This window comes from Loktanella agnita, assembly GCF_046640325.1.
In the GTDB taxonomy this organism is placed as follows: domain Bacteria; phylum Pseudomonadota; class Alphaproteobacteria; order Rhodobacterales; family Rhodobacteraceae; genus Yoonia; species Yoonia agnita.
On record NZ_JBJMBF010000024.1, the window covers coordinates 1 to 47,553 of the forward strand.

Annotated in this window: 38 protein-coding genes, 1 tRNA gene and 2 pseudogenes; 15 read left to right on the forward strand and 26 right to left on the reverse strand. The window is 55.6% G+C overall.

Annotated features, from left to right (window positions below; genetic code table 11):
* Positions 1-126: 126 nt before the first annotated feature.
* The 4 genes from ACJ5NV_RS18915 to rpsL form a co-directional block, all read right to left on the reverse strand.
* A complete protein-coding gene (locus ACJ5NV_RS18915) occupies positions 127-753 on the reverse strand; it encodes a DUF6778 family protein (protein ID WP_411646261.1) in 627 nt (208 codons plus the stop codon).
* Positions 754-755: 2 nt separating this feature from the next.
* Positions 756-2,873 carry an elongation factor G gene (gene fusA, locus ACJ5NV_RS18920; protein WP_411646262.1) on the reverse strand — a complete coding sequence of 706 codons (2,118 nt, stop codon included), beginning with the start codon at positions 2,871-2,873 and terminating at the stop codon, positions 756-758.
* A 15-nt stretch (positions 2,874-2,888) separates the two neighbouring features.
* Positions 2,889-3,359, reverse strand: coding sequence for a 30S ribosomal protein S7 (gene rpsG, locus ACJ5NV_RS18925; protein WP_411646263.1), 471 nt, complete (start codon positions 3,357-3,359; stop codon positions 2,889-2,891).
* Between the two features lie 63 nt (positions 3,360-3,422).
* Positions 3,423-3,794 carry a 30S ribosomal protein S12 gene (gene rpsL, locus ACJ5NV_RS18930; RefSeq protein WP_089997365.1) on the reverse strand — a complete coding sequence of 124 codons (372 nt, stop codon included), beginning with the start codon at positions 3,792-3,794 and terminating at the stop codon, positions 3,423-3,425.
* 447 nt (positions 3,795-4,241) lie between these two features.
* Between rpsL and ACJ5NV_RS18935 the strand changes: the two genes are divergently transcribed.
* Positions 4,242-4,811, forward strand: a complete 570-nt coding sequence (locus ACJ5NV_RS18935) for a hypothetical protein (RefSeq protein ID WP_411646264.1) — start codon at positions 4,242-4,244, stop codon at positions 4,809-4,811.
* Between the two features lie 27 nt (positions 4,812-4,838).
* Here the strand turns inward: ACJ5NV_RS18935 and ACJ5NV_RS18940 are convergent, their stop codons facing one another.
* The 4 genes from ACJ5NV_RS18940 to ACJ5NV_RS18955 form a co-directional block, all read right to left on the reverse strand.
* A complete protein-coding gene (locus tag ACJ5NV_RS18940; protein ID WP_411646265.1) occupies positions 4,839-5,741 on the reverse strand; it encodes a DMT family transporter in 903 nt (300 codons plus the stop codon).
* A 40-nt stretch (positions 5,742-5,781) separates the two neighbouring features.
* Positions 5,782-6,384 carry a hypothetical protein gene (locus ACJ5NV_RS18945; RefSeq protein WP_411646266.1) on the reverse strand — a complete coding sequence of 201 codons (603 nt, stop codon included), beginning with the start codon at positions 6,382-6,384 and terminating at the stop codon, positions 5,782-5,784.
* Positions 6,385-6,476: 92 nt separating this feature from the next.
* Positions 6,477-8,972, reverse strand: coding sequence for an ATP-binding protein (locus ACJ5NV_RS18950; protein ID WP_411646267.1), 2,496 nt, complete (start codon positions 8,970-8,972; stop codon positions 6,477-6,479).
* A 6-nt stretch (positions 8,973-8,978) separates the two neighbouring features.
* The gene (locus tag ACJ5NV_RS18955) at positions 8,979-9,701 is read right to left on the reverse strand and encodes a response regulator (protein WP_411646268.1); all 723 of its coding nucleotides are present in this window, start codon (positions 9,699-9,701) and stop codon (positions 8,979-8,981) included.
* A gap of 262 nt (positions 9,702-9,963) precedes the next feature.
* On the opposite strand from ACJ5NV_RS18955, the gene phnD reads away from it, so the two are divergent.
* The 4 genes from phnD to phnE (ACJ5NV_RS18975) all read left to right on the forward strand — a co-directional run bounded on the left by phnD (position 9,964) and on the right by phnE (ACJ5NV_RS18975) (position 13,427).
* Positions 9,964-10,944, forward strand: coding sequence for a phosphate/phosphite/phosphonate ABC transporter substrate-binding protein (phnD, locus tag ACJ5NV_RS18960; protein WP_411646269.1), 981 nt, complete (start codon positions 9,964-9,966; stop codon positions 10,942-10,944).
* 112 nt (positions 10,945-11,056) lie between these two features.
* Positions 11,057-11,830 carry a phosphonate ABC transporter ATP-binding protein gene (phnC, locus tag ACJ5NV_RS18965; RefSeq protein WP_411646270.1) on the forward strand — a complete coding sequence of 258 codons (774 nt, stop codon included), beginning with the start codon at positions 11,057-11,059 and terminating at the stop codon, positions 11,828-11,830.
* Entirely contained in the window at positions 11,827-12,621 is a 795-nt protein-coding gene (phnE, locus tag ACJ5NV_RS18970; RefSeq protein ID WP_411646271.1) for a phosphonate ABC transporter, permease protein PhnE, read from the forward strand. The genes phnC and phnE (ACJ5NV_RS18970) overlap by 4 nt, the downstream gene beginning before the upstream one ends.
* On the forward strand, positions 12,618-13,427 hold the full coding sequence (phnE, locus tag ACJ5NV_RS18975) for a phosphonate ABC transporter, permease protein PhnE (RefSeq protein ID WP_411646272.1): 810 nt from the start codon (positions 12,618-12,620) through the stop codon (positions 13,425-13,427). The genes phnE (ACJ5NV_RS18970) and phnE (ACJ5NV_RS18975) overlap by 4 nt, the downstream gene beginning before the upstream one ends.
* Positions 13,428-13,571: 144 nt before the next feature.
* Here phnE (ACJ5NV_RS18975) and rpoC read toward each other — a convergent pair whose 3' ends face one another.
* The 4 genes from rpoC to rplJ form a co-directional block, all read right to left on the reverse strand.
* Positions 13,572-17,828, reverse strand: coding sequence for a DNA-directed RNA polymerase subunit beta' (rpoC, locus tag ACJ5NV_RS18980; RefSeq protein WP_411646273.1), 4,257 nt, complete (start codon positions 17,826-17,828; stop codon positions 13,572-13,574).
* A 94-nt stretch (positions 17,829-17,922) separates the two neighbouring features.
* Positions 17,923-22,062: a DNA-directed RNA polymerase subunit beta gene (gene rpoB / locus ACJ5NV_RS18985; protein ID WP_411646275.1), complete on the reverse strand. Its 4,140-nt coding sequence runs from the start codon at positions 22,060-22,062 to the stop codon at positions 17,923-17,925.
* Positions 22,063-22,305: 243 nt separating this feature from the next.
* The gene (gene rplL, locus ACJ5NV_RS18990; RefSeq protein ID WP_411646277.1) at positions 22,306-22,677 is read right to left on the reverse strand and encodes a 50S ribosomal protein L7/L12; all 372 of its coding nucleotides are present in this window, start codon (positions 22,675-22,677) and stop codon (positions 22,306-22,308) included.
* Positions 22,678-22,747: 70 nt separating this feature from the next.
* Entirely contained in the window at positions 22,748-23,260 is a 513-nt protein-coding gene (rplJ, locus tag ACJ5NV_RS18995; RefSeq protein ID WP_411646279.1) for a 50S ribosomal protein L10, read from the reverse strand.
* 357 nt (positions 23,261-23,617) lie between these two features.
* Between rplJ and ACJ5NV_RS19000 the strand changes: the two genes are divergently transcribed.
* On the forward strand, positions 23,618-25,420 hold the full coding sequence (locus ACJ5NV_RS19000) for a sensor domain-containing protein (protein ID WP_411646281.1): 1,803 nt from the start codon (positions 23,618-23,620) through the stop codon (positions 25,418-25,420).
* 14 nt (positions 25,421-25,434) lie between these two features.
* On the opposite strand, the gene rplA is transcribed toward ACJ5NV_RS19000, so the two are convergent.
* The 6 genes from rplA to ACJ5NV_RS19030 form a co-directional block, all read right to left on the reverse strand.
* Entirely contained in the window at positions 25,435-26,136 is a 702-nt protein-coding gene (rplA, locus tag ACJ5NV_RS19005; protein ID WP_411646284.1) for a 50S ribosomal protein L1, read from the reverse strand.
* Positions 26,136-26,561, reverse strand: coding sequence for a 50S ribosomal protein L11 (gene rplK / locus ACJ5NV_RS19010; protein WP_411646286.1), 426 nt, complete (start codon positions 26,559-26,561; stop codon positions 26,136-26,138). The genes rplA and rplK overlap by 1 nt, the downstream gene beginning before the upstream one ends.
* A 110-nt stretch (positions 26,562-26,671) precedes the next feature.
* Positions 26,672-27,202, reverse strand: a complete 531-nt coding sequence (nusG, locus tag ACJ5NV_RS19015) for a transcription termination/antitermination protein NusG (protein ID WP_411646289.1) — start codon at positions 27,200-27,202, stop codon at positions 26,672-26,674.
* Positions 27,203-27,403: 201 nt separating this feature from the next.
* Positions 27,404-27,604: a preprotein translocase subunit SecE gene (gene secE, locus ACJ5NV_RS19020; protein WP_411646291.1), complete on the reverse strand. Its 201-nt coding sequence runs from the start codon at positions 27,602-27,604 to the stop codon at positions 27,404-27,406.
* Positions 27,605-27,693: 89 nt separating this feature from the next.
* The gene (locus ACJ5NV_RS19025) at positions 27,694-28,581 is read right to left on the reverse strand and encodes a hypothetical protein (RefSeq protein WP_411646293.1); all 888 of its coding nucleotides are present in this window, start codon (positions 28,579-28,581) and stop codon (positions 27,694-27,696) included.
* A gap of 38 nt (positions 28,582-28,619) precedes the next feature.
* A tRNA-Trp gene (locus ACJ5NV_RS19030) sits at positions 28,620-28,695 on the reverse strand.
* Positions 28,696-28,818: 123 nt separating this feature from the next.
* On the opposite strand from ACJ5NV_RS19030, the gene ACJ5NV_RS19035 reads away from it, so the two are divergent.
* Positions 28,819-29,502, forward strand: a complete 684-nt coding sequence (locus ACJ5NV_RS19035) for a lysophospholipid acyltransferase family protein (RefSeq protein WP_411646295.1) — start codon at positions 28,819-28,821, stop codon at positions 29,500-29,502.
* Between the two features lie 193 nt (positions 29,503-29,695).
* On the opposite strand, the gene ACJ5NV_RS19040 is transcribed toward ACJ5NV_RS19035, so the two are convergent.
* The gene (locus ACJ5NV_RS19040) at positions 29,696-30,343 is read right to left on the reverse strand and encodes a CatB-related O-acetyltransferase (protein WP_411646297.1); all 648 of its coding nucleotides are present in this window, start codon (positions 30,341-30,343) and stop codon (positions 29,696-29,698) included.
* Between the two features lie 185 nt (positions 30,344-30,528).
* Here ACJ5NV_RS19040 and ACJ5NV_RS19045 point away from each other — a divergent pair, with 185 nt between their 5' ends.
* Entirely contained in the window at positions 30,529-31,026 is a 498-nt protein-coding gene (locus ACJ5NV_RS19045) for a ferritin-like domain-containing protein (RefSeq protein WP_411646298.1), read from the forward strand.
* 44 nt (positions 31,027-31,070) lie between these two features.
* Here ACJ5NV_RS19045 and ACJ5NV_RS19050 read toward each other — a convergent pair whose 3' ends face one another.
* From ACJ5NV_RS19050 to ACJ5NV_RS19060, 3 genes are read right to left on the reverse strand one after another with little or no spacing between them, the layout of a single operon-like run.
* Complete coding sequence (locus ACJ5NV_RS19050) at positions 31,071-32,324, reverse strand: DegT/DnrJ/EryC1/StrS family aminotransferase (RefSeq protein WP_411646300.1); 1,254 nt, start codon at positions 32,322-32,324, stop codon at positions 31,071-31,073.
* Positions 32,325-32,328: 4 nt separating this feature from the next.
* Complete coding sequence (locus ACJ5NV_RS19055) at positions 32,329-32,526, reverse strand: hypothetical protein (RefSeq protein ID WP_411646302.1); 198 nt, start codon at positions 32,524-32,526, stop codon at positions 32,329-32,331.
* Entirely contained in the window at positions 32,523-33,116 is a 594-nt protein-coding gene (locus tag ACJ5NV_RS19060; RefSeq protein ID WP_411646304.1) for a sugar transferase, read from the reverse strand. The genes ACJ5NV_RS19055 and ACJ5NV_RS19060 overlap by 4 nt, the downstream gene beginning before the upstream one ends.
* A 293-nt stretch (positions 33,117-33,409) precedes the next feature.
* On the opposite strand from ACJ5NV_RS19060, the gene ACJ5NV_RS19065 reads away from it, so the two are divergent.
* Genes ACJ5NV_RS19065 through ACJ5NV_RS19090 form a run of 6 tightly spaced genes read left to right on the forward strand, consistent with a single transcriptional unit; the run spans position 33,410 to position 39,846 of the window.
* The gene (locus ACJ5NV_RS19065) at positions 33,410-34,711 is read left to right on the forward strand and encodes a polysaccharide biosynthesis protein (RefSeq protein ID WP_411646305.1); all 1,302 of its coding nucleotides are present in this window, start codon (positions 33,410-33,412) and stop codon (positions 34,709-34,711) included.
* A 39-nt stretch (positions 34,712-34,750) separates the two neighbouring features.
* Positions 34,751-35,554, forward strand: a complete 804-nt coding sequence (locus ACJ5NV_RS19070) for a methyltransferase domain-containing protein (protein ID WP_411646307.1) — start codon at positions 34,751-34,753, stop codon at positions 35,552-35,554.
* Positions 35,555-35,556: 2 nt separating this feature from the next.
* On the forward strand, positions 35,557-36,162 hold the full coding sequence (locus tag ACJ5NV_RS19075) for an LbetaH domain-containing protein (RefSeq protein WP_411646308.1): 606 nt from the start codon (positions 35,557-35,559) through the stop codon (positions 36,160-36,162).
* Positions 36,159-37,313: a glycosyltransferase WbsX family protein gene (locus ACJ5NV_RS19080; RefSeq protein WP_411646310.1), complete on the forward strand. Its 1,155-nt coding sequence runs from the start codon at positions 36,159-36,161 to the stop codon at positions 37,311-37,313. The genes ACJ5NV_RS19075 and ACJ5NV_RS19080 overlap by 4 nt, the downstream gene beginning before the upstream one ends.
* A 56-nt stretch (positions 37,314-37,369) precedes the next feature.
* Positions 37,370-38,635, forward strand: coding sequence for an O-antigen polymerase (locus ACJ5NV_RS19085; RefSeq protein WP_411646312.1), 1,266 nt, complete (start codon positions 37,370-37,372; stop codon positions 38,633-38,635).
* The gene (locus ACJ5NV_RS19090) at positions 38,596-39,846 is read left to right on the forward strand and encodes a glycosyltransferase family 4 protein (RefSeq protein WP_411646315.1); all 1,251 of its coding nucleotides are present in this window, start codon (positions 38,596-38,598) and stop codon (positions 39,844-39,846) included. The genes ACJ5NV_RS19085 and ACJ5NV_RS19090 overlap by 40 nt, the downstream gene beginning before the upstream one ends.
* Before the next feature lie 167 nt (positions 39,847-40,013).
* On the opposite strand, the gene ACJ5NV_RS19095 is transcribed toward ACJ5NV_RS19090, so the two are convergent.
* Both ACJ5NV_RS19095 and ACJ5NV_RS19100 read right to left on the reverse strand, forming a co-directional pair.
* Positions 40,014-40,592, reverse strand: coding sequence for a toxin-activating lysine-acyltransferase (locus tag ACJ5NV_RS19095; protein ID WP_411646317.1), 579 nt, complete (start codon positions 40,590-40,592; stop codon positions 40,014-40,016).
* Positions 40,589-45,394 carry a hypothetical protein gene (locus tag ACJ5NV_RS19100; RefSeq protein ID WP_411646319.1) on the reverse strand — a complete coding sequence of 1,602 codons (4,806 nt, stop codon included), beginning with the start codon at positions 45,392-45,394 and terminating at the stop codon, positions 40,589-40,591. The genes ACJ5NV_RS19095 and ACJ5NV_RS19100 overlap by 4 nt, the downstream gene beginning before the upstream one ends.
* Before the next feature lie 407 nt (positions 45,395-45,801).
* Between ACJ5NV_RS19100 and ACJ5NV_RS19105 the strand changes: the two are divergent.
* Positions 45,802-46,095: pseudogene (locus ACJ5NV_RS19105) on the forward strand (transposase); the annotation flags it as partial.
* On the opposite strand, the gene ACJ5NV_RS19110 reads toward ACJ5NV_RS19105, so the two are convergent.
* Positions 46,070-46,504 (reverse strand): hypothetical protein, encoded by a 435-nt coding sequence (locus ACJ5NV_RS19110; protein ID WP_411646320.1) that lies wholly within the window; start codon positions 46,502-46,504, stop codon positions 46,070-46,072. The pseudogene ACJ5NV_RS19105 and the gene ACJ5NV_RS19110 overlap by 26 nt on opposite strands.
* A gap of 249 nt (positions 46,505-46,753) precedes the next feature.
* Positions 46,754-47,476: pseudogene (locus tag ACJ5NV_RS19115) on the reverse strand (type I restriction-modification enzyme R subunit C-terminal domain-containing protein); the annotation flags it as partial.
* Positions 47,477-47,553 lie beyond the last annotated feature (77 nt).

Consider the following 47,553-nt stretch of genomic DNA (forward strand, 5'->3'; position numbering starts at 1 on the left):
TTCCCGTGGTCAACGTGACCAATCGTACCAATGTTTACGTGCGGCTTGTTACGTTCAAACTTTGCCTTAGCCATTTTAATCTTCCTTCCGAGGGGATTTCATTCAATGCGCCTGTGCGGCGCAAACTTACATTTGCCAAGCTGACGGGCGGAGCGCGTTATTTCCGCCAGTAGCTGGTGCGGCCGTTGTTGTTTGCGGGCTGCGCCCGTTCGAGAAGGCCGTTGCCCCGCTGGCGGCATTTGCACCCAGAAGCCGTTGCGCAACGGCGTCAGCAAAGCTGGCCACGGTACGCTGATAGTCTTGCTCTGGCGTGCCGCGTGACGAGGCCCCGATGATCCCGCCTGGTGCCCAGCCTTCGCTGGTTGCCGTCATTTCTGTCGCAGGCAAAAGCACGGTCCCGGTGGACAGATCGGCCACCGAAACAGTTGCACTTACCGTGCTAACACCACCGATCAGCAAGGACTGACCGGGCGACACAAGCGCCACCCGCTGCACATCCACACTGACCTGAACAGGGTTGCCACCCGGCATCCCCCGTCCCCGCATCCGCGCCGCCAGTGCACGCGAAATATCCGCCTGCACCTGACTTGGTGGAATAGAGATGGACCGGCCAGACACGCCCGAAAGGCTGGACGTGCTGACCGAGATGTCCTGTACAACCATCCGGCTGGACACTTCCGGATCCATCAAGGGTCCGGTCGCGCAAGCCGAAAGAAGAACTGCGGCACAGATTGCGGCAAGTGCTTTCATCATAATCACGCGTACTTTGCTTGGATCTCTTCCGAGATGTTGCTTGGTACGGGATCATAGTGATCGAACTGCATCGAGAACTGCGCACGGCCCGAAGACATAGAACGCAGCGTGTTGATGTAGCCGAACATATTGGCCAGCGGCACCATTGCGTCGATTGCAATCGCATTCCCGCGTGTATCCTGACCCTGCACCTGACCGCGACGTGATGTCAGGTCACCGATGATCCCACCGGTGTATTCTTCGGGGGTGATCACTTCGACCTTCATGATCGGCTCAAGCAGTTTCGCGCCCGCTTTGCGCATGCCTTCACGCATACACATCCGCGATGCGATTTCGAACGCAAGAACGCTGGAGTCAACATCGTGGAATTTACCGTCAAGCAGTTCCACTTTGAAATCAATCACGGGGAAGCCAGCCAGCGGGCCGCTATCCATGACGGATTTGATGCCTTTTTCAACGCCGGGGATGTATTCCTTGGGAACAGCACCGCCCACGATCTTGCTTTCGAAAGAGAAACCTTCGCCGGGGGCTGTTGGCATGATGCTCAGCTTCACTTCACCGAACTGTCCGGAACCGCCGGACTGTTTCTTGTGGGTGTAGCTATGCTCAACCGCGTGACCAATGGTTTCACGGTATGCCACCTGTGGCGCACCGATGTTGGCTTCAACCTTGAACTCGCGCTTCATGCGGTCGACGAGAATGTCGAGGTGCAATTCGCCCATGCCCTTCATGATGGTCTGACCACTTTCAAGGTCAGTTTCCACCCGGAAGGAAGGATCTTCAGCAGACAGACGTTGCAGCGCAAGGCCCATCTTTTCTTGGTCACCCTTTGTCTTCGGCTCGACCGCGATTTCGATCACCGGCTCGGGGAAGGTCATCGTTTCCAGCACGACAGGGTCGTTCTGGGCACAAAGTGTATCACCGGTTGTGGTGTTCTTCAGACCACCCAGCGCGATGATATCACCTGCAAAGGCTTCGTCGATTTCTTCGCGGTTGTTAGAGTGCATCATCATCATGCGGCCCACACGCTCTTTGTTACCCTTGGTAGAGTTGAGCATTGTGTCGCCTTTGCTGAGCGTCCCGGAATAGATCCGGGTAAAGGTCAGCGAGCCCACAAATGGATCGTTCATGATTTTGAATGCCAGACCAGAGAAGGCCATCTCATCATCGGCGCGACGCGGGATGTTACGGACTTCGTCCTCATCGCCGGGTTTAAAGCCCATGTAATCGACAACGTCCAAAGGCGACGGAAGATAGTCAACAACAGCGTTCAACAGCGGCTGAACACCTTTGTTCTTGAACGCAGAACCACCCAGAACCGGCACAAATGACAGCGACAGACAGGCCTTGCGGATCATTGCACGCAGCGAAGCGACATCAGGTTCGTTGCCTTCAAGGTAGGCTTCCATTGCGTCGTCGTCCTGCTCAACCGCAGCTTCGACCAGCTTTTCACGCCATTCCGCAGCTTGATCCTGCAGGCTTTCGCGGATCGGTGCTTTGACCCAGGACGCACCCAGATCTTCACCTTCCCACAACCATTCTTCCATGGTCACAAGATCAATCAGGCCTTCAAGCTCTGTTTCGGCACCGATCGGAATACCAACAGGGATCGCACGCGCACCGGTCCGGTCTTCAATCATCCGCACGCAGTTGAAGAAGTCAGCACCGATTTTGTCCATCTTGTTGACGAACACCATACGCGGAACTTTGTAACGGTCGGCCTGACGCCACACGGTTTCGGTCTGTGGCTCAACACCTGCGTTGGCATCAAGAACACAGACAGCACCATCAAGCACGGCCAGGGAGCGTTCAACTTCGATTGTGAAGTCAACGTGGCCGGGCGTGTCGATGATGTTCATCCGGTGCTTGAGAGAATCAGCTTCGATGCCGTTCTCTGTGCGTTCCCAGAATGTCGTCGTCGCAGCGGAAGTAATCGTGATACCCCGTTCCTGCTCTTGCTCCATCCAGTCCATGGTCGCCGCGCCATCGTGCACTTCGCCAATGTTGTGGGATTTGCCTGTGTAGAACAGGATACGCTCAGAGCAGGTGGTCTTGCCCGCATCAATATGCGCAATGATACCAAAGTTCCGGTAGCGTTCGAGAGGATAGTCGCGTGCCATCTGGATATTTCCCTATTACCAGCGGTAGTGGCTGAACGCTTTGTTGGCGTCGGCCATTTTATGGGTGTCTTCGCGCTTTTTCACAGCTGTGCCGCGGTTGTTGACCGCGTCAAGCAATTCGCCCGCAAGACGTTCTTCCATCGTGTTCTCGTTGCGCTTTTTCGCAGCAGCGATCAGCCAGCGGATCGCCAGCGCTTCGCGGCGCTCTGGGCGCACATCGACGGGCACCTGGTATGTGGCACCACCAACCCGGCGCGAGCGAACCTCGACCGAAGGTTTGATGTTGTCGAGCGCTTCGTGGAAGACTTCGACAGGGGCTTTTTTCAGCTTATCTTCAACACGGTCAAATGCGTTGTAGACGATGCGTTCAGCGACAGCTTTTTTGCCGTCGATCATCAGGTTGTTCATGAACTTGGTCAGAACGATATCGCCAAACTTTGCGTCTGGCAGAACTTCGCGTTTCTCAGCGGCGTGACGTCGTGACATCTGTGATTCCTCTTATTCCAATTGCGGCGAAATCCCGGTTTTCTTCCGGGACGGGCCGAATACTTATTTCGGCCGCTTCGCGCCGTATTTGGAGCGGCGTTGCTTACGGTCTTTGACACCTTGTGTATCCAAAACACCGCGCAGGATGTGGTAACGCACACCAGGAAGGTCTTTTACACGACCGCCGCGGATCAGAACAACAGAGTGCTCCTGCAGGTTGTGGCTTTCACCGGGGATGTAAGAGATGACCTCATACCCGTTGGTCAGGCGTACCTTGGCAACCTTCCGCATCGCCGAGTTCGGCTTCTTTGGCGTGGTTGTATAGACGCGTGTGCAAACACCACGTTTTTGCGGGCAGGATTCCAGGTGCATAGACTTGGATTTATTGACTTTTGGCTGGCGCGGTTTGCGGATCAGCTGCTGAATCGTTGGCATCGTTTGATGTTCCCATCTCTTCACGTATGTGCGCTTTTGGGGCGCGGGGGTTTAAAGACATGCCCTTCGCGTTCGAAAAGCACAAAAATTCCGCAGTCGACCCCTTACCGGGTAGGTCGGTGCGGTGTGTATCCAGAGGAGCAAGGCGGCAATGGCCCGGTTCGTGACTACATAACGTTGATATCGGGACAATTGGGGGGAATACCCCCGGCCCGGATGAGCGGCGTATAGGGGGAGTCGGAAAGCCTGTCAACAGCCTGCCCTGTCTGGCTCTCGCGACGCTGCGTGCCAGCCCCCTGCCCTGCAATGCGCCATAAATCCGGATGGTTATTGCATAGCAATCACCCCCTGCGCCAGTGCTGGCGGTATGTCCAAATCCAAACACACAAACACACAAACACACAAACACACAAACACACAAACACCGGGGCTCTCTGGAGAGCGCAAATGAAATACCTTGTCATCACAACCGCCGCCCTTGGCATCCTTGGCGCGTGCAGCACCCCCAACCCGCCGAGCGTCACCCGACATGACGTGAACCGTGCCTATGGCGAAGCACGCCGGATTGAGGCGCTGCCCTTCACCGAAGCGATCACCCTGCCGACCGGCAGTGTCATCTATAACGGGCAGGTGGGGGCTAACGTATACGGCGAAGCGTCAGGCAGTATTCTGGGTGACATGCGGATGGAGGTCGATTTTCGCGATGGCGACATCGACGGCGATATCCGCAACATCAACTTGATCGACATGGACGGCACCCCCAATCAGCGCTTTGACGGCAGCCTTGATATCAACGGGCGCGAAAACAATGGCGACCTTGATGCCACTGCCAAAGGACGGCTGACCGGCGTCGATATCAACAACCAATCCGTGGATACCTATATGGATCTGGATTTGATTGGCGAAGTGCGTGACGACCGCGACTTCGGCGACGCCGTATATGGAGAAGTCGACGGCATCGCCACCGGTGATTTCAACATGACGGTGGATGGCGTCTTTTTCGGGACGGCGGATTAAGCCCGGCGCACTTTACAGTATTTCGCTTTAGCGAATGCGATCCGGGACAGGGCGTACCCGGATCCGCAACTGCGCTTCGCGGTACAGCGTGAACAGCCCGGTCGCCACAACGATGCTCGCCCCGGCCAGCATCGCAGCATCGGGCCATTCACCAAACACCACAATCCCAAGACTTAGCGCGACGATCAGGCTAGCATAGCGGAACGGCGCGACAAAGGCGATCTCGCCCACACGCATTGTCATCACCGACAACACATAGCCCACCACAAGAAACGCCGTCGCACCCGCCAGTTGCAACGCCGCGCCTGTGCGCATCGGGGCGAAGTCATTGAACAAGGACCCCACCGCGCCCAGCAGGGTCACCCCCACTGCGGCGACAAGTGCGATAAAGACGGCCGGTACATTTGCAGACATGCGCCGCACGATCACATCGCGCAGGGTGACACAGGCCACAGCGCCAAGCGCATAAAGGCTGAAGATCGAAAAATCCTGCCCGCCTGGCTGGATGATCAGCAGCACACCGGCAAAGCCGATGCCGATTGCGGTCATACGGCGCCAGCCCAGCGGCGCGCCCAGAAACACCGCCGCCGCAAGGCTGACCGACAGCGGCAGCACCTGCAGGATCGCACTGACATTGGCGATCGGCATATGCAGCAGCGCCGTCAGAAAAAAGAACGTACCGCCCATTTCGCCCAAGGTACGCAGGATGATTAACACCCAGTCACGCAGCGACAGATCAAACCGCAACTGCCCCATGACGCGGCACATCAGCGTCAGGCAAATCACCGCCCCGATCCCCCTGATCAGCACCGCCTGAAAGAACGGCACATCATCCAACAGCGCTTTCATGAACGCATCGTTGACGGTGTAAGCACACATCGCGCCCATCATCAAAAGCGCGCCGCGAATATTGTCAGAAACGCCGCTCATCGCAGCGCGGTTGCAGCATAAACGGCACTAGCCATCACCGTCAGCCCATCTGCGAAAACCACGGTATGATCCTGCGGAAATCCGCGGCCGTGACCATACCGGGTGTCAAAATGAATTCCGCCATCCGCCCCATCATTCGCGTGGGTTGAGCAAAGGTTTCGACCTCATGATAATGTTGACGATCACTGTAGTCGTCGAACAACACACGCGTTTCACGCTGAATGCTGATCAAAGCTGCGCCAAAACAGGCTTTACGCATCCGCCCATCAATCAGAACCGTATCAATCCCAGCCGGATCGACATCTTCCCACGGCGCCATCGGGTAGCGCCAGTAATTCTCTGACTTACGCTTGTCCGTTGGATAGCCCCATTTTTTTGTGGGTCCCATATCGACATGCAGCACGCGGGCGCTGCTGTCCTTGGATACCTGAGCGGCGATCTTCTCGGTCAGGCCCGCTGCCCATTTGGGATCCGATTCGACCGACAGGCAAGGTGTCCCCAGCTCTGCGGCAAGAAGGGTCGAGCCTCCGCTGCCATACTCAATGATACCCGCGGCATTGCCATAGATATCACGGACGAAATCGCTCACCTCTGGTGGGAAGGTCAGGCCAAACTGCGGGCCGGAATGCTGGGTACTGGTCATCGCCAGAGTATCGCCGAAAGCGCAGCGCGGCGAAAGGCAAATCTGTTCGGTGTCCCTGTCGTCCGGCGGCTGGTGTGCCAACCATTGTCGTATCACCACGTCACCAGCAGATCACGCATCATCGCTTCGGTCACCGGCTTTGTCAGTGTGGCCAGTTGTGCCACGTCCCGAAGTGCCGTTGGGGTGCGATGCGCTTCGCGGGTTGAGACCAGAACAAGCCCGGCATCTGGGTGAAGGTCGGCCCCATGTTGCAGGATATCCCAGCCCGACGCACCACTATCCAGATTTAGATCGCTCAGGATAAGGGTGAGCTTTTCTTGCTCCAACTGTGCCATCCCTTCGGCAAAGCTGGCAGCCCGGCGCACGCGATACCCAAGGTTTTCAAGCGCGTCAGCGGCGGCGGCCAGTGAACCCGCATCATCGTCAACCACCAGCGCGACACCGGATGCCCCGATCCGGGCCGGGTCCGGCGCGCTTTCGGTGACCGGCGGAAAGCGCATGGTCACGGTTGTGCCGCGATCCGGGCCCGCGCTGTGCGAGGTGATCCCAAGCTGACCACCGGACTGATGCACAAAACCGTCAACCATCGACAGCCCTAGCCCCGTCCCTGTGCCGTCGTCGCGATTGGTGTAGAACGGCTCTACCGCGCGGCGCTGCACCTCTGCCGTCATGCCACAGCCGGTGTCCTGCACCGACAGCATGGCACCGCCATCTTCCGCGGCGACCACGCGCAATGTGATGTCACCGGCCCCGCTGATCGCCTGTGATGCGTTGACGCAAAGGTTCAGCAAAGCGCTTTCCAACTGCCCTGGATCGACGCGGGCCAGCACCGGCGTGCCGTCCCAGACGAAGGTCAGCGATACCGTGTCCGGCAGTGCCATTTCCAGCAAGTCCGACATCCCGTCAGTCAGCACCCCCAGATCAGTGACCTGCGGTTCCAGATACTGCTTGCGCGCGAAGGCCAGCAATCTTTCGGTCAGGGACACACCCAGATCAACAGCCGACCTGATTCGACCACGAAAATGCTGCGCATTCGCCGGATCAGCTCCTTCCAGCAAATGCAGATTACCTGAAATGCTCGACAGGATGTTGCCAAAATCATGGGCGACTTCGCCCGAAACCTTGCCCAGCGTTTCCACCCGGCGAATTTCTTCCAGCCGTTCTTCGACCTTCTTGCGCTCCGTCGTTTCGGAAAACAGCCAGACCGCCCCGCCATCCGGCAAGGGCGAGTGGCGCATTTCAAGGACATTCCCGGAGGCATCGCCATATTCTTCAAACCCGCCGCGTTCACCGGCACTGGCTTGCCGCGCGAAACCGGACTGCGCGATCAGATCATGCACGCCATTCCCGGCGTCCGTCACACCGGGCGGCAAACGCAAAAGCGCACGCAGATTGTCATTTTCGACCGCAATGCGACCATCTGCCGATGTGATCGCGACACCATCCTTGATATTGCGAAAGACCCGCGAAAACAGCGCATTCTGCTGTCGGATTTGACCTGTGCGCCGGTCCAGTTTGCGGGCGTTTTCCCGAAACACATGGAACGCCGCAAAAAGCTGTCCGATTTCATCATCCGCAGGGCGGACTGCGGGCAGATCAGCGCCACGATCCCCCGCCGCCAGTTTGCGCATAGCGTCAGCAATGCGGTGCAGGTTCCGCGCCAGATAGCGCGACACGTAAAGGACAGAGGTGACCGCGACCAGCAAGCTGGCCAATGTAAACGCCAGAAAGGAATTCTTGGCAAAGACCAGATTGTCAGAGGTTTCAGCGCGGGCCAGCGACAACCGCGCCTCTGCCTGGGCCACTTTATCTTCGGCATAGGTGGTGATGCGGCTTGTTTCGCGCCGGATGCGGAACAGCGCATTTTCAGCGTCCAGCCGCGCGGCAAGATCCTGATGTTTCAGCACAAACAACCCCGGCCCGCGCCGGATCGCCTGTTGGATTTCTGCAAAGCTCGCTTGCTGGGCAGGTTGCAACCGGGGCAAAAGCCGGTCGCGGGCTACAGCGTAGCGGTTGGAAAACGCCCCCAGCGCAATGAGCGCATCTGCCCGCCCTGCCCCGATTGCTGTGATCGTCAACTGTTGTAACCCGGCCCAAAGTTCACGCTCTTCCAGTGGCAAGGTCACATCCGCCGCCAGCCGGCGCACGCGCTGGTTCAGGCGCAGCATGTCGTGGTCGATGGCAGCAAGCTCAGCCTTGCGTGCGGTCTGCGGCACCAAGGCTTGGGTCAGATCATCAATCGCCAGCCGCAGCCGGGCAAGTGGCAGGTCCAGCACCGGATCACCCGCAGCATGCGCTTCGATCTGGTGCAGGTTATCAAGAACGTTTTGCGCTTCCTGTTCCAGTTGAAACGGCGGAAACAGCGCATAAAGAAACGGGGCCGAGGTCGCAAGATCACTGGCACGACGGGACAGGTCAAGCGCGTCTGACACCTCTGTCAGCGTGTCCTGATGCAGCGTGTTCATCCACAGCTCTGTCCGGGTCAGCACCCGCATCCCAATGATGCTGACCAGCAGGATCAGCACAAAAAGCACCGCAATCGCAGCAGAAAGGCGAAAGCGAACACCGGGGCGGGGCAAGGCGTTCATCGCAGGTCAGCCAGGGGACAGGTTGAACAGATAGCCCTGCGCACGGCGGGTCTGAAGATGCACAGGCTTTGATGGGACCGCCTCTATCTTGCGGCGCAGACGCAAGATCAGCACGTCGATGGTGCGGTCCACATATCGCTGCATGTCAGAGCCAAGTTCCGCCAGCAGTTCCGGACGCGGGATAATACGGTCCGGGTTGCGGGCAAAATATTCCAACAGGCGGTATTCCGCATTGGTCAGTGGGATCTCCTCGCCATCGTGGTCCAGCAAGCGGCGGGACTGGACGTCAAGTCGCATGCGGCCAAAGGCGATATCCTGCCCCGGTGTTTCGCTGGGGCGGGCCGTGCCATGGCCATAGCGGCGTAGTACCGCGCGAATGCGGGCGACCAGCTCGCGCGGGTTGAACGGCTTGATCATGTAATCATCAGCGCCGGTTTCCAGCCCAATGATCTTGTCAATCTCATCGCCCACGCCGGTCAGCATCACAATCGGCAGGTGGTAGCGTTCGCGAATATGGATCGCCAGCGACAAGCCGGATTCACCGCGCAAACGCAGGTCTATCAACGCCAGATCAATCGGGGGCGGGTCGCCAAGGGCCATGAATGCACCAGGATCAGCGCAGCACACTGCATCAAACCCGCTCTCCCGCATCAGGGCATAAAGCGTGTCGCGCATGTCCTGATCATCATCTACGATAGCGATCATCGGCTCTGTCTTGCCTGCGTGCATGTCGCCCTCCTCCTGGCACATTCTGCGGCAGATGCCCTCCGGCCGCATGTCCGGTCAGCCGCGTGTTTGTGCCTGACATCACGTTGGATTTTAAGGGGCGGCAACAGAGATTGTAATACTGTTAACATTAAATCCGGTTCCGGGCCGTTTCGTTAACAGAAACAGGACTCGCTTTCTCAAGGACCGGCACCCTATCGTGAAGACCTGAACGCGACGGGCCCGGCTCATTTACCGAGACGCGCGTTACTAAAGGGAGGATACCATGAAGAAGTTTGTAACCCGCGCCGCAACGGCGTTGGGCATTGTCAGCGCAAGCGCGATTGCCGCTACGGCACAAGAATGCGCCGAGCGCGGTGCGCTGGACGCATTGTACTGCGACGCCAACGGCGATCTGGTGGCAGATACGCCCACCGATCCGGCGCAGCTCAGCGATCCTGACACATTGGTCTTTGCATATACCCCAGTCGAAGACCCGGCAGTCTATGCCGATATCTGGGAACCGTTCATCGAGCATCTCGAAGGCGTTACCGGCAAGGACGTGCAGTTCTTTGCCGTGCAGTCGAACTCTGCCGAGGTCGAAGCGATGCGGTCCGGCCGTCTGCATGTTGCAGGGTTTTCGACAGGTCCAACACCTTTCGCGGTGAACCTTGCCGGTGCGGTCCCCTTCGCCATCATGGGCGCAGATGACGGCCAGTTCGGCTATAAGCTGCAGGTGTTCACACAGGCAGACAGCGATATCCAAGAGGTCTCTGACCTTGCCGGACGCCGTGTGGCGCATACGTCGCCCACATCGAATTCGGGCAATCAGGCACCACGCGCGTTGTTCCCCGATCTGGGTGTTGTCCCAGACGAAGATTACGAAGTCGTCTATTCCGGCTCGCATGACCAATCCATGCTAGGCGTGGTCGCTGGTGACTATGATGCCGCACCAGTGGCGTCCGAAGTCGTCGACCGCATGGCGGAACGCGGTCTTTACGACCCCGAAGATGTGCGGATGATCTGGGAAAGCGACCCGTTCCCAACGACGTCCTTTACCGTGGCACATAACCTTGACCCCGCGCTGACCGAAAAGATTAAAGAGGCGTTCTTCTCTTTCGATTTTGAAGGCACAGCACTGGGTACGGAATTTGATGGCGTCAGCAAGTTCGTCCCCATCACGTACCAAGACCAATGGGCGGTGATCCGTCAAATCCAGGCGTCCAACGGTGTTGAGTACACACCACAAGGTCTCGCCGGGAACTAATCCCCTGAACAATGATCTGGTCGGCCATCGCGCCGACCGGACAGCACGCGGCCTCTTGCCAAACGCCAGAGGCATGGCCGCGCTATGCCAAACCACTGGCTGAGAGAGACACATGCTGACAATCCAGAAACTGACCAAGCGCTATGGCGGTGGTGACCCGGTGCTGAAAGAGCTGGACCTGACGGTACAGGGCGATCAGCTCACCTCTGTCATCGGCTCGTCCGGTGCGGGGAAAAGCACGCTTTTGCGCTGCATCAATCGCCTCGTTGAACCGACCTCAGGCACCATCGACCTGAATGGCACGGAATTCACCACCTTGAACCGCCGCGAACTGCGCGCCGCACGTCGCCGGATCGGCATGGTGTTCCAAAGCTTCAACCTGATCGACCGGCTGACCGTGATGGAAAATGTCCAATCTGGGCGGCTGGGCTATATTTCCACCTTTGCTGCGCTGACCCGCCGTTACCCGCGCGAAGATATCCGCCGCGCCTTTGAACTGATGGAACGTGTGGGCATCGCCCATTACGCCGACAAACGCGCCGACGAATTGTCCGGCGGCGAACGGCAGCGGGTGGGCGTGGTCCGCGCATTGATGCAACGGCCCGAGATCCTGCTCGCCGATGAACCCACCGCCTCGCTGGACCCCAAGACGTCCGAGCAGATCATGTCACTGCTGCGCGATCTGGCAAGCGAACTGAAACTGCCGGTCATCATCAACATCCACAATGTGACCGAAGCCAAGGAATACAGCGACCGGATCGTCGGGATGCGCTACGGCCGGATCATCTTTGACGACCTGCCCGCCAAGCTGGGCAAGGATGAGATGGAAGAAATCTATGCCGGTGTCCCCGCACAGGACCGGGCAGAGGTTGGGGCCATCGCATGAGCATGGCAAAAGACACATGGCGCAAGCCGCCTTTCATCGCCAACCCGCTGTTCCGCTACGGGCTATATGCAGCTGTGGCGATCTATTTCGTTGCAACGCTGGCCACTTTGCCCATCGACTGGGACCGTGTATCTGACGGGCTGACCCGCGCGCAGCGTATCTTCAACGGGGCCTTCCCGCCCAGCTTTGAACGGTCAGGGCTACTTTTTGATGGCTTCATGGAAAGCCTGAAAATCGCAATTCTTGCCACCGTCGGCGGTGTCGCGATTTCCATACCGTTGGCTTTCATGGCCGCCGGAAACATCGCGATCAAGCCGGTCTATTTTCTGGGGCGTGCCATCATCATCATCGCGCGCAGCTTCCACCCGGTGATCGTCGCCATCATCTTTGTCAAAGCGGTCGGGTTCGGCCCCTTCGCCGGGGCGCTGACGCTGGTGGTCTATTCCATCGGCTTCGTCGCCAAACTACTGGCAGAGCGGATCGAGGAAATTGACTTCGGTCAGGTCGAGGCCATGCGCGCCGCCGGGGCAGGCTTCATCGCGACGCTGGCTTACGCGGTGATACCGCAGATCATGCCACGGCTGGTCGGGCTTGGGATCTATCAGTTGGACAGCAACCTGCGCGCCTCTGCCGTGGTGGGGATCGTCGGTGCCGGCGGGATCGGGGCCACTTTGGCCAATGCCTTTGGGCGCTACGACTATGACTTCGCGCTCGCCATCACGATGGTCATCGTCGGTGTCATCCTGCTTTCCGAAGCGGTGAGCGGATTTGTACGGAAACGGATCGCATGATGAACACAGATCAAAACTCCCCGCTTGACCATTGGGCGCGCTTCACCCCGAAACAACGAATGGCGCGCTATGGCGGCTTTGCCGCGACCGCGCTGGTCGTCGCATGGGCGCTGAGCAGTATCGACGTGATCTGGGCCTGGGTCTGGGATGCGCCGGTGCAGATGGGCGATCTTTTCGCCCGGATGATGCCGCCTGACCCCAGCAACCTGCCGTCGATCCTGCAAGCGATCTGGCAGACGGTGAACATCGCCACGCTGGCCACGATGATCGCGGTCGTTGTGTCCCTGCCCGTCGCCTATATCGCGGCACAGAACACCACACCAAACCAGTTCACGCTGTGGATCGGACGTTTCATCCTTGTATCATCCCGGTCGGTAAACACGATCATCTGGGCACTGCTGTTTGTGGCGATCTTTGGTCCGGGCATCGTCGCCGGGATCGTGGCAATCATGTTCCGGTCCATCGGCTTTCTGGGCAAACTGCTGGGCGAAGCGATTGAAGAGATCGACCAGAAGCCTGTCGAAGCATTGGAAGCCTGCGGCGCGTCCCGGTTCAAAATCGTGCTCTACGCGATTGTGCCCCAGGTGATGCCATCCTTCTTTGCGGTGGCAATCCTGCGCTGGGACATCAACCTGCGTGAATCCACCGTGCTGGGGCTGGTGGGCGCAGGCGGGATCGGGATGATCCTGCAGGGGGCCATCGACACGTTCAACTGGCCCGAAGTGTCTATGGTGCTGCTGACAATCCTTGCACTTGTGGTTTTTGGCGAGGTCGTCTCGTCCTACCTGCGCAAGAAAATCCTGTAACCAAGGGCGTGGCGGTCAGCCGCCACGCGCCTCCGCCAGATCGGCAACACGCACTGACAACAAAAAGAAAGCCCGCACCTGATGGTGCGGGCTTTTTGCGTTTCGGCATGCCGGCCACGCGGGCCGACATGGGATTCTGTCAAATCAGCTACCGCTGTTTTCCGGCGTATCCACGACAAGGTTGTCGCTGAACACATCGTCATCCGAGACATCGTTGGACATCTCCATCGGCGCAGCCAGAGCAGCGGCCTGTTCGGCCTCTTCCCGGCGTGTTTCGATCACGACGTTGTCCCGATCAGACGCGATTTTGCGCATCTGTTGGGTGGCACCACCTGTCCCGGCTGGGATCAAGCGACCAACAATGACGTTCTCTTTCAGGCCAACCAGCTTGTCCCGCTTGCCTTGCACCGAAGCTTCGGTCAGCACACGCGTGGTTTCCTGGAACGACGCGGCAGAGATGAACGACCGGGTCTGCAACGAGGCCTTGGTGATCCCCAACAGGATCGGCTCACCACTTGCCGGACGATCGCCACGGGCGATAGCCTTGTTGTTGGCCTCATCGAACTCGGCCTTGTCCACAGTTTCGCCTTTCAGCAACACCGTGTCACCACTGTCCTGGATTTCCCATTTCTGGAGCATCTGACGAACGATAACCTCGATGTGCTTGTCGTTGATCTTCACACCCTGCAGGCGATAAACGTCCTGCACTTCGTCGATCATATAGTCAGCCAGCGCCTCGACACCCATAACCGCAAGAATGTCATGCGGGGCCGGGTTGCCATCCATGATGTAATCACCCTTCTGGACATAATCACCTTCCGCAACGGGAATGTGCTTGCCCTTGGGCACCATGTATTCAACGCGGATATCCGCGTCATCGGCGCTTTCGATCGCGATGCGGCGCTTGTTCTTATAGTCCTTGCCAAAGCGCACATAGCCGTCGATTTCGGCAATGATCGCGTGATCCTTTGGACGGCGGGCTTCGAACAGTTCGGCCACACGCGGCAGACCACCGGTGATGTCCTTGGTTTTGGCACCTTCACGCGGGATACGCGCGATAACATCACCAGCCTTGATCTCTTGGCCTTCTTCGACAGACAGGATGGCGTCCACGGACATTGGATAAGCGACAGGGTTGCCGTCGTCCTTCATCGCGGGTTCACCATCAGGACCAGCCACGATGATTTTCGGTGCCAGTTCGTTGCCTTTGGGGGCCGCACGCCAGTCGGAAACGATACGCTGGGTCATACCCGTTGCATCATCTGTTTCTTCACGCACCGCGATCCCGTTGACCAGATCGACATATTTGGCCGTACCGGATTTTTCGGCGATGATCGGCAGGGTGTAAGGATCCCATTCGAACAGTTTGTCGCCGCGCAGCACATCCGCGCCTTCCTTGACGAACACCTTGGAACCATAGCCAACCTTGTGGTTCGCCCGCTCGTCACCGTTTTCGCCCATGATCGCCAGAACCATGTTCCGGCCCATAACGATCATCTCGCCAGCTTGGTTTTCAAGAAGCTGCGCATTGCGGAACTCCACCTTGCCGGGCTGTGACGCCTCAAGGAACGATTGCTGACCACCCTGCGCAACACCGCCAATGTGGAACGTCCGCATCGTCAGCTGCGTGCCGGGTTCACCGATGGACTGGGCCGCGATGATGCCGACGGCCTCACCGATGTTGACCCGTGTCCCGCGTGCCAGATCACGACCATAGCACATGGCACAGACACCATCCTCCGCTTCGCAGGTCAATGGCGACCGGATGCGCAGCTTGGCGATAGCAGCCGTGTCGATCATGTCAGCCTTGCGTTCGTCGATCAGTTCGCCCACTTCAACGATCACCTCGTCAGTGCCGGGCTTGAGAACTTGCTCAGCCGAAACCCGGCCCAGAACACGTTCTGCCAGCGATGCTACGACCTCACCATCATTCACAGCAGCTTCTGCGGTGATTGATGCTTCGGTGCCGCAATCGACTTCGCGCACAATGCAATCCTGCGCCACGTCAACCAGACGACGGGTCAAGTAACCCGAGTTCGCCGTTTTCAACGCCGTATCCGACAGACCCTTCCGGGCACCGTGGGTAGAGTTGAAGTATTCAAGAACGGTCAGACCTTCCTTAAAGTTCGAGATGATCGGCGTTTCGATGATCTCGCCATTCGGCTTGGCCATCAGACCGCGCATCCCGCCCAACTGCTTCATCTGCGTGACAGAGCCACGCGCACCGGAGTGGGCCATCATGTAAACAGAGTTCGGCTCTGCCTCGGACCCATCCTCTGACAGTTTGGTGGCCGAGATGGTGGACATCATCGCATCCGTCACCTTGTCGTTGGCTTTCGACCAGGCATCGACGACTTTGTTGTACTTCTCACCCTGGGTGATCAGACCGTCCATGTACTGCTGTTCGAAATCCTTCACCTGATCACGGGTCTCATCGACCAGCTCCCACTTGGTGTCGGGCACAACCATGTCGTCCTTACCGAACGAAATACCAGCCTTGAACGCCTCGCGGAAACCCATGGTCATGATCTGGTCACAGAAGATGACAGACTCTTTCTGACCGCAGTAACGATAAACCGTGTCGATGACCTGCTGCACTTCTTTCTTGCGCAACAGACGGTTCACCAGCGCAAAGGGCGCCTTGGCGTTCAGCGGCAAAAGCGCGCCCAGACGCAGACGACCGGGGGTCGTCTCAAAGCGGGTCATGACCTCATTGCCTTCATCGTCGATCTGCGGCATCCGCGCGGTGATCTTGGCATGCAGATGCACCTCACCAGCGGTCAGCGCATGTTCCACCTCTTCGATGTTAGAGAAGGACATGCCTTCGCCCTTCATCCCTTCGCGGTGGATGGTCGTATAGTACAGACCCAGGATCATATCCTGCGATGGCACGATAATCGGCGCACCGTTGGCAGGTGACAGCACGTTGTTCGTGGACATCATCAGCACGCGGGCTTCCAACTGCGCCTCAAGGCTCAGCGGGACGTGAACAGCCATCTGGTCGCCGTCAAAGTCCGCGTTAAAGGCCGAGCAGACCAGCGGGTGCAGCTGGATCGCCTTGCCTTCGATCAGGACAGGTTCAAACGCCTGAATGCCCAAACGGTGCAGCGTTGGCGCACGGTTCAGCATGACAGGGTGTTCGCGGATGACCTCGTCCAGAATATCCCACACTTCGGGACGCTCTTTTTCGACCAGCTTTTTCGCTTGCTTGACCGTCGAAGACAGACCTTTGGCTTCAAGGCGCGAATAGATGAACGGCTTGAACAGTTCCAACGCCATCTTTTTCGGCAGACCACATTGGTGCAGCTTCAGTTCCGGACCAGTCACAATGACCGAACGACCAGAGAAGTCGACGCGCTTACCCAAAAGGTTCTGACGGAAGCGACCTTGCTTACCCTTCAGCATGTCAGACAGCGATTTCAGCGGGCGCTTGTTCGCACCGGTGATCACGCGGCCACGGCGACCGTTGTCAAACAGCGCATCCACGGATTCCTGCAACATCCGCTTTTCGTTACGGACGATGATATCAGGGGCGCGCAGTTCGATCAGACGCTTCAGACGGTTGTTCCGGTTGATCACACGACGATACAGATCGTTCAGATCAGAGGTCGCGAAACGGCCACCATCCAGCGGCACCAGCGGGCGCAACTCTGGTGGGATCACAGGGATCACGGTCATGACCATCCACTCAGGACGGTTGCCGGATTCCAGGAAGCTTTCAACGATCTTCAAACGCTTGATGATCTTCTTGGGCTTCAGCTCGCCTGTGGCCTCTTTCAGATCAGCGCGCAGCTGCTCTGCTTCGGCTTCCAGATCAATATTGGCCAGCATTTCGCGGATCGCTTCAGCACCGATATTGGCTTGAAACGCATCCATGCCATACAGATCCTGCGCGTCGTTGAACTCTTCCTCTGTCATCAGCTGACCATAGGTCAGGTCGGTCAGACCGGGTTCGATCACCACGTAGTTTTCGAAATACAGAATGCGTTCCAGATCGCGCAGCGTCATGTCCAGCATCAGGCCGATACGGGATGGCAGCGATTTCAGGAACCAGATGTGCGCGACGGGGGCTGCCAGTTCAATATGGCCCATACGCTCGCGGCGGACCTTTTGCAGGGTGACTTCCACACCGCATTTTTCGCAGACAACGCCGCGATATTTCATGCGCTTATATTTACCGCACAGGCATTCATAATCTTTGATCGGGCCAAAGATACGCGCGCAGAACAGACCGTCCCGCTCTGGCTTGAACGTCCGGTAGTTGATGGTTTCGGGCTTCTTGATCTCACCAAAGGACCACGACAGGATCCGCTCAGGAGAGGCCAGAGAGACCTTGATTTCGTCAAACGTTTTCGCCGGTGTGAGCGGGTTAAACGGGTTGTTTGTCAGTTCCTGGTTCATTTCAATACCTTGAATTGGGGTGCATGGGGGCAAGGTGCGGTGCGCGCAAAGTGCACACCCTACATACGGTCGTAGGGTGCGCGTTCATGCGCAACTATTCCTCATCCTCCGCATCCAGGAGTTCCATGTTGAGGCCGAGACCCCGGACTTCTTTCACGAGCACGTTGAACGATTCAGGCACGCCAGCTTCGAAATTGTCTTCGCCCTTCACGATGGACTCATACACTTTCGTCCGGCCAGCCACGTCATCCGACTTCACTGTCAGCATCTCTTGCAGCGTATACGCCGCGCCATATGCTTCCAGCGCCCAGACTTCCATTTCCCCGAAACGCTGGCCACCGAACTGGGCTTTACCACCCAGCGGCTGCTGCGTGACAAGGCTGTATGGCCCGGTAGAGCGCGCGTGGATCTTGTCGTCGACCAAGTGGTGCAGTTTCAGCAGATACTTGACGCCGACAGTCACCGGGCGGCTGAACTGCTCACCCGTGCGGCCATCAAACAGGATCGACTGACCGGAGGTGCTAAAACCAGCACGGACCAGCGCATCGTTCACATCTGCTTCTTTCGCCCCGTCAAAGACCGGCGTGGCGATTGGCACACCGCGGGTCACGTTGTTCGCAGCCTCGATCAGCTCTGCCTCTTCCATGCCGGCGATGCCTTCGTCGTAGACATCATCGCCATAGCCGATCCGCATCGCTTCGCGGATTGGGGTCAGATCGCCTGACCGACGATATTCACCCAAAGCTTCATTGATCTTGATCCCCAGACCGCGGGCCGCCCAACCCATGTGGGTTTCAAGGATCTGACCGACGTTCATACGCGATGGCACGCCCAGCGGGTTCAGACAGAAATCGACCGGTGTCCCATCCGCAAGGAACGGCATGTCTTCCATTGGCACAACCTTGGAAATCACACCTTTGTTGCCGTGACGACCAGCCATTTTATCGCCAGGCTGCAGCTTGCGCTTCACAGCCACGAAGACTTTGACCATTTTCATCACGCCCGGGGGCAGATCATCACCACGGCGGACTTTTTCGACCTTGTCTTCGAACCTTGCATCCATCGCACGCTTCTGGATCTCATACTGTTCGTTCAGGGCCTCGACGATTTTGGCATCGTCTTCGTTTTCCATGGCCAACTGCCACCACTGGCCGCGGCTCAGATCACCGATGCTTTGCTCGCTGACAACGGTGCCGGACTTAAAGCCACGGGGACCTTTGACAGCGACCTTGCCGTTGATGATGTCCCACAGACGGGCATAGATGTTGCGGTCCAGGATCGCGAGCTCGTCATCGCGGTCACGGGACAGGCGTTCCACCTCTTCGCGTTCGATTTGCAGGGCACGCTCGTCTTTTTCCACCCCGTGGCGGTTAAAGACGCGGACCTCAACAATCGTGCCGAAATCACCGGGCGGCAGGCGCAGGGATGTATCACGCACATCCGATGCCTTTTCACCAAAGATGGCGCGCAGCAGCTTTTCTTCTGGCGTCATCGGGCTTTCACCCTTCGGCGTGATCTTACCCACCAGAATATCCGCAGGCCCAACCTCGGCCCCGATATAAACGATGCCCGCCTCATCGAGGTTACGCAGCGCTTCTTCACCCACATTAGGAATATCGCGGGTGATTTCCTCTGGCCCAAGCTTGGTGTCACGGGCGGCGACTTCGAATTCCTCGATGTGGATCGAGGTGAAAACATCGTCGCGGGTGATCCGCTCGGAAATCAGGATGGAGTCTTCGTAGTTATAGCCGTTCCAAGGCATAAACGCGACGACCACGTTTTTACCCAGCGCCAGTTCACCAATATCGGTGGATGGACCATCGGCGATGACCTCACCCTTCGTCACGGTGTCACCCACTTTCACCAGCGGACGCTGGTTGATGCAGGTGTTCTGGTTCGACCGCTGGAACTTGCGCATCCGGTAGATATCGACCCCGGCATCGCCAAGCTCCAGATCAGAGGTTGCGCGCACAACGATCCGCTGCGCGTCCACCTGGTCGATGATACCGCCACGTTTCGCCATGATCGCAGCGCCACTATCACGGGCAACGACTTCTTCGATCCCGGTGCCAACCAGCGGTGCTTCGGCTTGCAACAAAGGCACGGCCTGACGTTGCATGTTCGATCCCATCAACGCGCGGTTCGCATCGTCGTTTTCAAGGAACGGAATGAGCGACGCCGCGACAGAGACAAGCTGCTTGGGCGAAACGTCGATCAGATCGACGTTTTCGTTCGGGGCCAGCGTGTATTCACCGTTCTGACGGGTCGAGACCAGATCGTTCACGAACTTGCCTGTCTCATCAAGGTTTGCGTTGGCCTGCGCCACAGTGTGACGCATTTCTTCAGTCGCGGACATGTACTGGACTTCGTCCGTCACCTGCCCTTCCGTCACCTTGCGGTACGGGGTTTCGATAAAGCCGTATTTATTCACGCGGGCGAAGGTGGCGAGCGAGTTGATCAGACCAATGTTAGGCCCTTCCGGCGTTTCAATCGGGCACATCCGACCATAGTGGGTCGGGTGCACGTCGCGGACTTCAAAGCCTGCACGTTCGCGGGTCAGACCACCGGGCCCAAGCGCGGACAAGCGGCGCTTGTGCGTGACTTCGGACAGCGGGTTGGTTTGGTCCATGAACTGCGACAGCTGCGAAGAGCCAAAGAATTCGCGGACCGCCGCAGCAGCAGGTTTCGCGTTGATCAGATCCTGCGGCATAACCGTGTCGATTTCGACGCTGGACATACGCTCTTTGATCGCGCGCTCCATGCGCAGCAGACCGACGCGATACTGGTTTTCCATCAGCTCGCCCACAGAACGCACGCGGCGGTTCCCAAGGTGGTCGATGTCGTCGATATCGCCTTTGCCGTCGCGCAGATCCACCAGCGCTTTGATGCAGGATACGATGTCTTCCTTGCGCAGGGTACGCATGGTGTCTTCCGCATCCAGATCCAGACGCATGTTCATTTTCACCCGGCCAACAGCGGACAGGTCATAGCGTTCGCTATCAAAGAACAGCGTGTCGAACAGGGCGCTTGCGGAATCGACGGTCGGTGGCTCACCGGGGCGCATGACGCGGTAAATATCCATGAGCGCGGTTTCGCGGTTCATGTTCTTATCCGACGCCATCGTGTTGCGCATATAGGCGCCCACGTTGATGTTATCGATATCCAGCACGGGGATCGTGGTTATGCCCGCATCAACCAGCTCTTTCAGCGTGCCGCCGGTGATGTCGCCATCCTTGTCGACTTCCAGCGTCAGCTCGTCCCCGGCCTCCACATAGATCGCACCGTTTTCTTCGTTAATGATGTCGCTGGCGACAAACTTGCCTACGATGTTTTCATAAGGGACCAGCAGTTCGGTCACATTGCCTTCGTCGATCAGTTTTTTGACCGAACGGGGGGTGACCTTTTCGCCTGCTTTGGCAATCACTTCACCAGTTGCAGCATCGACCAGATCATAGCTGGGACGGGTGCCGCGCACGCGCTCTGGAAAGAACTTCGTCTTCCAGGCATGGCTTTTCTTGTCCAGCGTGAATTCAACCGTATCGTAATAGGCACTCATGATGCCTTCCTGATCCAGACCCAACGCATAAAGCAGGGTGGTCACAGGCAGCTTCCGGCGACGGTCGATGCGTGCAAAGACCAGATCTTTCGCGTCAAATTCAAAGTCCAGCCAGCTGCCGCGATATGGGATGATGCGGCAGGCGAACAGCAATTTACCCGACGAATGGGTCTTGCCCTTGTCGTGATCAAAGAACACGCCGGGAGAGCGGTGCATCTGGGATACGATTACACGCTCGGTGCCGTTCACAATGAACGTCCCGTTCGGGGTCATCAGAGGCATATCGCCCATGAAAACGTCTTGTTCCTTGATATCTTTGACCGATTTCGCACCGGTATCTTCGTCGACATCAAACACGATCAGACGCAGGGTGACCTTCAGCGGGGCACTGTAGGTCATGTCACGCTGCTGACATTCCTCAACATCGTATTTCGGCTTTTCCAGCTCATACTTGACGAATTCAAGCACGGCAGTCTCGTTGAAATCCTTGATCGGGAAAACCGATTGGAACACACCTTTGATCCCCTCGCCGTCAAGCGGCGTGTCACTGTCACCGGAGCGCAGGAAAAGATCGTAGGAGGATTTCTGAACCTCAATGAGGTTGGGCATTTCAAGCACTTCACGGATCTTGCCGTAGTACTTGCGCAGGCGTTTCTGACCAAGGAAAGAGGAAGCCATGTGCGATGTCACCTTATATTTGTCTCTCGAACAAAGCATCGCCCGGGGCCGCGACGCCGCATCCATTTGACCGGGGGGTTATGTCAATTCGTGGATACCGTCCCACCGGCATCCTCCCGACATAGTCAACCTTCCCAAGAGGTCGGTCAGCGATTGGCCGACCTCTAAGACAGGTTCGGCTGGACCCGCAATTGCGCGTCCAGCCTAGATTTTCAGGGGTGCGCAAGATCACGCACCAGCCAATTAGGCCAGTTCGACCTCTGCGCCAGCTGCTTCCAGCTTGCCTTTGATCTCTTCGGCTTCGTCCTTGCTGACGCCTTCTTTGATCTTGCCGCCGGCTTCGACTAGGTCCTTGGCTTCTTTCAGGCCCAGACCGGTGATGCCGCGAACTTCTTTGATCACGTTGATTTTCTGAGCGCCGGCGTTCTTCAGAACGACGTCGAACTCAGTTTTTTCTTCAGCAGCTTCGCCACCATCAGCAGGGCCAGCCATCATGACGGCGCCACCAGCAGCTGGCTCGATGCCATACTCATCTTTAAGGATGGTTTTCAGTTCTTGTGCTTCGAGAAGGGTCAGACCAACGATCTCTTCAGCCAGTTTTTTCAGATCAGCCATTTTATGCTTTCCGTTCGTTTAAGTGTGTTCCAACGTCAGGGCTTTCAAGCCCCAAGACAGTTCAGATGCTTTATGCAGCTTTCTCTTCGATGGTCGAAAGAATGCTCGCGATGTTCGATGCAGGCGCGCCAATGGCCCCGGCGATGTTGGATGCAGGTGCCCCGATGCAGCCCACGATAGAAGCAATAAGCTCCTCGCGGCTTGGCATCCCGGCAACGGCTTTCACACCAGCAGGATCAAGTGCTTGATCACCCATAGCACCACCAAGAATGACAAGCTTGTCATTCCCTTTGGCGTATTTGTCGACGACCTTGGCCGCAGCCACGGGGTCCTCGGAATAGGCAAGCACTGTCATGCCCGTAAGGTATTCAGCGATGCTGGCGCATGGCTTCCCCTCAAGGGCGATCTTGGCGAGCTTGTTTTTGGCAACGCGCACGGACCCGTCAACTTCGCGCATTTGGGCGCGCAGGTCCTGCATTTCAGCAACTGTCATGCCTTCGTAGTGGGCAACCACTACGACGCCAGAGCTTTCAAAGATCTGGCCGAGGTCATCAACCAGCTGTTCTTTTTGTGCTCTATCCACAGTTTCACTCCAAATTTGGCACCAGATGAAATCCGGCACCGGCTCTCGTTTTGCCCGGCGGCTGGGCCGCCCGACAGTCTACAGTCCATGTAAACGGGGCGAGCCAGAGCAAACCGAGGAGAACCTCGAAAATTCTGGTCTTTCCCGTCTCAGGCAGGAATTATCAGCGATAGTCGCCAACCCACCGTCTCGGACGAACAAAGGCCCGAACGAATCAATCTTCCGGGCCCAGGCCTGCTGGTTACCGCCTGCCACCCTGAAAGCCAAGTCCCCATTTTCTGCATGAGCCCTGAAATTCGGCGGAGGCAGTTGCAAAAAATAACCGGTTATTCAGAACGTAACGAATATGTCTTCAGGATGAGCAAGCCGCCCAAGAAAAAGATTCGCGATCTTGAGGACTTTGCCGGGATCGCCTCGGACTGGTTCTGGGAAACGGATTCAGAGCATCGCTTTACATATTTTTCCAACCGGATCGAACAGGTAGTTGGGTTTACAGCGGCCAGTCTGATCGGCAAGCGGCGCGACACCATCACCGCTGAAAATGCCGATGACCCACATTGGCAGCGACATTTCGACGACCTAGCGAACCGCCGACCATTCCGCGAATTTGAATACATGGTGCGGCGCGTGGATTTCCCTGGTCCGCTCTGGGTCCGGACTGCCGGGCAACCAAAGTTTGACAAAAAGGGGAATTTCCTTGGCTATTGCGGCACCGGGCATGACGTCACGGCCGAAAAAACAGCGATACTGCGGCTAGAACAAAGCAATGCGGCCCTTCAGGAACGCAACCGCCAACTGGATGAGGCGCGCCAGATCATTGAACGCGCAGCATTCGAAGACAGCCTGACCGGCCTGCCCAATCGTCGCGCCTTTGAACGCGACCTGCAAAAGGCGATCGCCGAAACCGGGCAGCGGGTTGGGCTTTTGCAGATTGACCTAGATCGGTTCAAATGGGTGAACGATACTTGGGGCCATCCCGCAGGCGATGAGGTTTTGCGTCTGACCGCAAACCGCCTGCGCGCGGCAACAGGGCGAAAAGGCTGCGTCTACCGCATCGGCGGTGATGAATTCATGGTCATTGTGCACGGGAACACCACGCAGGAACATGCGGATTGGATCGGTGACAGCATTGTTGAAAAGATGGACGAGCCGTTGCCGTTACAGCAACAGCAGCTTGTAAGCGGCGCCAGTGTTGGCATCGCCGTTTCAGAGCCCGGGCCATCAGATATGGGTGACTTGATCCGCCATGCGGATATGGCTCTCTACGAGGCCAAGCGCGGTGGCCGCGGCGCGGCCTGCCGGATCACACCCGCGCTACTCGCCCGGATGGAGGACCGACGCCGTCTCATCGCCGACATTCCCGCCGGGCTGGAACGGGGAGAGTTCATTCCCTACTTCCAGCCACAGATTGACGCGGAAACCAATGTGATCATCGGGGTCGAGGCGCTTGTGCGCTGGCAGCATCCTGAACGCGGCCTGCTGGCGCCTGCTACCTTCCTTGAAGGTGCCTGCTCGCTGGGCCTGACCAGCGCCATCGACAGGGCGATCCTGCGGGAATCGATGGCGACCGTCAATCGTCTGGCTGCGACCGGGGTCATTCTGCCCGCGCTGGCATTGAATATCAGCGAGGCGCGCCTTCTTGACGCCCGGTTTCCTGCGGACATTACTGAACACTGGACCGAAAGGCGCTGTCAGCTCTGCCTTGAGCTGCTGGAAACCATCTATTTCGATGATACACAGAACAATCTGCACTTCAGCCAGATCCTGCACCAGCTGCGTGATCTGGGCGTGTCGATCGAAATTGACGATTTCGGTAGCGGACGGGCATCCATCACCGGGCTGATTAAAATCCAGCCGGACCGGCTCAAAATTGATCGGGGGCTGGTCAAGGATGTGGTCAGCGATCCAAAGAAACGCAGCGTGGTGCTGGCTATTCTGGAAATGTCACAGGCACTGGGGATCGACGCCATCGCCGAAGGCGTGGAAACGCAAACCGATATCGACGCCATGCGCGATCTTGGTTGCCGGGCCTTCCAGGGCTACGCCATCGCCCGCCCGCTGAGCGAAGACAGTTTTGCGGCGTTTCTTGTAGGCAAAAAGATAGGCCATCGACCGGAAACGAAAACGGCAGGCCCCAAGGGCCTGCCGCGTATTGCTTGATCTGATCAGTGTGATCAGGCGTTGCCAGTGGCCGAAGCCACGTCAATCGTCACGCCCGGCCCCATGGTAGAGCTGACAGCGATCTTTTTCATGTATGTGCCTTTAGCGCCCGCTGGCTTGGCTTTGCCAACCGCGTCAACGAAGGCCAGCATGTTTTCTTCCAACTGCTTGGCCGAGAATGACGCCTTGCCGATACCAGCATGCACAACACCAGCTTTTTCAGCTTTGAACTGCACCTGACCGCCTTTGGCCGCTTCGACAGCTTCCTTGACGTCCATAGTCACGGTGCCGACGCGGGGGTTTGGCATCAGGTTACGTGGGCCCAGGATCTTACCCAGGCGACCAACGATCGCCATCATGTCAGGGGTCGCGATGCAGCGATCAAAATCAATGGTGCCGCCCTGAATGGTTTCCATCAGGTCTTCTGCACCAACGACATCCGCACCAGCGGCCTTGGCTTCATCAGCCTTGTCGCCACGGGCGAAAACAGCCACGCGAACCGTTTTGCCAGTGCCGTGCGGCAGGCTGACCGTGCCGCGGACCATCTGGTCTGCGTGGCGGGGATCAACACCCAACTGCATGGCGATTTCGACGGTCTCGTCGAATTTTGCCTTGGCATTGTCTTTGACCAGTGCTGCGGCCACTTCGACCGTCACATTGTGCTTGCCATCAAACGCTTCACGCGCGGCGACTGTACGCTTACCGTGCTTTGCCATTACTTGACCTCCACGCCCATAGACCGGGCAGAGCCCATGATGATCTGCATCGCACCTTCAACAGAAGTCGCGTTCAGGTCTTTCATCTTTGCTTCTGCAATCTCACGCACCTGCTTGGCGGTGATCGAACCGGCAGTTGATTTACCAGGAGTCTGCGAGCCGGATTTCAGCTTGGCAGCCTTCTTGATGTAATAAGACGCAGGGGGCGTCTTGATTTCCATCGTAAAGGATTTGTCCTGATAATAGGTGATGACGGTCGGGCAAGGTGCGCCAACTTCCATCTCACCGGTCTTGGCGTTGAACGCCTTACAGAATTCCATGATGTTGATGCCGCGCTGACCCAGCGCAGGACCGACGGGTGGGGACGGGTTGGCTTTGCCTGCAGGAACCTGCAGCTTCAGCGTACCCATAATCTTCTTGGCCATGTGGCCTCTCCTTTTTCAGCGATGGGTCAGATGACCCATCCTACATATGCCCAAAACGGGCGGTGATGCCGTGGTTCGGGCTGGTGCCCTCCCACGTCTGAACACGCGGATTACTGTTTGGTAACCTGCGTGAATTCCAACTCGACCGGGGTGGCCCGGCCAAAGATCGACACCGTGACCTTCAGGCGCTGGTTGTCGTCGTCCACTTCTTCGACCATGCCGTCGAAATCCTCGAACGGGCCGTCGTTGACTTTGACCTTCTCGCCGATCTCGAAATGGATCAGCGTGCGCGGCGCATCTTCGCCTTCCTGCACGCGGCCCAGGATCGCCTGCACTTCGGCGTCACGCATCGGCATCGGGCGGCCCTGCGGACCAAGAAAACCGGTGACGCGGTTGATCGAATTGATCAGGTGATACCCTTCGTCCGACATTTCCATATGCACCAGCACATAGCCGGGCATGAAACGGCGTTCGGTCGTCACCTTCTTGTTGCGGCGAATCTCGATCACTTCTTCGGTCGGCACCAGCACTTCGTCGATCTGATCTTCCAGGCCCTGCTCTTCCGCTTTGGTGCGGACCGCTTCTGCGACCTTCTTCTCGAAGTTCGAGAGAACGCTTACCGAATACCACCGTTTGGCCATCTGTCGTGTACCTTGTCGTCGCGAAGCCCTTGCAGGCCTCAGGTTCCGTTGATTACGGCGCTATCGCCGGTTCCAAAAATAAAATCGGCGTGCAACTCGATTCGCCGCACGCCATTTTCAGAAGTTGTCGGCTGATACCGCCCGCCCCCGGCATTTTCAAGAGGGCCGCCATAAATTATGCGCGGCAGCATCCCAGCGTGATCAGCTGCCAAAGTAACCCAGCACACCGGTCAGCCCGGTCCGGATCAAAATATCGACCAGCGAAAAGAAGATTGCGGTGATCGCGGCCATGATGAACACCATGATTGTGGTCATGACGACCTCACGGCGTGACGGCCAGACCACCTTGGAGACTTCGGCGCGCACTTCCTGAACGAATTTGACGGGGTTGGCGAGGGCCATGAAGCGGTTCCTTTTTTCAGCTAACGGGGCACATACGGCGTCTGTGGGCTTAATTCAAGCCTGTCGCGACACGGCACAGGCCAAATTCCTCAGGGCTGCAAAAAACGCACATTGTCCATCGCCGCAATCGCAGCCATCTGCGCCGCATAGCCCGCATCGCCAGCCGCATGGGCCACCGCATCAAATCCGTCAAACGGCGGATAGCCATCCTCGACCGGCAACAGCCTGCGCGCACCATAACCCAGATCCTTGGCATCATGATCTGCATGCCGGTGCAACACCTCTGCCACAGCGGGCGACGACAGGCCCACATGAATGCGGCGAGTCAACGGGTGCACCAAATCCGCATGGGCTGCCCCGACCATGTGACGGCAAACTTCCGGAAACAAATGCGCATAATCCTCATACCGCCACACCGTCAGCGCCCCCACACCGGGGGTGTCGCGCAAGCGGGTCACCAAATCAAGCCAATCCACCGTCGCAAGCGGGTTGATCTCTTTGTAGCGAGCCATCGGCATCACGCGACCGCCCATCAACATCTGACAATAGGCCGAATTGATAAAGGCCGTGGGGCGGCGCACCGACAGAAACACATCAATCTCGCGGCCCAACGTCGCGGCCAATGCTGCGATCCGTGGGGCGGCATTCGGATAGCGCTGCGTCAACGCATGTCGGCGGGGGCTATTCAGCACGCCAACAAAATTCTCTTCACTCAACACCAACCGCTGCGCCCCTTTGCGCATCAGCCGCAGTTGATCTTCCACCGGGCGGCGCGGGGCGCGCGGGCGCTCTGCCTCGTTTGATCCGAACAACGCATTGATACTGCGCCCCGGCAGGCGGAAATACTCCGGCCCGTAATAGCGCACACCCGCCTCTGCCAGCGCATCCGCAGCCGACAGCAACGACCGCTGCAAATGCGAGGTGGCGGTCTTATGCGCCCCGATATGGAACGCGACGGTGAAATCTTCGGATGTCATGAAATGATTGCGATCCTCCGGCGGGCGGTGATCCGGTCTGGCAGGGGCATGGAGACTCGAACTCCAGACCTACGGTTTTGGAGACCGTCGCTCTACCAACTGAGCTATACCCCTACGACCGGCTGTGGGATTAGTCCGATTTCGACACAGTAGCAATACCCAAGCTGCATCAGACTTGTATTTGATCCCGGAAATGTCAAAACAAGCCCCGAACGGCCCCTAGATGAAAGAGAATCCGTGTCACTGCGCCATCGGCTCGAAAACTCTCAACGCCTTGCCGCGCTCGTCGGCGGGATCGCCGGACGCTATCTGGCGTTCTGTAACAAGCGCATCCGCTGGACCGTCACGGGCGAGGATGCGTTAAAAGAAGCCCTTGCCGAAGGGCCGGTTTTGCTGGTGACCTGGCATGAATGTGTGCTGATGGCAGCATTGCATTGGCCTGTGGCAGACGGCCCGCTGTCCAGCCTGTTCAACAGCTCCCCGATCGGGCGGGTCGCCGGGGCGATGCACCGACGGATCGGGCTGAAACCTGTGGAAATGTCGCGCAAGACCTCAAACCTCGCTGCCTCGCGCATTGTGCTGAAACGGGTCCACGATGGGTTCAGCATCGGCATAGCGGCCGATGGCCCCGTTGGCCCCCTGCGCGAAATGAAGGACGCCACGCTCGAATGGGCGCGCGTCACCAACATGCCGGTCTTCACCTATGGTTTCGCCACCAGTCACGGGCGGCGGCTGGATTCCTGGGACAAAATGCGTCTCCCCTACCCCAAGGGACATGGCGCGATCTGCTTCGCCCGCTATTCGGGCAGCTTCCCCCGCAAGCCCGATACCGAAATGTTAGAGGCACAGCGGCGCGATCTGCAAACCTTCCTCACGCAAACAACCGAACAGGCCGAGGCCACAGTCGAAGCTAAGGGTTAACGGCGCGTTTACCCTTGGACCGCACGCGCCATTAACCTGCCAAAATGCGCGCCATCGGTCCGATAGAAGTCCGACGCATGTCCGACAGGGTATGAACACCGCACCGGCCGCCCGTTAAGCTTATTTACAAAAGTACAAAGCGATTCGGCGCGGCGGGATGCCGTCATCGTGCGCACCCCCACCGCGCGTTGCGTCACCCGGCAGCCGCGCGACGCAACGCCGCCAGATCCGCACCCACAATCTCGGCCTCATGGGCGGCGATCTTGTCGATCTCCCACTCCCACCAAGCGATCTCTTGCAACGCGGCAATCGTCGGCGCATCAAGACGCATCCGGATCACCTTTGCCGGATTGCCACCCATAATCGCATAGGCGGGCACAACACCCGTCACAACAGACCCCGCCGCAATAATCGCGCCATTGCCAATATCAGCGCCCGGCATAATCCGCGCGCCCTGCCCGATCCAGACGTCATTGCCAACGACCGTATCCGGCCCCGGCGCAGGCATCGACGGGCTGTCCGGACCGCGCCCGGTGAACACCATAAAGGGAAAACTGGAAAACCCGTCATGCCGGTGATTGGCCGATGCGGTGATAAACTGCACCCCATCCGCGATCTGGCAAAACTTGCCAATCACCAGTTTTTCCGGTGAAAAATCATAGAGATAAGGCGCAAGCTGCGCCGCCCAATCATCAGGCGGCACATGGCAACTGGCATAGCTATAGTCACCGGTAACGATCCGGGGGTGGTCGATGGCGGCTGACAGAAAAACGGTGCCCTGATGCTGGCTGCCATCAGTCAGCGGAACGGGATTCCGTGTGGCCGGAGATGGAAATTCCATGGTCTATCCTTGTACTGAATTGAAATGCGTTCAGAACAGTGAATGATCCATGTCGGCCTCCCTTAGCTGTCTGCAAACTAACAAAACACGTCAAAGAGCGCCAGACCCGACCGCCATCGCCGGAACGAAAACGCGCCTCTCCTGTTGGTTCGATGAACGATATGTAAACAGGAAAGGACAAGACAATGGCACTTAATACATTGCAAGACCTCTATCACGATCAACTGCAAGACATCTGGAGCGCAAACAAACAAGCGCTTGCCGTGGTCAACGAACTCGGCCGCGCCGCAACCGACAAAGCGCTTTCCGAAGCATTGATCGACGGGTCCAACGGCATCAGCCAAGGCATGGAAAAGGTTGCACAAATCTGCGCCAAACACGACCTTGACCCCAGCGACGAACATTGCCGGGCCATGGAAGGACTGGTCAAAGAAGCCCGCGCCCACGCCTTGCAAACCGAATTCGGCGACCCTGCCGTGCACGACGCAATGATCATCACGCAATACCAACGCATGGTCCATTATGCACTTGCCGGCTACGGCTGCCTGCTGGCCTTCGCCAACCGCCTGAACCTGGACGAGGACGGCGCGATCTTGGAAAAATGCCTCGACGACACCTACGACGGCGACCGCCGCTGCACCGAGATTGCAACGGGCGGCATCAATAAGGATGCAGCTGCCTAATGTGATGTTTAATTACAAAAAGCGCCCCCTGATCGGGGCGTTTTTTACGCTTGCATGCCCTGAGCCGAACGCGCTTGAGTAAGGACGGCACCAATCACTTTGGCCGATTTCGACATTTCTTGTGCCGTCAAAGTCGGATGTACGAGAAACATCAAACTCGTCTCGCCCAACTCTTGCGCGACAGCCCTACGGGATTTAGGTCGCCATCCCGTCCCATCAAATGCCTTTTCCATATAGACTTCAGAGCAGCTACCCTGAAAGCAAGGTACGCTTTGGGCTTGGATTTCTGCAACAATGCGGTCCCGATTCCAGCCCTGCCCCAGGTTCTCGGGACGCACATAGGCATAGTATTTGTAATAGGCATGCACGGAGCCGACAGCCGTGCCGTCTGCCAAACCTCCAAGCGCACCCAACGATGGCACTCGGATGGGGCCATCATCATGCGCAAATGGTGCAAGTGCCTGCGAAATAATCTTTGCATTTTCGCTGCGCGCTGCATGCCACGCTGGCATCCGCGCCAATTGTATGCGCCCAATCGCAGCTTGCATTTCAGTCATGCGCCAGTTTGTCCCAAAGCTTTCATGCAACCACCGAAACCCTGGCGGATGGTCACGTTCGTAGACGGCATCCCAGCTTTTGCCATGATCCTTATACGACCACATGCGCGACCAAAGCGCCTGATCATTCGTAGTCACCAGACCGCCCTCGCCGCCAGTCGTCATGATCTTGTCTTGACAAAAAGACCAGGCGCCGACATGGCCAATCGAACCTACGGAACGTCCCTTGTAACACGCGCCATGCGCTTGTGCGCAATCCTCGATGACCTTGATATCCTTGGTGTTGGCCAAATCCATGATCGGGTCCATGTCGCAGGGCCAACCGGCAAGGTGGACCGCGATGATCGCCTTCGTTGCGGGGGATAGGACCGCCGCAATCGTCTCTGCGCTAATGTTTCCGCTGCTACGCTCGACATCCGCAAAGATCGGCGTGGCTCCCGCATTTGCCACGGCAGAAACCGAGGCCAAGAATGTTCGCGGCGTTACAATAACCTCGTCCGTCGCCGCACCGCCGTTTCTTTCCCCGATCCCAAGGCCTGCAAGTGCAAGATCAAGCGCCACGGTCCCATTTGCCAAAGCAATGGCAAAATCCACACCACACCAAGCCGCAAATTCCGTCTCAAAGGTGCGGCCTTCCTGCCCGGTCCAATAGTTCACTTGGTTGGACAAGAGTACACGCGAGACAGCATCAGCCTCTTCAGCCGTAAAAGCTGGCCATGGGGAAAAGGGACCATTCAGCAAGGTGTCAAATCCTTCGCGTAAAAACGCGGGCGCTATTCTCTACATCATTCAGCACCACCGCCCCTGCGCTGAAAGCTACATCAGTTTCAATGCTGATAGCTTCGCGGAAAGCGCCGCCAATGCCGATCCAGCCACCTGCGGGAAATAAACACGCAGCGCGCTTTTTGTGCCCGTCCGCACCGATGATGACTATTTTGCTCATTCTGATCCCGTGAATTTGGGCATTGTCGTATCCCTTTGCGCGTTGATCCCGTCCTTCGCCAAAACCTTCCTCAGCGTCGAACAAATAATCTTGAGATCAAGCCAGGCTGTTTGATTTTCGACATACCAAACATCAAGCGCGAACTTTTCGTCCCAGGAAATCGCATTGCGCCCATTCACCTGCGCCCATCCCGTGACACCTGGCCTCACGTCATGCCGATGTGCCTGCGCAGGATTATAAAGCGGCAGGTATTCCATCAAAAGGGGCCGCGGGCCGACAAGGCTCATGTCACCTTTCAATACGTTCCAAAGCTCAGGCAATTCATCAAGCGAACTGGCACGAAGTTTCTGCCCGAAGGGCGTCAGCCGCGCGGCATCGGACAACAGTTCGCCATCGGGACCAATTGCATTTCGCATCGTGCGAAACTTGACCATCTCGAACGGTGCACCGTTCTTGCCCGGACGGATTTGTCGGAAAATTACGGGCGACCCCATGCGGCGGCGGATAAGAATCGCCAGCCACAAAAGCACAGGCGATAGTAGAAACAGGCCGCCCGCAGCGCCCGCAATATCAATGAACCTTTTCAACATGATATCCCAAAGTGGCTGCGTCCACGTTTCTTACAGGCTCCCCATCCAGACACAAAAATGCCCTCGTTTCTCTAGCTGGCATAGGTTTACCCATCATGGTTACTGCACACCTCTCATAATTAACAAGCATTACTCAACTTTAGGGGTATCGCAAGGCGATCTTTTCGGATTATGTCATAGACTTACAATACTGGGCAGTGCCCCATAATCAGGAACCCTAACGATGTTACCAAGGTCTCGGATGCTATGCGCGTACAGGCTCACAGTTGACGCTTAATGGCTGAGACCGTGGCATGAAGGCGTTTCGATCATCTGCGGTTGGCATCAACGTCCTAAACAGGCTGATTTCGCTTGTCGGCGGCCTGGGGTTATTGCTTGCCGTTGCCTTCAAACTTTCACTCGAAATGCAGGGTTTCTATTACACCTTTTATAGTCTTGCATTTTTACGCTTCTTTGCAGAGCTCGGGCTAACAACAGCTGTGGTCCAATTCATCAGTCATTTGTCCGCAAATGAAGATGAGCCGATGAAATTGATAGCTTACAAACGCCTCTTTTTCATCTGGTTCGCGGTTTCAGGGGTACTCCTTGCGCTTGCCCTTCTTCCTGCAATCTTTTTGTATCGCCCACAGATCGAAGCCGTGGAAAATGGCTATCATGATGTCATCTTACCGTGGGTTTTCTTCTGCTTTGCCACGGGGCTGAGTGTGTTTGTGGTGGGGTTAACCTCGATCGTTGAAGGGCATCGACGTATTCTTGCGGTCAGTCATCTGCGGCTTTGGCTTTCGCTAACCAATTTTGGGCTCGCTGCCTTGTTGATCATGTTAGGTTTTCAGCTTTGGGGACTACCTATAGCCGCCGGTGTCAGTGCGGCGATTGGGCTAGGGCTACTTAAACAACATTCGGATATTTTGCTGTGGCATAAAACGGCAAGTAGGCTGCCAAGGGTAAAATGGCGAACAGAAATTTGGCCCTTTCAATGGCGTTTAGCAGTTTCATGGCTAACCGGTTTCTTCATCTTCTACTTCCTGACTCCCTATGTCATGCTGAGCCATGGGCCCGAAGATGCGGGGCGCCTAGGCCTAAGTTTACAGATCATTCAGATCATTAATGGTGTCGCAATCCTGGCAGTTTCAACGCTTTCACCGGTCTTTGGTCAATTCGTTGCCAAAGGTAGCTTTCAGGAACTTGGTCATCGGTTTAGGCAAAGCACTATATTGTCGTTTGTTTTTCTTGCCATTCTTGTAAGTGGTTTTTGGGCTATCTACTGGCTTTTGCCTGTTGTCGGTTTAGATCAATTGCAGGGGCGCTTGATCTCTGCGCCTTTATTAGGTTTGCTGACCTTAGCTGCTATTGGCACCCACTTCTTTTTTCTGCTCAACTACTTCTTACGCGCTTTCAAGGATGAGGCGCTTTGGTGGGTTTCTGCCGCGAATGCAGCCACGACACTCTTGGCAAGTTGGCTGTTTATAACCGAAGGTGGGCTCGCTGCTGCGGTGGCGATTTTCACTTTCAATTCTATTTTTTTCTGGGTGTTTATAGGATCCGCTGTGGTGATGCCACGCATTCGCACCCTCAAATTTGAAAAAGGGCTGTAAGTCGCGTTGTTTAAAAAGATTGGAATTTTAGGTTGGTCCATGCGTAAACTGCGCCAACCTATTTATGGGAGCGGCCTAATTCTGGATGTCGGATCCGGGGGCAATCCGCATCCCTTCGCAGATGTTTTGTTAGAAAAATATATCGACACGACACATCGGTACAAACAGATTACGATCGACAGACCAACAGTGCTTGCCGATGCCACATCAATGCCATTCAAGTCCGGGGTTTTTTCATACTCCTTCGCATTTCATGTTTTGGAGCATTTGCATCAGCCAGAAGCCTTTCTGACCGAATTAGAGCGTGTATCCAAGGCTGGATATATCGAAACACCCAATGCCTTATATGAACGTATTCACCCATTTGATGTACATCTTCTAGAAATCATGCTGATCGACGATACGCTGCATATACGCAAAAAAAGCGGCCCCATCGGTGACGATTTCATCGGTACTCTAGACCTGTTGGAGCATGACAGCATCTGGCGCAAATTTTTTGGCCGACATCCCCGGTTTTTCCACGTCTGCTATAAATGGCGGGGAAAAATCCATTTCAAACTACTCAATGCCGCAGATAACACGGACTGGTTCCAAGACCCTGAAACCTTGCACGAAATTCAAACCTCTGAGTTGTCAGAGGTCGCTGAAAAAAGTTTGCGTGAGCGGCTAATACACATATTGCGCTCTTTGCGTCGACGCACCTTTGATTTAGACGATTTGCTTGCATGTCCGGCCTGTCATTCTGACCTTACCTTGCAGCAAGATCACTATGTTTGCTGTTCGCAAGACTGCCGATTGCGGTTTGCGTCATCACCCGTCCCTGACTTCAACAATCCGATCTGACTATGGCGCGTAATTTCAAAAACGAAGCAACTATAAACGTTTTCTTCCGCGCACTGCGTGCCGGTGTTGGTCGATTGCGCGGGCGCCTCTTGTTCTTGCTACGTATTTTTGCGCCGGGGACCGCAAGTAGTCTCTATTTTGGATTTCGGCCGCGTTTAATGAATTCGAAAGGCATCTTACTTGGTCAAAATGTGTCTTTTGGCGACTTGGCGCGGCTCGAATGCCACGGGCACTGCCAAGCCAGTCCAATAATTCAGATTGGTGATCGCACCAGCTTTGGCGATTACACACATATTGGCGCAACAAATAACGTGGTGATTGGCTCTGGCGTATTGGGGGGAAGCGGAATTTTGATCGTGGACCATAGCCATGGTAGTCCTCAGGCAGATATGGCAACCAAGTCAGATATTGCACCGAGAGATCGCCCGTTAAGTTCAAAAGGGCCAATCAAAATCTGTGATAACGTGTGGATCGGGGATCGGGCCGTAATCCTTGGGGGCGTGACCATCGGTGCTGGCGCAATCATTGCAGCGGGTGCCATCGTTGATCGGGATGTTGCACCTCATAGCATCCATTTTCCGGAATTCAAAAGTCGGGCAAGCTCATGAGTCTTCGTATCTTGGCCTATTTTCTGCCCCAGTTTCACGAATGCCCGTACAATTCGGAGTGGTGGGGGCAAGGTTTCACAGAATGGGATAATGTCCGCAAAGCAAGACCTTTGCGCAAGGACCACCATCAACCTCGTGTTCCCTCAGAAGGGGAATTTGACCTGCTCTCTGTATCGGAGATGGAGCGCCAGTTTTCGCAGGCGCGTAGCGCAGGAATTGATGCGTTTGTGTTCTACCATTACTGGTACAATGGCGACCGCCCCTTGGGGCGCCCATTTGATTTGCTGTTGGACAGCCCAGAGGCAGACATTCGGTTTTCGTTGTGCTGGGCGAACCATTCCTGGACTCGCACCTGGCGAAATCGGCGCGGATCTTTAGATGTTTTGATTGAGCAAACCTACGGTCAGAACATGGCAGAGCGTGAAAAACACTATGCCTATCTGGCACGGGCTTTTGCCGATCATCGCTACACCAAGATAGATAATTCACCCTTCTTCCAGATTTATATTCCAGAAGAAGTCGATAATCTCAGCCGGTACTGTGACGAACTACGCAACTTTTGCATCCGAGAGAACGGGATCGCGCCGCATATTGCGGGGACAGTACGCAAGGGCAGTGCGAACCTTGATTATTTGGGTGCATTCGATTCTGTCACTCTAGCACAACCCACACTTGGGCTGTTCGGACCTGACGATGTGTTCGCCCAGCGGCCCATTGAACCCACGTTTTGGTTACAACTGCGCAGTAAATTACTGGATCTCCCGCTACCGTTGCGCAGAATAATATATTCTATTCAGGACCTTCTACCAAAAAAACCAGCTTGGCACGACTATGATCAGGTTTGGCAACATATATTGACGCAATCCCGTCACGCCGTCGATGCGGCCCCCAAGCCCCTAAATTTGACCGGTTTCGTTGATTTTGATAACACCCCGCGTTACAAAAAATCAGCGCGCGTGATGGATGGCTTTTCGCCAAATAAATTTGAGGGATATATGCGTGACCTCAGCCAACTTGCCTGCAAAACTGAGAACCAACTCCTTTTAATTAATGCGTGGAACGAGTGGGGCGAAGGAATGCATCTACAAGGCGATACACTTTGGCCGACGCAACGACTTGATGCAGTCCGAAGAGTTTCAAACGCCGGATGAGACCGCAGAAATCATATGTACGCAGATATGCTAAGCCCTCTTCAGTGATGTCTTTTGTGCTATTTGCGCTGATCCTTTGCCCGACCGCCTATATTGCGAGCACGGAGTACTACACGGCCTATTGGAATTATTTGTCGGTCGAGCAATACCGCGCAGCTGCGTCTCGCGCATTCATCGTCGGAACAATATTTTGCATTTGCTATCTTGGCGGTCTGTTCTTCCACAAACTCGCAAGCCGTGTTGCGCCACAACAACCTTTTGACACCAGTTCAGTCGCTGCACCACCCCGCTTCAAGCAACTCCAAGCTGAGCAACAGCGACATAGCTACATGTTCGTTCAGCATCGCATCGTTTACTGGGCTGCACTTTTTTCGGCGCTGTTGGTTTGGGTGATTTTCTTTTCAGGAGGCTATGAAAAAGTCGCCCAATACGGTCTGAATATCAATCAGCTAGACTATCGTTTGATTGGTGCGAACGATACAAACCGGGCGGTTACAGCGCTGATTCAGATCACCCGACGGCTAGTTCTGCCGTTCGCGATTGTCTATTTTATTGTGCTGAACTGGTATTCGAGAACATACAGCCGTTGGCTGTTACCGTTCCTGATATTTTCGCTTGTGATCAGTGTTATCATGACGCTAGAGCGAGGCCCACTGATGCTTGTCATCGTCATGTTGTTCTATGCTGAATTTATACGTTCTCGATCACTGACACGGCTTTTTTTAATATGCCTCACGCTTTTTTGTGCCATCATCATGTTGGGTGGCGCGATGACCTTTATTCAGTATAATATCCAAGACTTTGACCTGGGGGATATTACATTCACTGGCTGGGACTTTATTTCAAATCGGGCAGTCATGGCACCCAATTTTGTGCCCATCGAATTATCATACGGGCTTTTTGACTTTTCTTCTGAAAAATTATTACTGCGATTTTCACGTTTGACTGGCTTGATCACCGGCAACTATGTCGGCACTTTGCAGCACAACTCCATCTATGTCGGCCCCGTAGGCGCGATTGCGGATATATGGAGAAATTTGGGAATTTTTGGCGTTATTTCAATCGGCTTCCTTCTAGGATTGTATTTTTCACACCTTGACCGGGCTGTAAAAACACTCGATCCTGCCGCACGTGCCGCAGCAACCTTTACAGTTATCTCATTAGTATTCTATTTCTACTACGGCACATTCTTTTCGCAGGGTGTTTTTCTACAGATTTTCGCTCTTCTCGCGATTGTCCGAATTTTTCGCCGCGATGATGCGCGAATACAACATGATCAAATGTGGAAAATATCGCACAATCAGGGTCGCGTGCTTTCGTGAAAGTTCTGTATTTTCATCAATATTTCAACACGCCCAAAATGGCAGGCGGCACAAGATCATATGAAATGGCGAGGCGCTTGATTGCAGCCGGCCATGAAGTTCACATCATCACTACGTGGCGCGAACCAACGCATAAAAACGATTGGTGGCATGAAACCATCGACGGCATCGACGTGCACTGGCTGCCCGTTAAATACAGCAACACCATGAGCTATACATCTCGCATTGCAGCGTTTTTCAAATTTGCCGTCAAAGCCGGGCAAAGAGGCTGTCGTATCGGTGGCGATCTTGTGTTTGCGACCAGCACCCCGTTGACGATTATATTGCCTGGGTTTCGCGCCGCTCGGAAGCTGCGCGCGCCCTTGATCTTTGAAGTCCGGGATTTGTGGCCAGAGCTCCCTATTGCGATGGGTGCGCTTAAGAATCCTTTGACACGTTGGTTGGCTTTGCGACTGGAACGTTTTGCTTATACGCGGTCGGATCGGATTATTGCCTTATCTCAGGGAATGGCCGATGGCATCGCTCAGGCTGGGTATCCGAAAGACAAGATCATAATTATTCCCAATGGTTGTGATCTGGACTTGTTTGCTGAGCCAAAGATCGCCGCCACCCAATTTCGCGCCAATCACCCTGAATTGGGGACGGGACCAATTGTTCTTTACGCTGGAACATTTGGGCATATTAATGGTGTTGGCTATCTCGCAGAGCTGGCCTGCTTCATGATCGATAAAATGCCCGCGGTTCGTTTTGTGGCGATCGGAAACGGCGTTGAAGTGGAAAAAACACGCCAACGCGCAAAGCAATTGGGCGTGTTGGATGCAAATTTCTTCCAGTATCCAGCTATGCCAAAGCAAGAACTTGTCGGAGCATTTTCTGCCGCCAGTGTTTCTTGCTCATTATTTATCGATTTATCAGAAATGTGGGCGAACTCGGCAAACAAGTTCTTTGACACGCTTGCGTCGGGAACAGCCATCGCAATCAACTATCAGGGTTGGCAGGCGGATTTGATTAGGGATCATGCGTGCGGAGTTGTCCTTGATGCCGATCCTGCCAAAGCTGTGAATGACTTATACTCATTTCTAAAGGACAAGGAAACGTTGGCTGACGCTGGCAAACGCGCTCAACAACTCGCCCGAAAGCAATTCAGTCGCGATCAATTGGGCCAAGACTTTGTAGCCGTTTTGCAGAATGCCTATGACGAAATCCGGTAAGTATAGAATCTGTTATTGTCCGACGGTCACTCACTTTTCACAATAGTTGACCTGCCGATTAATGCTCCCTCATTGATCTGCCCCCACAATGTTCAAACGCTGGAACGTACAAAAAGACTGTACCCCGCCCTGATGGCATCAATATCAAAAATCCCCATCGCGGTTGCTCAATCCGGGGCGGCGGGTTCTTTTTGATGTTCTTGCATCAGACCAAAACCGCGTCCTTCTTCGGGATGCTGGCGCAGGCTTTCGAAGAGGTCTTGGTAGAGGCTGGCGCGTAGCGCGCTTGCTTCTTGCCGGGTCAGATCGGAACCCGCGTAGGTCGCGATACGGGCGTTCTTTTGGCCCGGTTTAACGCGGATCGACCGGGCCAGATCACGCGGGAAACGGTCGGCCATGCGCCCGCGCAAGTCCCGTGTGTCGCGGGCGTTGAATGGCGCGACCCAATCGACAAACCACAGCCGGTCACCACCGGTCCAATCCTCGGGGCGGAGCGAATTGGGGTCGATCACAAACCGCGTTTCGACCTCCAGCGTCACCCACGCCCAGGAACAATAGGCGCGCGGCACCCCTTCCCGTTCAAGGATGGCATATTGCCCAGTCATTACTGCAGGTAACACAAAGCGCGATTGCAGCGCGACAGGCCAAGATTTATGCAGCCCAGAATTGGACCACAGCCAGAAAATGCGTCCGCACGCGCCATACAGTTTGTCCAGCGCGGCGGCATCTTTACTTGCGTCGCTCACAGGTCGAACTGTTCTTGAACGAGGTCGACAAACGCATCTTGGAACGTATCGTCGGACAGATCCTGCAAGTTATCCAGAGCATCGAGTGCATTCTGCACACGCTCCAAATTTCCATGAATGTTGTCGCGATGGTTAAGGGTATAGTCTATCTCATCAAGCGAAACGTTCCCCAAAAAGCTTTGATCAAACACAAAGACGTCGCCATCTTTATCTTCAACATACTGCGTTTTTAATACGCCACTGCCATCTTCCTTGTAGAAATCCTTCAGCGTGATTGAGGACTTGAGGTTAGAGGTCACGATGACCAAATCATCACCTTCCATTGCGAAACGAATACCATTCAGATCGGTACCGGTAAATTTGAATGTATTTCCGACCCAGTCCTGTGCATCCATTTCTACAATGATATCATGCGAGACATACCAATGGTCACGCACGAAAGTATCAAAGCCAGCACCGCCCGACAGCACATCCGAACCGCCGCCGCCTTCGATGATGTCGTGACCACCTGATCCAAAGATCGTGTCAGATACCTCGCTCCCGATCAGGGAATTGCTCATGTCGTCGCCGACCAGCGTGACCGAGCTAAACATACCTGCGGCAGACAATTCTGTTCCCATGACCATCTCGCCATCAAACAGTATAAAATCGTCCATACCGCCGGACTTGATTTCAAGACGCGCAAGCCCCGGGCCCGTGTAGTTATATGAATAGAAATCATAAGAGTACCAACCGGATACTTCAGCCTCATAGGTGCCTGTCGTATGTACGTGCGCACTGTGGTTCCCAAGAACCAGTTCGTCGTTGATCGTAAACAGCGTCCAATCATCATTTGTTTCACGGAACTCGTAGCTTTCCCCGGCTTCCAACCAAATTTCGCCGGAATAATGATGTAAAGTATCATCTGCGACGAAATCATCAATCACACTCGTTGCCCGCTCTACGCTATCCGCGGCGCGAGAACCGGCGTAATCTGAGAAGTCCGAGATGTTTGTAAATGATGTATTTTCATAGGTCTCAACCAGCCCATTGCGTGTCAAAAAATTCAGCCCGCTGGGTGGTGTCAGTACGTCATCAATCATGGCCTGAAAGTCAGCCGCATGCCAGATTGTATCCAGCGTCGCGTCTCCGGTCAGGTTTCCGTTCAGCATCCGGCTTTCGAAACCCAGAAGCTGCTCAAGCCGGACATCACCAACGATATGTTCAAACTGAGTACCCGTACTGACATTGCGCACTTCAAGTTCCGTACGATCATCACCGGCGTGGTTATACGCATAGAAACTATAGTCATACCATCCCGCTTCATCTGCGGTGAAAGTGCCCGTTGCGGATTGGTGCGAAGCATAATCTCGTATGATTCTCTCATCATCAATGTACAGGACAGCCTTGTCGTCTACGGTTTCGCGGAATTCATAGGTTTCACCCGCCTGAAGATAGATTTTACCTTGATATTCCTTTAGCATGTAGGGGTCGTTGTCACCGATCAATGCGCCTTCGAACTCATCAATCGTATCGGCATCATGGTCATTAGCCCAATCAACAAATTGGGACGTCTGAAGATTTACATCGCTATAGGTGTGGACGGTCATGACCGTGGATGACATGTCTTCGTAAGGGACCTCAAACGTGCCCAGATCGAAATGCAAGAATTCGACATCGTTAAAGACAGCAAGCCCGAAATCATCACCCGTGCCCTGCATCATGTAGGATTCGAGGCTGGCAGCGATGACATCCGCATCCGCGCCCACGCCCAACATCCGTGACAGCAGTATGGAATAAGCGCTGGCAAGCTGCTGTTCAGCATATTGCCCCCGCAGCGCATCATGCGTCGCCTCGTCGAAATACACCCGATCCAGATCCGCACCGCCATCAATGTAAACGGCGTCCGTGACTACGGCGCTGCCATCGGCCATTTTGGAAAGTGCTCCCGTCAGCGCTTCACCGACATAGATGTGATCGTCACCTTCACCCCCAAGGGTAACTGAGGTGGATTCAGCCAGCATAATCCTGTCGTCACCGCCGAACCCAAAGATTTGATCGACAATTGTGGAGCCACTCATATCCAATACGTCATCAAGCGACGTGCCATGGAAGCGTTCGACGTACATCAGTTTGTCCTGAACGGTCGTTACCTCACCCCGTTCTTTCAGCTCAATCGACCGGTATTCGATGGTCTCAGTTCGTTTTCCGTGCGCTTCTTCAAATTCCCCCACCACTTCGGTGTAAACCTTGCTGTCGGCGCGCAGTGTCTTGTCCACAAGGATTTCATCTCCTGTCGCCTTTGCGCTGATCCCCTTGGTCAACAGTTCGTCGCCCATACGCGTGTAGGATACTGTATCAGTGCCTTTTCCGCCGTTGAAGGTGATCGCAGAATCGTAACCAAAATAGGTATCATCGCCACCGCCAGCGTTGATCTCCATGTCGAGTGTTATGTCATTGCCATTGATGTCGCGGGCGTGATTGATCACATTGACCATGTTGAAGGTCGTATTCGTTTCAGCGCCACTATCAACGATCTTCCATCCTGCCATATCTTCGATCGTCAGCGATGTACGGAATTCATTTTTGCCGGTTTCCTCGCGCGATGTGGATTCATTGCCGGACGCCAGCAATGGCGACATGAAGGTCAGATAGACCTTCTCTGATCCGCGATCCGCCAGTGTAAGGGTATCCGAACCCTCCTGCTCGCTGAGCATGATTTCTTCCGGGTCCCAGCCGCCGGCTGTCGTATACGTATCGGCATAGTGTTTCGCCGTCTTCCGCAGCTCGCCACCGGTCTTTGATATTGCGGCCGTCGACAAATCATTTGCCGTCAGCACTTGGCTGCCCAACCCGATTGCGGCGTCAAAATCCTCGTCCAGCATTTTGTCAAAATAGTCTGCGTAATTCTCGCGCAGCTCATCTTGCCGATCATCAAAACTCAGGTCGAAAAATTCTTCGACGGTGCGCCCGTCCGCAGTCATGTCCGCGCGCAGATCATCGGCGATGCCCTCAAGCCGGGCCTGTTCAGTAGCCCGCACAATGCCGGATATCACGGCCCCCACGACCGCAGTCGCAATGGCCAGCGGGGCACCCACACCGGTTGCCGCCATCGCTGATGCACCAATCCCGAACGCCATATCCAAAGCGGCGGTCGACCCATAGAAGGCCTTTTTGGCGTGGAGCGTGTCATTCAGCGCATCACCCAATGCAGCCTCAGTCGCACTACCTTCGGAATCAAGCCCGTCGATCCGCTCCTCAATCGCGTCAAATTCAGCCCAGCGTGCCGGGTTGATCGCACTGGCGATCGATGCGAACCCACCCAAAATCGGGATTGCCTTCAACGCATATGCGCTTGTCATCGCACCAGTCGTGACCATGCTCGTCAAAACGCCGTCAATGCCCGACAACGCCATTACCGTACCTTGCAGAGCCAGTTCAGCCTGCAGATATGTCCGCTCCTGATCACTCAGGTCGGGATTGTCGAGCTGCTTGGCGATCTCACTCATCATGAGGCCAGCGCTGGCTATCCCGGCTGTTGCGGCCATCCCCGTAAATGCTGCGCCCAGCTTGCCTGCGGTTGTCTCGCCGAAAAGGTCTGCTGCGCCCGTATGTTGGGTGGCACTGGCGAGGCCATAGAACGCGTCGGTGGTAGCCCCAAGCCCGAGCGCCGCCAGCACCTCATCGCTTGCGTTGCCAGCCGTCGCCACAGCCCCAAGTCCCATAGCAATCCGAACAGCTGAAATCCCGTTGTCCATCATCCCCGAATTAGCCCACTTATTCGGGTTGGAGTCGTCGTAAGCAAAATCGTTGTTGCTAGCCCTGACATCTGCCATGTCGCCGATGCCCTCCAGCGCATTGCCCAACACAATAGATTGGCTCAGCAGCTTACCTTGGGCGTCCGCTTTTTCTTCGAGCTTGAGATTTATGTTGTCGTTTATCCCGGGCTCAGCTGCATCCAGTGCCGCCCTTTTCGCTTGGTCGGCACTTATCTGGTCTTCAAGTCCGGCGATTATAGCTAACTTCGCCCTGCCTTCGGCGCTATCAGGATCAAGGAGCGCCAACTCGGCGCGCGCCTCTGCCAAGGCACCACGGTTCTGATTAAGCGCCTCCTGCACATCCATATACGCATCGTTGTGGGCCTGCTTGGCAGCAACCGCATCGTGGTACGCGTTTTCCGCCGCATCGGTCAGGGCATTCAGGCGATCATATTCTTCTTGCGCGGCTGCTGCGGTATCCGCCCGCAAAGTGGCGTTTGCCTCCATGACGTCTAAATGCACCTTGGCCATTGCCTTTGCATCTGTGCCTTCGGTCAGCAGTTTTCTTTGGTTCGCATCAGCATACTCCAAAAGAAGCGTCTGATCGCGGTGAAATTCGCGGATCGACGCGGCCAGTTTCATCTCTGCGCGCTGCATTTGCATGATATACAGAGCGGATCCGACCTGCGCCGCGCTCATCATGGATTCAAGAACCAGAAAACCACGTGTCGCGGCCTCGCCATCAGCATAGCCGTCAACCACTTTACGGGTCATCCCCGTAATCGTATCGGCCATCCAGTTGGCCTGCTTTACATCCTTGGCGACATGGTTCATCTGCCACTTCAGTACGTTGGGCACATCACTGGATGACCCCCCGTCGGAAAAAGCCTGCTGCAGCTTCGTCAATGCAGTAAATATACCGCCGACCTTCTGCCCCGCAATATAACCCGCGGCATCAAAGGAATCCAAACCCTCGAACTCGAAGCCGATGTGTTCTTGAAATAACTGTATAAAATATTCGTCAGCTTGGCGTAGATCAATATCCGCAATATTCGGTACAGTCATTTGATTTCTCGCTTTTTTATTTTATCGAAGTTAACGGTACGAACAAAGAAAAACCTGACAACTGAATTATTGAGACATGCGTCGTTGGGCGAAATCTTGCGCAAGATAGCTAGTGCGCGATGGCTATCGGCTTGAAATTAAGCTATTTTTCGCAACAGTGTTAAGAAATTTTCTATTTTGTATATTCAGTGCCTGGTGTACTATGAAGTGGCCCCCAAAAATTGGACAGTGAGCTCAGGGGTAAAGGCGCTTGATCCGCTCGTTTTCTTCGTTGATTTTACGCATGCTCGGGCGCTCCTCAGCAAGTGTTAGTTTAGGTGACTGGCAGCAGGGGTATCTATTAGGGTCAGGGCCCATTGATTTCGCGCTGGTGGCGTGATTCACGGTTCGAAAACTGAGCGGTGAACATGTCTGATCTTTTCTGGCTGACGGATGCGCAGATGGCACGTCTTGATCCTTTCTTCCCTCAGTCCCACGGCAAACCACGTGTCGATGATCGGCCTGCGTTGAGTGGGATTACCTTCATTAATCGCAATGGCTTACGGTGGCGGGATGCCCCTGCGGTCTATGGGCCGCATAAGACGCTCTACAATCGCTGGAAGCGTTAGAGCGACAGGCGCATCTTCGTGCGTATGATGGCCGGTCTTGCTGCCGATCACGGCGAGAAGAAAACGGTCATGATCGACGCGACCGACCTGAAGAGAGGTGTTCGCGGAAATTTGGTCCTGCCGTTAAGGTGGATCGCATGACGAAAGTGACGATCCGAAATGAAGAAACGAAAGAACCATTCGACCCGCTGCCCGGCAGTGAAAACGCCGTTTTGATGAGAGAGAATTCAAAGCCAAGGTTGCGCATGAATCGATCCGCGAGGAGATGACGCTGGCGAAGCGGTCCAAGAAGTATGGCGTTCACCTTCGATGCCCATTGGCCGAGCTTGACCGAGCGCACTTTGTTCGCTGTCGGATCCCACTTGTTGACGTACCAAGTCTTAACGCCGGTCTTTGTCACACAAAGGCGCAAGCCTTTCTGCTTGGGGTCTGTGTACCAGACGGTCTTGTCCGGCGTCGGAATCGCACCGATGTTGGTGTCGGTGAATTTGATATGGGGCATTTTTGAAATCCTTGTAATGGCCTTCGCGTTACAATGTTCACGTTATGTTCTAATCGCGCTCAAACCCAACCACAGATTGCGCAAGCACCTCATTTCATTGAGGTAATTGCTTTGAAACTCGATATTTAGCCCACACGGACTCACAATAAAGACCTAAGCAATTACTTTAAATAAATAAAACACAATCAGCCTAACAAGATACCCCCAATGATACCCCCAAACTCACTTCTTAGAGCCATTGTACAGGCATCAGTTGGCGTAAATATGCGTTTGAATATCCATGAATGCGCGCTTGATATCGGGGATAGCACCTAGTGCATTCTTTGCACCATTGGTCCCGCCATATCTGACACGCAAGAAGTCACCGATCTTCGATAGGGCAAGTTCATCAACCCCGTGGTTTTCATAGGCTGCTAACACCGCTTCAAGAAATGAGCGCATCTCTCCTTCAACCCCAGCCAACCCAACATCGCGCGCCGCACTGGCCCGCTGTGAACGGGCCACAGGAACCAAAGTGAATTTGACATAGGCCAGCACGTCAAAGACATCGCTGTTCGGCGCATCAATCAACCGCTTCATGTCTTCTAACCGGTCATTGTCATAGCCACGATCAGCAAGCACCTTGAAGAACTGGACACGTGTCTCGGGATTGCTCCAAATCGCGCGCAGGTGATCTTCGTCATTTACCAAATCACTCAGGTCGCCAAACAACTGCTGCATGAACTCTTCGCCAGAGATCATCTTGCCATCGTGCGAAAAATACGTCGTGGTTGCGATATACTTGATCTGGCGTTCTTTGCCGTCTGCCAACTTAATCACAATCTTTGCTTCTGGCTCTGGACCCGTTTCAGGCGGCTCGCCCGTAACCGCACCAGTCTGGCTTGGCCTTGACGGCTTGGGATTGTCGGGTGGCAACGGCTCACCGTCCCACTCAGGGTCGTTGAAGTGTTCGTAGGCCTTCACGAAGTCAAATGTAACCCGTCACGGCCATTGAGACAGAGCGGTACTTTTGCTTAGGGAGAGTTTTCGGTTCATCGTATTCCTTGAAA

Bases quoted from the DNA above. Each gene is read 5' to 3' on its own strand.
- ACJ5NV_RS18945 (WP_411646266.1), bottom strand. From the start codon at position 6,384: ATGACCAGTACCCAGCATTCCGGCCCGCAGTTTGGCCTGACCTTCCCA.
- rpsL (WP_089997365.1), bottom strand. From the start codon at position 3,794: ATGCCAACGATTCAGCAGCTGATCCGCAAACCGCGCCAGCCAAAAGTC.
- ACJ5NV_RS19100 (WP_411646319.1), bottom strand. From the start codon at position 45,394: ATGACTGTACCGAATATTGCGGATATTGATCTACGCCAAGCTGACGAA.
- ACJ5NV_RS19025 (WP_411646293.1), bottom strand. From the start codon at position 28,581: ATGACATCCGAAGATTTCACCGTCGCGTTCCATATCGGGGCGCATAAG.
- rplL (WP_411646277.1), bottom strand. From the start codon at position 22,677: ATGGCTGATCTGAAAAAACTGGCTGAAGAGATCGTTGGTCTGACCCTT.
- phnC (WP_411646270.1), top strand. From the start codon at position 11,057: ATGCTGACAATCCAGAAACTGACCAAGCGCTATGGCGGTGGTGACCCG.
- nusG (WP_411646289.1), bottom strand. From the start codon at position 27,202: ATGGCCAAACGGTGGTATTCGGTAAGCGTTCTCTCGAACTTCGAGAAG.
- ACJ5NV_RS19080 (WP_411646310.1), top strand. From the start codon at position 36,159: ATGAGTCTTCGTATCTTGGCCTATTTTCTGCCCCAGTTTCACGAATGC.
- phnD (WP_411646269.1), top strand. From the start codon at position 9,964: ATGAAGAAGTTTGTAACCCGCGCCGCAACGGCGTTGGGCATTGTCAGC.
- ACJ5NV_RS19070 (WP_411646307.1), top strand. From the start codon at position 34,751: ATGCGTAAACTGCGCCAACCTATTTATGGGAGCGGCCTAATTCTGGAT.
- ACJ5NV_RS19055 (WP_411646302.1), bottom strand. From the start codon at position 32,526: ATGAGCAAAATAGTCATCATCGGTGCGGACGGGCACAAAAAGCGCGCT.
- ACJ5NV_RS19040 (WP_411646297.1), bottom strand. From the start codon at position 30,343: ATGGAATTTCCATCTCCGGCCACACGGAATCCCGTTCCGCTGACTGAT.
- ACJ5NV_RS19065 (WP_411646305.1), top strand. From the start codon at position 33,410: ATGAAGGCGTTTCGATCATCTGCGGTTGGCATCAACGTCCTAAACAGG.
- ACJ5NV_RS19075 (WP_411646308.1), top strand. From the start codon at position 35,557: ATGGCGCGTAATTTCAAAAACGAAGCAACTATAAACGTTTTCTTCCGC.
- rpoC (WP_411646273.1), bottom strand. From the start codon at position 17,828: ATGAACCAGGAACTGACAAACAACCCGTTTAACCCGCTCACACCGGCG.
- rplK (WP_411646286.1), bottom strand. From the start codon at position 26,561: ATGGCCAAGAAGATTATGGGTACGCTGAAGCTGCAGGTTCCTGCAGGC.
- rplA (WP_411646284.1), bottom strand. From the start codon at position 26,136: ATGGCAAAGCACGGTAAGCGTACAGTCGCCGCGCGTGAAGCGTTTGAT.
- rpsG (WP_411646263.1), bottom strand. From the start codon at position 3,359: ATGTCACGACGTCACGCCGCTGAGAAACGCGAAGTTCTGCCAGACGCA.
- ACJ5NV_RS18950 (WP_411646267.1), bottom strand. From the start codon at position 8,972: ATGAACGCCTTGCCCCGCCCCGGTGTTCGCTTTCGCCTTTCTGCTGCG.
- ACJ5NV_RS19045 (WP_411646298.1), top strand. From the start codon at position 30,529: ATGGCACTTAATACATTGCAAGACCTCTATCACGATCAACTGCAAGAC.
- phnE (WP_411646271.1), top strand. From the start codon at position 11,827: ATGAGCATGGCAAAAGACACATGGCGCAAGCCGCCTTTCATCGCCAAC.
- rpoB (WP_411646275.1), bottom strand. From the start codon at position 22,062: ATGGCTTCCTCTTTCCTTGGTCAGAAACGCCTGCGCAAGTACTACGGC.
- ACJ5NV_RS18940 (WP_411646265.1), bottom strand. From the start codon at position 5,741: ATGAGCGGCGTTTCTGACAATATTCGCGGCGCGCTTTTGATGATGGGC.
- ACJ5NV_RS18935 (WP_411646264.1), top strand. From the start codon at position 4,242: ATGAAATACCTTGTCATCACAACCGCCGCCCTTGGCATCCTTGGCGCG.
- fusA (WP_411646262.1), bottom strand. From the start codon at position 2,873: ATGGCACGCGACTATCCTCTCGAACGCTACCGGAACTTTGGTATCATT.
- phnE (WP_411646272.1), top strand. From the start codon at position 12,618: ATGATGAACACAGATCAAAACTCCCCGCTTGACCATTGGGCGCGCTTC.
- ACJ5NV_RS18915 (WP_411646261.1), bottom strand. From the start codon at position 753: ATGATGAAAGCACTTGCCGCAATCTGTGCCGCAGTTCTTCTTTCGGCT.
- ACJ5NV_RS18955 (WP_411646268.1), bottom strand. From the start codon at position 9,701: ATGCACGCAGGCAAGACAGAGCCGATGATCGCTATCGTAGATGATGAT.
- secE (WP_411646291.1), bottom strand. From the start codon at position 27,604: ATGGCCCTCGCCAACCCCGTCAAATTCGTTCAGGAAGTGCGCGCCGAA.
- ACJ5NV_RS19060 (WP_411646304.1), bottom strand. From the start codon at position 33,116: ATGTTGAAAAGGTTCATTGATATTGCGGGCGCTGCGGGCGGCCTGTTT.
- ACJ5NV_RS19110 (WP_411646320.1), bottom strand. From the start codon at position 46,504: ATGCCCCATATCAAATTCACCGACACCAACATCGGTGCGATTCCGACG.
- ACJ5NV_RS19000 (WP_411646281.1), top strand. From the start codon at position 23,618: ATGAGCAAGCCGCCCAAGAAAAAGATTCGCGATCTTGAGGACTTTGCC.